The following is a 45,951-nucleotide window of genomic DNA, read 5'->3' as shown; positions in this document are numbered from 1 at the left end:
ACCTGTTATGCCTAYGCCTGTGGCTCCAGTGATACCAGTCGCTCCTGTTTCACCTGTTATGCCTAYGCCTGTGGCTCCAGTGATACCAGTCRCTCCWGTTKCACCTGTTAYKCCTACGCCTGTGGCTCCTGTAACTCCAGTCGCTCCTGCACTCGCCAATAACGTGTAATCTGGTGACGTGCCCGGGGTGCCTGTCGGTGAAGCCACGTTCGCAATATACGTACTGCCATTAAACGTAACCACCTGACCCGCTGGATACGTCGGTGCCACCGCTGGGTCAAATGCTACAATGCCGGTTAAGCCTGCACCGGTCGCTCCCGTTAAACCAGTTGCACCCGTCGTACCAATGCCTGTTGCTCCTGTAACTCCGGCTACACCTGTTACCCCAGTAGCTCCTGCACTCGCCAACAACGTGTAATCTGGCGATGTGCCCGGTGTACCCGTTGGTGAAGCTACGTTTGCAACATACGTACTACCGTTAAACGTGACTACCTGACCGGCTGGATACGTTGGTGACACCGCTGGGTCAAATGCTACAATGCCGGTTAAGCCTGCACCGGTCGCTCCCGTTGCTCCTGTTGTACCAACCCCAGTTGCTCCTGTTAATCCAGCTATACCTGTTACTCCTGTGGCTCCTGCACTTGCCAATAACGTGTAATCTGGCGACGTACCCGGTGTGCCCGTTGGTGCTGCCACATTCGCAACATACGTACTGCCGTTAAACGTAACTACCTGACCTACTGGATACGTTGGTGCCACCGCTGGGTCAAATGCTACAATGCCCGTTAAACCTGCACCCGTAGCTCCAGTTGCGCCCGTCACTCCAGCTCCAGTTGCTCCTGTAACTCCAGCTGTACCTGTTACTCCTGTGACTCCCGCACTCGCCAATAGCGTGTAATCTGGCGATGTGCCTGGGGTACCCGTTGGCGCTGCCACATTTGCAACATACGTACTTCCATTAAACGTAACTACCTGGCCAGCCGGATACGTTGGTGCCACGGCTGGATCAAATGCTACAATACCCGTTAAGCCCGCACCGGTTGCTCCCGTTAAACCAGTTGCCCCCGTCGTACCAACGCCCGTTGCTCCTGTAACTCCAGCTGTACCTGTTACTCCTGTGGCTCCTGCACTCGCCAATAACGTGTAATCTGGCGACGTACCCGGTGTGCCCGTTGGTGAAGCTACGTTTGCAATATACGTACTACCGTTAAACGTGACTACCTGACCGGCTGGATACGTTGGTGCCACCGCTGGGTCAAATGCTACAATGCCGGTTAAGCCTGCACCGGTTGCTCCCGTTAATCCCGTTGCCCCCGTCGTACCAACGCCCGTTGCTCCTGTAACTCCAGCTGTACCTGTTACTCCTGTGGCTCCTGCACTCGCCAATAACGTGTAATCTGGCGACGTACCCGGTGTGCCCGTTGGTGAAGCTACGTTTGCAATATACGTACTACCGTTAAACGTNGTGGCTCCTGCACTCGCCAATAACGTGTAATCTGGCGACGTACCCGGTGTGCCCGTTGGTGAAGCTACGTTTGCAATATACGTACTACCGTTAAACGTAACTACCTGACCGGCTGGATACGTTGGTGCCACCGCTGGATCAAATGCTACAATACCTGTTAAGCCCGCACCGGTTGCTCCCGTTAAACCAGTTGCCCCCGTAATTCCCACTCCTGTGACTCCGGTCACTCCAGTTACCCCAGTGGCTCCTGCACTCGCCAATAACGTGTAATCTGGCGACGTACCCGGGGTGCCCGTTGGTGCTGCCACATTTGCAATATACGTACTACCGTTAAACGTAACTACCTGACCGACCGGATACGTTGGTGCCACGGCTGGATCAAATGCTACAATGCCGGTTAAACCTACACCGGTTGCTCCCGTTAAACCAGTTGCCCCCGTAATTCCCACTCCTGTGGCTCCGGTAACACCAGCTACTCCAGTTACCCCAGTGGCTCCTGCACTTGCCAATAACGTGTAATCTGGAGACGTGCCCGGTGTGCCCGTTGGTGAAGCTACGTTTGCAACATACGTACTTCCATTAAACGTGACTACCTGACCAGCCGGATACGTTGGTGCCACCGCTGGGTCAAATGCTACAATGCCGGTTAAGCCTGCGCCGGTCGCTCCTGTTAAACCAGTTGCACCTGTCGTACCAACCCCTGTTGCTCCCGTAACCCCAGCTATACCTGTTACCCCGGTAGCTCCTGCACTCGCCAATAACGTGTAATCTGGCGATGTTCCCGGGGTACCCGTTGGCGCTGCCACATTCGCAACATACGTACTGCCATTAAACGTAACTACCTGACCGGCTGGATACGTTGGTGCTACTGCCGGGTCAAATGGCAGAATCCCACTTAATCCTACACCGGTTGCTCCCGTACCGCCTGTTGCTCCTGTCGCACCAGAACCTGTGGCACCAGTCGCCCCTGTGCCGCAGAATCCCACTTAATCCTACACCGGTTGCTCCCGTACCGCCTGTTGCTCCTGTCGCACCAGAACCTGTGGCACCAGTCGCCCCTGTGCCACCTGTTATTCCTGCGCTCGCCAATAACGTGTAATCTGGCGATGTTCCCGGGGTGCCCGTTGGCGCTGCCACATTCGCAACATACGTACTGCCATTAAACGTAACTACCTGACCCGCTGGATACGTCGGTGCTACTGCCGGGTCAAATGGCAGAATCCCACTTAATCCTACACCGGTTGCTCCCGTACCGCCTGTTGCTCCTGTCGCACCAGAACCTGTGGCACCAGTCGCCCCTGTGCCACCTGTTATTCCTGCNCAGAATCCCACTTAATCCTACACCGGTTGCTCCCGTACCGCCTGTTGCTCCTGTCGCACCAGAACCTGTGGCACCAGTCGCCCCTGTGCCACCTGTTATTCCTGCACTCGCCAACAACGTATAATCTGGCGATGTGCCCGGGGTACCCGTTGGTGCTGCCACATTCGCAACATAGGTACTTCCATTAAACGTAACTACCTGACCCGCTGGATACGTCGGTGCTACTGCTGGGTCAAATGGTAGAATCCCATTTAGTCCTACACCCGTTGCTCCCGTACCACCTGTTGCTCCTGTCGCACCAGAACCTGTAGCGCCAGTTGACCCTGTGCCACCTGTTACTCCTGCACTTGCTAACAACGTATAATCTGGCGACGTACCCGGGATACCAGTTGGCGAAGCTACGTTCGTAACAAACGTACTTCCATTAAACGTGACAACTTGGCCCGAAGGATACGTCGGTGCCAATGCTGGATCAAATGGTACAATGCCACTTAAACCTACACCTGTGGTTCCTGTCACACCCGTTACACCTGTTGCCCCTGTAGGACCGGCACCTGCTAATAATGTATAATCTGGCGATGTACCCGGTGTTCCCGTGGGTGAAGCTACATTCGTAATATACGTACTACCGTTATATGTCACTACCTGACCAGCTGGATAAGTCGGTGCCTGAGCTGGATCAAAGGCAAGTGCACCACCAAGCCCTATACCTGTTGCTCCAGTTGCACCTGTTATACCTGCACCAGCAAGTAAGGTGTAATCTGAGGATGTGCCTGGTGTCCCCAATGGACCTGCTACACTTGATATATAAGTACTTCCATTAAACGTGACCACTTGACCTGCCGCATACGAAGGAGCAGATGCTGGATCAAAGGGAACCGAACCAGACAGCCCAACACCAGTCGCACCTGTAGCTCCTGTTGTGCCAGCCAAAAGCAACAAGCTATAATCTGGAGAACTGCCTGGAAGTCCAATCGGACCATTTACATTAACAACATAAACACTCCCATTGAAACTAACAACCTGACCTTGGGCGTACGATGGAGCAAGAGCCGGATCAAATAATGTGATGTTGTTCAAACCAGTACCCGGAGCGCCTGCCGGTCCCTGTGTTCCTTGAATCCCTTGTGGCCCCTGTGGGCCAATCGGACCAGCTGGCCCTACTACTCCCGCAGGTCCATTTGTTCCTGGAGGTCCCGCTGGTCCAGGTACGCCTGGAACGCCCGGAACACCTGGTACACCTGGTGCTCCAGGTGGCCCAGCTGGGCCAGTAATTCCTAATGAGCCAAATGTTGTCGTTGCTCTACTAAGTGACACAGATATGGAACGAATTAATCCTACCAGGTTATCTTTTTCTGCCGGAGCAATTTCAAGCAGCAAAGTTACACTTAATAAGTCATCTAACAGATTCTGTAGGTTACCTGCCAAATTTATCAAAGCTACCGGAACAACTTCCGAACCTGCAATACTTAACTCTAACACGGCTTGAAGTTCCGCCTTTACTCCAGCACGAAATCCTGAATCGTTAACAAAGGCAAGCAAGTTCTTCAATCCAGTTTGTAATGTACTTATATTGGATGCCGTAGGTTGACTAATAGCTGCTGGGATACTAATGGCAAGGGTTCGCAAGATCGCTTCAAACTGTTCCCTTTCACTTTCGGTTATTGGAATAAAAGGAGAACCTGCTCTAAACGATCTACCGTCCAAAAATGCCTTAATATTTACTCTTTTGCGCCGATCGGACATGCGTAATTCAATCCTCCTTTAATGACCTTATTCCTCAAGCATATGAGCTAGTGGAGGAAAAATTATCTTGGACACATCTTTTCACTGAAATTATTGACATCGTTGTTCCACGTTGAACAAGATTAAACGGTAGACTTCAACAAAAAAACACCCTCCATTGGAGGGTGTCTTCGCACTTTTTGTATAAAATCAATCTATTTCGGAGAATCAACAGGAAACTGCATCATAAACTCAGTTCCTTCGCCAAGAATGCTATTCGCCTGTATGGTTCCATGATGAGCATCTACAATGTTTTTTACAATAGCAAGTCCCAAACCCGTGCCTACACTTTCCCCGCGAACACGAGCTTTATCAGCCTTGTAGAACCGTTCAAAGATAAACGGTAAATCCGATGTTGGAATGCCTACACCCTCGTCCTTAATCGAGATTTTGGCTGCAGGAATTCGACTATCTGTTACAAACTTTGCTGATATCATAACGTTTTTATTCGTAGGAGTATGTCGAAAAGCATTGTCCAACAGATTGGTGAAGACCTGCTCAAGCCGATCCTCATCTGCGTGATGCAGCTTAATGGAGGATTGTGCACAGTCCAAGTGGAGCGAGATCCCTTGTTCTTTGGAACGTACCGAGAATTTGCGATAAACTCGTTCAAGTACTTCCACCAGATCAACTTCTCTCATCGCCATATCTGTATGACCTGCTTCCATTCTAGCCAGATCCAATAGATCTTTCACCAATCTCCCCATACGAAGAGACTCATCATGAATAACCTGAATTAATTCTTCACTCTCTTCCGGAGATGCTGCCATACCATCCAAAAGAGCTTCACTGTAGCCCTGCATCATGGATAAAGGCGTACGTATTTCATGTGATACATTCGCAACAAAATCTCGCCGCATCTTCTCCAGGCGCACTTCCTCCGTTACATCACGAAGTACAGCAACAGCTCCTCGAATCACACTATCCGCATATAGCGGCGTCATCTGAACAGACCATACTCCCTGTTGAACATGAACGTTGGAACTCTGATCCCCACCTTGCTCCATAACGAGCTTGAACAGAGGAATGAGCGGCTCGGGTACATCCCGAGAAGCACTTCCCCGTTCTGATGTATCATCTGTATCCGCTTGTGACCAATCTAGATCGCACCAAACCTGCATAATTTTCTCGCCTGGAGGATTGGTTAGAATCACTTTGCCTTCACCATCAAACGTAACTACTGCATCCGTCATGCTTCGTAGCACACTAGCTAGATGCTCTTTTTCATGATTAAGATTCCGGATATTATCTTCTAGTTGCGCAGCCATATGATTGAATGTGTTTGCCAATTCGCCAATTTCATCACTCGTCACGAGTGAAAGACGGGTATCATAATTTCCTTTTCGAATGGAGTTAGCTGCTTGAATTAATTGCTGCATCGGCTGAGTGATTTTAGTAAAGAGAAATAACGCAAAGAATGTTGTCAAACTGAAGCCTATAATACAGACATACGTAAATAATCTCTTGATATCCCTCGACTCTGATTCAGCAAAATTGGTATCAATGTAAGGCAGCAAAAAAAGCCCCAGCGCTATGAGTACACAGCCCACAAGGAAAATAATCGTAATCCATAACTTGCCAACGAGCGATCTCCAGAACGCAAAACTATTTCGGTACTTCCAGTTTATAGCCCACACCCCAAACTGTCGTAATCATCGCCGCCGACTCAGGCGAAACCTTGTTTAATTTTTCACGAAGACGCTTAACATGTGTATCTACAGTACGGAGATCACCGAAAAACTCATAATTCCAAACATCCTTGAGAAGCTCTTCTCTAGAAAAAACCTTATCTGGAGAAGTAGCCAAATAATGCAACAGTTCGTATTCTTTTGGTGTAAGACTAATCTCTTCTCCGCCTGCTGTTACGCGGTGAGCATCATGTTCAATAACCAAGTGTGGGAATACGATGTTGTTGCTTGAGTTACTCTCTTTGGACAAGTACGCTGTTGCAGATGAACGACGTAATATAGCCTTCACTCGGTATATCACTTCGCGTGGACTAAATGGCTTGACCACATAATCATCAGCTCCAACCTCAAAACCCTGAACCCGATTAATTTCTTCACCTTTTGCTGTCAGCATCAGAACAGGAGTTGATTTAACTTGACGGAGTCGCGTACACACTTCAACGCCATCCATCCCTGGCAACATGACATCCAGAAGAATCAGTCCGTAATCTCCTGCCGTTGCTTTTCGCAGAGCAGTCTCTCCGTCCTCTGCCTCATCAATTTCATAGCCTTCTTTTTCAAGATACATTTTCAAAAGTCTGCGGATTCGTTCTTCATCATCCACAACGAGAATTCGATTCTCATGCTCTGCCATTCCAACTCCAGCCCCTTTGCAATAACTGCTCGTCACTTCTATTATGTTCGATCTGGCGAACAATATTTGAATGCCCGCTTTTAACGTGAGGGCTCACACCTATGTTTCATGGGTTTCTCTCCAGAACGTTACGAAACAACCGCCTTAATCTGCCCCAGCATAAGAGTGTAGCCCTGCGATGATCAGATTGACACCAACCAATGTAAACATCACAACCAAGAAGCCTAACACCGCAAGCCAAGCAGATTTTCGTCCCTGCCATCCTCGAGATAAACGTAAATGTAAGTATACACTATAATAAAGCCACGTTATTAATGCCCATACTTCCTTCGGATCCCAGCCCCAGAATCGACTCCAAGCAATCTGAGCCCATATCATAGCAAAAATCAACGCACCTAACGTAAAAATCGGAAAGCCAATGGCAATGGCTCGATAACTAATTTCATCTAGATCATCAGCATCAATACCATCTAATGCAGGTTGTAGGACTTGTCCAAGTGGTCTTCTTACAATTAAACGAATAATGCCATACAGGATCAGACCCATGATTACAGACCATACCACCGTGTTCAGTTTGCGTCCAGCATTTACCCCGTTCATCCAAGATGGTGTCTCAAGTAACGGTTCTTTCATACCAAGAAACGGTTTCATGCTCTCTACCTCACTCTGATACGGTGCAAAAATAGGAGGCATGCGATAAATCACTTTCTCTATTGTACTATTTCCCTGTACCTCTGTGTCAATGCTCGCTGTTTCTTTGACGAACACAGCTTCATATCCAGACGCACGAAAAGCAAATACTGTACCGATAAATCCAATGACAACCACAATCGTAATCAGTGTAAATTCAACCCAACCACGCTGACGTCTAGAGGATTTATCCTTGCCACTGAAATCAACGGTGCGCAACAAATACATAAACCCTGCCGCAAAGCCCACTGCAAAGAAGGCTTCACCTAGTGCTGCCAAGGTGACATGAATTTTCAACCAAATAGATTGTAGCGCAGGAATGAGTGGCTGCACTTCCTGTGGAAATACGGCCGCATACGCCATAATAATAATGGTAAGTGGTAACGCGAAAAGTCCAATCAATGTTTTACGATAAATGGCATAGACTACGATGAAAGCTACCATAATCATCATGGATAAAAAGCTCATAAATTCATACATATTGCTTACAGGTATGTGCCCTGCACCAGCCCACCGAGTGAAGAAAAAGATCAAATGAGCTGCAAGTGCTATCGTTGAGGCAATAAAGGCTCTCTTGCCCCATTTTTCAACATGAGCCTGAGGATCACGATTACTCCACTTTTTGCCCATAACCGCCACACCATATAACATAAACGCTGCACTATAGAGAAAAAAAGATACAATAAATGCGTCGCTGCTGAAATCCAATAAACTCATGCTTGGTTCCCCCCGTTATCCAACGACTTCTCATCTACTTCCACATTCATCTGTTTTAGCACAGTTGCAACCTCGCGCCTAAAGCCAAACCAATTTTTGTTGGTATGACCTCCAAGCGTAAGATGACCATCATCAATACGTATCCATATACGGCGGTGATGCCAGTAGAAGCCCATAATCAGGCCCAACATAACAATTCCAGCCCCTACCCAGACAAAAGGCATTGCTTTATCAATTCGGATATTGAGATAACTTACCGATTGAATGATGTCCACTTTATCCATACTATCCACTTCTAACTGAAATGGGATTGGATCACCCGAGAGCTGTTGGTTAATTGAATCTTGTTGAAATCGCTCTTTGTCGATTTGCTTGGCAAAATACAAATATTGAATGCCCCCTTCAGGCAGCTCTGGCCCGGTAATCAAAAATAAAAAGGCTGGTGCATTCGGTGAGGGCGACTTCGAGGTGGGTTTACCTTGTGCATCCAAAGCAAAGTCCATAAATTTATTTTTGACCTCTAACGTATATGGCCCAACTTGGAAGCTTGGCTGTGTATCCACCATATCGATCTTCAGTTCGCCAATCTTCTCACCTGTTTGAGCATTAACCAATTCAGGAGTAACCGATCGAATGGTTGGGGTTAAGTCGTAATCAAATTGATATGCCTTCAGCCCGTTATAGTTTAGTGGATGATTTACTCGCACATCATGTCTTGCAACCTCAGACAACTGAGGTTTTTTGGTCAGATCCGAACAATCAGCAGTACATTCATACAGCACAACTTTGGTTTCGAAGAGCTTAGGAACCATCCGATTCAAATTACGAAATTGTTCCGTTACCTCTTCCTCACTGTAGAACTCCACATTAAACTGTTCATTCTTCAAATACATAGATGTATTCGGAATCTTCTTAATCTCACCTTCGGGAAATGCCACATGCTCGTCCAAGTTCAATCCCGGTAATCCCCGAGCAAGCACAGCTAGTAAAAATATGATGAGTCCAATGTGGATAACATAAGGTCCCCATCGGCTGAATCGCTGCTTCTCAGCAAGCAATGCATCACCTTCGGTATGTACACGATACCCCTTCTTTTTAAGCGGCGTAACCGCTTTCTTAATCCAATCCGCAGAATCACCCTCAATTGAACCTTGGTACACGAGACGTTGTCGGGTAAGAAACTGCATATGCTTTCGGATTTTTTGCTTGTTCAGCGCTTTGTAAAGTGGGAGTACTCGGTCAAGGCTGCATATGACTAACGAAGCACCAATTAACACAAGTAAAAGTATAAACCACCATGATTCGTATGTATGGGATAAGCCCAGTAGATAATAGATATGACCTAATTGCCCATACGTCTCTTTGTAGTACACGGAAGGGTCAATATTAAGAAACGTGCTTTCTTGAGGATAGATTGTCCCAAGTATAGACCCAAGCAGGGTAAGCACAATCATGTACACAGCAATTTTTACGGATGAGAAAAAGTTCCAAACCTTATCAATGATATTCGGATTGCTGCGCTGTGAACGTCGAGCCATTCCATCATAACGCATTTCGAGCACTTCATCTGATTTGGCCTCAGCTTCAAGCAGTGGCTTTCCGCAGGCTTCGCACAGCACCGTGCCTACTGGATTTTGGTGTCCACACTCACATTTTGTGTTTTGGAACACGACTGGACCTCCGTTCAGGGCTGTTTAGCCAGTTGTGAAATTTGAGCGTCAAGTGTGTCTAAATCTAGTTGACCAATGTGAATGGTAGAAATTTTGCCCGTATTAGACACGAAGAATGTAGTCGGCATCGGAGATATCCCATAATCTCGAACTGAATTTTTGTCACGATCAAGCATAATAGGAAATGTAACACCAACCTGCTTCACAAAATGCTCTACGGTCATCTGATCTTCCCCTACATTAATCCCGATAAATTGAACACCCTGGTCTTTCCACTTATCCGCTTGTGCTTGAAGTGCAGGCATCTCCTTCACACAAGGCTCACACCATGTCCCCCAGAAGTTGACGACTAGTGCCTTGCCCTCGTATTCCTCAGACGTATGTACTTGACCGTCCAAGCCCAGCAGTTCAAAAGAAGGTGCTCGATCTCCTTCTTTTGGCTTGCCATTCGAGCCGGATGCGGATGTACTAATTGCATATCCGCCCAACACCAGGATCAAAAACAAAATGACGATCTGCACCGTTCTTCTTGATTTCCCCATGTGCGCTCTCCTTTTAAGGTGACTATATAAATTGAACTAAAGAATAGTACACAAACCTCCCGTGTAAATGTTTAGTTCAATTTATATAGATCATTCGCAATACGTAACTGTCCCAGATATCTGTGAACATCCTATGAACAATTATAGCGAATTCCGTCACAAAATTGCGGCAGTTTTATGAAAATTATGTGTCCTTACATTACCTTTTCTTCATTTTTTTGGCTGGTTCTGATTTTGCGAGTTGAATTAGGTTATTGACTTCTTCTTTGGATAGATTACGAGTCAGTCCCCGTTTCAGGTTTTGTAGCAAAATCCCACCAAAAGCAATACGTTTTAAGCGTGTCACCGGATGGTTAATCGCCTCAAACATCCGTCGAACCTGGCGGTTACGACCTTCATAAATAGTAATTGAGATTACGGCCTCATTGTTCGCGGTATCCACATCCTTGTATTCAACCTCAGCCGGAGCGGTCATACCATCATCAAGCATAATCCCTGTCTTTAATTTTTCCAGAGCCGATCCATGCGGAACTCCTTTGACTGTTGCCAAATACGTTTTGGGTACATGGTGCTTAGGATGTGTCAGCAAATGTGCAAATTCGCCGTCATTCGTAAGAATCAATAAACCTTCCGTATCATAGTCCAGTCTTCCTACTGGATATACACGTTCTTTGACCCCTTTAAGGTAATCGGAAACAATTTTCCGTCCTTCTGGATCGGAAGCACTTGTAATTACACCTTTTGGTTTGTTCATGAGCAAGTACACTTTTTTCTCACTGCGGATTGGTTTCCCGTTTACCGTAATGATATCCTCTTCAGGGTTTGCTTTCGTGCCGAGTTCGGTCACGACCTCCCCATTGACTTCTACTTTGCCGGACTGGATCAGTTCCTCGCTTTTGCGACGGGATGCGATACCAGCTTGAGCAATAATTTTTTGTAATCTTTCCATGTTTGTCATGTCACCTCACACTAATGATACCCATCAAGGAGGGAAATCACAAGGATAATCCAAGGAAAATGTAAACAGAGGCTCTAAATGACCATTTCGAGTACTAATCGTATAACTTTTAACGCAAAAAAACTCACCCTTCTTATCTCCGTTACCAGAACAAGAAGGATGAGCAGCATGCAGCTATAGGTTTTTGTTCGATCTACTTTTTAAAAAGCTTCATAAGTATAATTTAATTAATTTGAGACCTTGCCTGCAACAACCACTTGCTTTCTCGTAGGTTTTGCACTGTCTTTGATAAAGTCTTGCAGGGTTTGTGATGTAATAAAGTACGTTCTTGAACCATAGACAAAGGTCATCATGCCAATGACTTGATTGTTCTGATCCAACACAGGGCCACCAGAGTTACCTTGTGCCATGGATTTTACAATACTGCCTATCCCTTTTCGACCTGGAACATCGGTTGCATTAGGACTGGAAACCCGGCTTTTAGCAATTGTATTGTATGTCGCTGGGAATTCATCATCGAGAATTACTAAATCTCCATCTGGATTTTTGGGAAAACCAATTGTGTAAACTAGTTGATTATCCCTTGCGTTTGCAAACGTTACAGGCTGTGCATTTATTTCTTCGTCCAGCTTCAGTAGCGCCATATCCGTTACCGGATCAGTCTTTATAATTTTGGCTTTGATCGGACGCTTCAGCTCGCCTGGACTGGCAACGCTTAACGTTCCCTCATCACCCTTCGCTAGCTCCGCATACTCCTGAACGACATGATAATTCGTAAGCACTTCGTCCTTGGATATCAAAATGGAAGTTCCGACATCATAATAAACCACGTCCGGTTCATCCTGCTTGACTAAACGAACGTTAACGACTGGAAAAGAATCCGCGGTAACCGCAAACTTCTCTCGTAATTGTTTATCAAAGTATCCGGTAAAATGTATCGTGTTGACCGCTTGCGCATCCACCATTCCAGTAGGGCCAGTTAGCAATCCTATCGCCATCATGCCTGACAACCCAAACTGAAGCACTCGTTTCCATCTCTTATGCATGTGCAACTCTCCTCCCGCTATCCATTCTAGCATATCTTGTATATCGGAAGGAGAATGCAACTTGGTTAACTATAGTTATAGAATGTATTGAAATAGATTTATCCAAAAACGATTAAACAGATGACAAGTGCCGCAATGAAGCCCACAACATCTGAAAACAGACCTACTTTGAGTGCATAACGACCGTTTCGAATGCCTACCGCTCCAAAATATACGGTTAGTACATAGAGCGTTGTATCTGTGCTTCCTTGAATTGTAGAGGCCATACGACCAATCATGGAGTCAGGACCATAGGTCTTAATCAAATCGGTTGTAAAAGCTAGAGAGCCTGTCCCCGTTAGCGGACGAAGAATTCCCAGTGGCAGGACTTCTCCTGGTATACCCATCCAGGATACAAGTGGAGCAAACCAACTAATCACAAAATCCAGGGCTCCCGAAGCACGAAATACACTTATCGCAACCATCATTCCTACGAGATGAGGAATAATGCTAATCGCAGTGGAGAACCCCTCTTTTGCTCCATCAACGAAGGATTCATAGACTGGAACCTTCTTGGTAAACGCATATAACGGAACAAACGCGATAATAACCGGAATGGCCCAGGCAGAGATCCAGTTGACGAAGGTTAGCAAGGTTATTCATCCTTTCATGCCAGGATTGCCGCTCTTCACGATACGTGGCGGCTTGTTCAGCGTTCTATTTCTATACCAACGATCTGCCATAATAGCTGCTAGTGTTGCGATAATTGTTGCGATTAGCGTCGTTCCTACAATCTCTGTTGCGTTGGCGGATTGATAATTCAACCGAATAGCAATTAGCGTCGTAGGAATTAGCGTAATACTTGCCGTATTTAACGCGAGTAATGTACACATGGCTGGGGATGCCGTTTCTTTATCAGGGTTAAGTTCTTGTAACTGTTGCATCGCCTTAATGCCCATTGGTGTAGCAGCATTCCCTAGACCGAGCAGGTTGGCACTCATGTTAGATAGGATATAACCCATGGCTGGATGATTACGAGGCACGTCCGGAAATAAGAAGGCAACGACTGGACCAAGAAGCTTAGCAATTTTGCTAAGCAGTCCAGCATCTTCACCTATTTTCATCATACCCATCCAAAATACAAGCACACTGATCAGTCCCAAACATACCGTAACCCCGGTGGCCGCCCCATCAAAAGCCGCTTGCGTGACCACTTCAATCTTTCCATTCACCGCTGCAAAAACAAACCCAATCACAATCATCAATAACCAGATTAGATTGATCAACCAGGAAAACCTCCTTTACGGGGACAACAAGTGACTTATCACGGCACGCCATGCGGCTGCCCAAGTTGTAATTTCCCCTATTCCAGCAAATGCAGCTTCTTGCATCTCAGGTTGGGGAGGAATATAACTTCCTTTGTGATACACGGGAATAGAGCCTATGAACTTCCCATTCAGTTGCATTTCAATACGACCAGCTAGACCAAATGAAAGATCATTCGCTTTACTTTCGTTTTGCGATTCATTTTGACTGCGATTGGTCGTTAAGATCAGCTTCTTACTTATAGAGTCGATCTCACTTTCAGCCAGCGGATATTGAAAACCTCGTCCTGTAACGACCGTGGTATTCGCCACAGGCTGTTCTTTTTCGGCGATTTCTCTTAAAGGAAAGTTTTTGAATCCGAAATCCAGCATACGTGCATGATCGTTCCAATCGTCTCCATCATTCAGGGTTACAGCCGCTAGCTGTTGCCCATCCCGCGTCGCAGAGCTTACCAGACACCTGAAGGCTTTTTTGGTATAACCGGTCTTAACCCCGTCAGCTCCTTCATACAATCGCAGCATTTTGTTTTTGTTGTGCCAGGAGTATTCCCAGCTTTCATTAGGATTCGGTGCCGATTTGTTCTCTGTTGCCACGATGCGTTTGAACACGGGATTATGTAGCGCATAAGCCGTTAAACGTGCCATATCATTCGCCGTAGAATAATGTCCCTCGGCATCCAAGCCATGAGGATTCATGAAGTGGGAACGGGTTAAACCGATCTCCTCTGCTTTCTTATTCATCAGAAGCACAAAACCTTCCTCTGAGCCACCAACATGTTCGGCAATAGCCGAAGCTGCATCATTACCAGAACGCAACATAAGTCCGTACAGCATGTTTTCAAGCGTCATCTCTTCGCCAAGCTTGAGATAAAGCGACGATCCTTCCTTTGCAAATGAAGAGGCTGTCACCTTCACCTTATCTTGTAATTTCCCATGTTCAATGGCGACAATTGCGGTCATGATCTTGGTCAAGCTGGCGATACGCAATTCTTGATCTCCAGATTTGCTGTACAAGATCCGCCCAGACGTGACATCAATGAGAGCTGCGCTCTGAGCATGAGTTGAGGGGCTTGGAATCGTTCCGGATGCACCGGCAGTTCCAACTGAAGACAACAGTAATAACGGAATCAGGAAACTCGCAATCATTTTCGTTAACATTTTCATTCAACCATTCCTCCGGGTCACTTGGAATCTTGTACTACTTTATGTCTGGACAACCCGAAGTATGTCCTAGTGATACAAAACAACCTAAAAATCCCTCTCGCATGTGCAGCGGGAGGGATTCAATACATCCATTATTTTAGCTGTAAGTCGATGGATCAGGAGTTCGGATCTCCGGTTCATCTTTAGAAGGGTTACGACGGAACATCTCCTGAATTCGATCCATAACGTATGGCGTTGAATCGATTAATTTCTCAAATAGATGTGTTGAATTATCAAGTGGTACGATATGAACGCCTTGTTTTCCTACGACGAGGAAGGCAATCGGACGGATAGACACGCCACCCCCGCTACCTCCACCGAATGGAGAAGCAACCTTGGCTGATTTTGCATGTTCCGCAGTTGACGCAGAACCACTTTCTTTCTTTTCGACATTCACATTAAAGTCACTGCCGCCCGCTGCAAAACCAAAGCCCACTTTACTGATCGGCAAAATAACCGTACCGTCCGGTGTTTCAACTGCATCGCCAACGATTGTATTGACATCTACCATGGCCTTGATATTTTCCATAGCAGTTTCCATTAAGCCTTGTATTGGATGATCTGACATGTAAGTTCCCTCCAGTTTCATTTTAACTAGGTTTGATCTAAAACATATCATCCCCAATTTCAAGGGAGTTATGTACCAGTGCGTACCTAGATACATCCTGAATTCGTTTAAACCATCATTTGGCAAGGCTCACAATTAAATGTGAGAATTATGATGTTGTTCCTTGTGCTTCTGCTTGTGTTTGCGCCGCTGCTCTTGTAGAAGTCGAAACCACATCCGCCAGCCCCCTTCTACTTTGAGAACACGCGTCATCAGACGGAGCCCTGCGGTGAAGACCGCACCAAATCGAATGCGCATATGCAACTCCAGTTCTGTCTGAAATTCCATTTCATCCTCCCACACTGGAATGACTTCCAGACAAGGTGTGCGTTTAAACTGTACCTGATAGGATAAAAATCCAATCATGATGGACTTCATTGTCCATACCCAGCCTGTAACGATGGCCGTATAGGCCGCATCTGCTACTCCAATCCGGGTAGACCAGGATAAATCAGTCATATGTACACGGGTGAGCGTTTGTTTGACCCAAATTTTGAGTGCATCCGTCGCTCTAAGCATTACTTTTACTTCTTTTGCCCATTTTTTAACTTTGCGTTTGTTCACACGCTCGTTGCCCTCTGCTTCCCCCCGCGAATGGTTCGTTCGTTGCTGCGTCTTCACAAGAAATCCTTCTTTCATATTTTTGAAGACGATACTCGGAATTTCATATTTAATTCGAACCAGGCCGTAGAGAAGGCGAATATTGATAAGAGCATAATCATCACTTCTATGTTTACGAAACGTAAAGTGTATATGAATATTCGAGATGAGAACAATGGCAAGTAAAAGAATGGCAAACAGCACGATTCCCCCAAGCCAAATCCACACAGGCCTTACCTCCAAGGCTACAATTCTCTTCCTGAATAGTATGACACTATATATTGGAAAAAATTCATGGCTCATAGAAAAACCGTTGAACTTACACAATTCAGTCATTACCCTTCCGCATCACTATAACGCAAATAGACCGAAACCTTTATGTAAAAAGGAATCGGCCTACATGCGCGAGTAACGCGATGACAACTGGTTAAGCATTTACCTATTTTCGTGATCTCCGTCATCCAAGTCTTCAGCAACGTCTAATCCATGATCATCGATTACCTCATCAAATGAATCTGTCTGATCACTTCCATCCAAGCTTACCTGCTGCACATCTAATTTATCGAACAAGAGCTGTGTCTCTTCCTCTAGGTTTTCCGTATCTTCGAATAACCCTGGCTCAGGAAGATCCTTAATTGTAGCCAGTCCGAAATAATCTAAGAATGACTTGGTTGTTCCATACAGGATCGGGCGCCCGATCGCCTCTGCTCGTCCCACTTCATGAATCAGATCTTTGTTCACTAACGTATGAATCGCACGTTCAGACTTCACGCCGCGAATCTCTTCAATCTCCACCCGAGTGATCGGCTGGCGATAGGCCACAATGGCAAGCGTCTCCAGAGCCGCTTGGGATAACGATGTACGCGCTGGAGAATAGGCAAGTTTCTCAAAATAAGAGGCATGTTCCGGCAATGTTCCGAGTTGCACCACGCCGGCCAGCTTGAGAATCTGAACCCCTCTTCCCTGATTTGCAAAATCAGCAACCATCTCCTCCACCGCATCGGACACCCGTTCCGGAGGTTGATCTACGATTTCGGCAATTTGTTTGATACTCAGACCTTCTTCTCCGGACAAAAACAGCAGGCCTTCAATAATCGACTTCAATTTCGGAAAATCCATGATTCCTTGCTTCCCCTCTCCACTCCATAACAATATCCTCAAACATCCGTTCCTGATAACAGACGATCTGCTTCATCTTCATAAGCTCTAAGATCGCAAGAAAGGTAACGACAATTTCATGCCGGTAGATCTGTTCATCTAACAGCTTAGAAAACAACAACTTACCACCTGGCCCTATACGCTCCAGTGCACCAATGACATCACGAATACGATCTTTAACCGATATTTCATCTCGTTGAATACGAGCAACGGTCGTTCGCTTCTCAGCCTTACGTAGCGCCTTCTGAAAAGCAGCGATGAGATCGGAGGTATGAAGTCCCTGCACCGGATTCGATTGCGTCTCCACAGGCATATAAGGTCTAAGATCTTCAGGCTCTTTGGAAAAGATGAGGCTCCGCTCCCACTCCCGCTCATGCAGATGCCGTGCAATCCCTTTGTATTTGCGATATTCAATCAGACGTGCAATCAGTTCAGCACGTGGATCATAATCTTCATCTTCGATATAATCATAATCCTCAAAATCCTCAATTACCGGTGGTTTGGGCAGTAATAGTTTGCTTTTGATCGATAAAAGTGTTGCAGCCATCACGAGAAATTCACTTGTAATATCGAGCTCCAATTCTTGCATCGAATGCAGATACGCCATATATTGATCGGTAATATCGCTGATGGGAATATCCTGGATTTGAATCTCTGCCTTGTCGATCAAGTGAAGCAGAAGATCCAAAGGCCCTTCAAAAGTCTCCAGTTTGTATGTAACTACCGTCACTAGACGAATCCTCCCGCCAGAAAAATACAAAACCCTGCTAAGCCGCCGAATTCGGTCTCCCGTTTTCGTCTGCGCAGAGCAGGGCACTACATTAAATAAGCACTATTTTAGCTGTTTCGTCAAGTTTGCCATTTCAATTGCGGCCGTAGCTGCATCCCAACCTTTGTTGCCTGCCTTCGTCCCAGCGCGTTCAATCGCTTGCTCAATGTTCTCTGTAGTCACGAGACCAAAGATCGTTGGCACACCTGTTTTGAGGTTAATTGCCGCAACACCTTTTGCCATTTCATTACATACATAGTCATAGTGAGTTGTTGATCCACGAATGACTGTTCCTAGTGTGATAACGGCGTCATACTTGCCACTCTCGGCCATTTTCTGCGCAATAAGCGGGATTTCGAAGGCTCCTGGAACCCACGCTACATCGACTTCATTGTCCTGAACGCCATGGCGTTTGAAAGCATCCAGTGCACCGCTGAGCAATTTACTCGTAATAAATTCGTTGAAACGTCCAACGACTACTCCATATTTTAATCCTTCTGACACTAAATGTCCTTCGAAAAAGTTTGGCATTGTTAGTCAACTCCTATAATTAGTATGAGATATAATCGAATGATCTTGTCGTTAGTTTTTCCACAAATTACATATATGAATCGATGCTCAATTATTTTTCATTTTGCTCGATTTCATCAAATTTCAGCATGTGTCCTAGCTTCGCTTGTTTGGTATGCAGGTACAGTGTATTATCCTCATTCTCTTGGATCTGAATCGATACCCGTTCAACCACCTCAAGACCGTAACCTTCTAACCCTTTGATCTTGCGTGGATTATTGGTTAACAGACGAATCTGGCGAACACCAAGGTCTTTGAGGATCTGGGCTCCAATTCCATAATCACGAAGATCCGCTGCGAATCCAAGCTTCAAGTTGGCATCTACGGTGTCTAGCCCTTCCTCCTGCAACTTATAGGCTTTGAGCTTGTTGATTAAGCCGATGCCCCGGCCTTCCTGTCTCATATAGAGCAGGATTCCATTGCCCTCTTCATCAATTTGTCTGAGTGCCGCATCGAATTGAGGTCCGCAGTCACAACGATGAGAGTGGAATACATCCCCTGTGAGACACTCCGAGTGAACACGCACCAATACAGGCTTGGAACCGTCAATCTCACCCTTAACCAGTGCGACATGTTCCTTATTATCCACCGCATTGGTGTATGCAACTGCCTGGAATTCACCAAAATCCGTAGGCATACGCACAGCCACCTCGCGCTGTACTAACTGTTCCTTCTCATTGCGGTACCGAATCATGTCCTGAATACTAATCAACTTCAGATCATGCTTACGTGCGATTTCCTGTAGATCAGGTAATCTCGCCATCGTACCATCTTCTTTGATGACCTCACAGATCACGCCTGCAGGGTATGAACCACACATGATTGCTAGATCAACTGCGGCTTCCGTATGTCCAGCACGACGCAGTACTCCGCCGTCTTTAGCGATGAGCGGGAACATGTGACCCGGTTTGCGGAAATCCGAGCTTTTGGCATCAGGATCTATTAAGCCTTTCACCGTAATGGAACGTTCAAACGCGGAAATGCCAGTTGTGGTATCTTTGTGATCTACTGACACGGTGAATGCTGTTCCATGAAAGTCCGTGTTCTGTTGAACCATCGGTTTGAGATTGAGCTCGTCTGCACGTTGCTGTGTAATCGGTACGCAGACTAGACCTCTGCCCTCGGTGATCATGAAATTAATGACTTCAGGCGTAGCCTTATCTGCCAAAGCGATGAAATCACCTTCATTCTCCCGGTCTTCATCATCCACAACGATCACGGGTTTTCCTCGCATCAGATCATAGATAGCTTCCTCGATTGGATCGAGAATGGATTGCTCTGTCATACGTCTCCCTCCAATTCTTTTATCTGTCTTCTCCGTTCTCGTATAAAAGGTTTATTCAAACCTATATCTTACGCAAAGCCGTGATTGGCCAGAAAATCTTCACTTATACTCTTGGGCTTTGTCTCTTTCTTGCTGGAGTGACCGCTCCCGTATTGAAGTAAATGATCCACGTATTTACCCAAGATGTCACATTCAATATTGATGGTATCTCCAGTGTTCTTAAAATTCAGCACAGTCTCTCCAATGGTATGAGGAATAATAGAAACCGTGAATGATCCGGAAGCGGTGTTCACAACGGTAAGACTGATGCCGTCTAAGGTGACAGACCCTTTTGGAATCAAATATTTAAAAAGATCATGATCATCCGGTTTAATTTCGAAAACAACCGCATTCTGGTCACGAGTAATACTGCCAATCACTCCCGTGCCATCCACATGCCCCTGCACAATATGTCCACCAAACCGGCCACCAGACAGCATTGCTCGCTCTAAGTTCACTTTGCTTCCTGACTGCAGGTGGTTCAAGTTCGTATGTCGATACGTTTCTGGCATAACGTCAGCGGTAAAACCTCCGCCTTCCAGCGTAGTTGCCGTTAGACATACTCCATTTACGGCCACGCTATCACCAATTTTCAAATCATCCATGACGGCGGAAGCTCCGATGTTCAGAACCAATGCTTCGCCCTTTCGACCGATGCGCCGAATGTGACCGACTTCTTCCACTAGACCGGTAAACATGCTACCGCCTCCTTCTTGTACATCTTCTTAGCACTCACGCTTCATCGATCTCCCTTATTCTGGCCAGACCGGGATACCGCCAATGCTAATATTATCTCCAACTTGCTCGATTTCCAGTTGATTCAATTGAATGGCCTGGCTCATACGCTCAACACCTTCGAAACGGAAACTTCCAGGCGTATCATACCCACCCACGATTTTGGGAGCAATGAACATTAGCATACGATCCACCAGTCTAGCTTCCAGCATTGCCCCGTTCAACGTGCCTCCACCTTCAAGCAAAATAGATCCAATCTCACGCTCACCCAGTTTACTGAGTGCATTAAGGAGATCGACACGTGGCCCTGGTCCACAGCGGATAACCTCTACACCATATGCCTCAAGGCGCTCAGCCGCTTCAGGGCTTGCATCATCCGTTGTAAGCACCCAGGTCGGTGCAATGCCATCCTTGACCATTTTCGAGCCTACTGGTAGGCGCAGCTTGGAATCCACTACGATTCGAACCGGATGAATGCCTTCCACTTGCAATCGAGTCGTCAATTCAGGATTGTCCGCGATGACAGTCTCAACGCCGACCATAATTCCCTGGTGACGATGACGAAGGGCATGCACGATCTCACGAGCAGGTTCATTGGAAATCCATTTACTATCTCCACTACGGGTAGCAATTTTGCCATCTAACGTCGAGGCCGTTTTAAGGGTCACAAACGGTAATCCTGTGGTGATGTATTTAATGAATTTTTCGTTCAGGCGTCTCCCACGTTCGCGCAATATGCCAACTTCAACTTCAATTCCTTGTTGGCGAAGCATGCTGATCCCTCTGCCCGATACTTGAGGATTAGGGTCTTCACAACACACTACTACGCGCTTTACTTTCTCATGAATCAGACGTTCGCTACATGGAGGTGTTTTGCCATAGTGACTACAAGGCTCCAACGTAACATATACCGTACTTCCTTCGGCATCACTACCCGCCATGTTCAATGCATGTACCTCAGCATGACCTGTACCACGTTTAAGATGTGATCCCAGCCCGACTACGCGGCCTTCCTTGACCACAACACAACCTACAACGGGATTAATTCCAGTCTGTCCTTGTGCCCGTTCTGCCATATCCAATGCGAGTCCCATATAAAATTCATCATTGATCATTTCCAAGTCCGTCACCCCACGGTCTAATCTATTTTGTTATTATCTTCTCCTAGTGGAGAAAATGATGTGCATCTTCATCATAAAATGATTTTCAATTCACTACCGAATGTTTAAAGGATTCCGTTAAGAAAATAAAAAATCCCCGTCGAACAGTCCGTTCGATGGGGAGAAGAGACACTACGTCGTCGCAAGACAGCGTTGATACACTGGTCATATAGCGCACAGAATCACTACCTTGATTCGATTCAGGTAAGTGAAAACAAACACATACCCTAATGAAATTCATTCTAGGTAAAGCGCTTCTAAGACATAACCTATGTATGGAGGCAATGGGAAACACCCGCCTTCTCCATGTACAGTCACAAACTCACTGCACACCAACACATCCGCGAATGCAGCCAGAAGCTACACTCTCTCCTTCTCCCATCCAGACTATACTGTCGGTTCTGGAATTGCACCAGATCAGCCATCTGCCGCAGCAGACAGGTCACGGACTTTGCACATAGACATAAATGATTCACGAACATGTGCATCACCGCCGGTAGGGAATCTCACCCTCCCCGAAGGATTGTTGCGTTATTAATTGGATGTTAGCACTTTAACGTCAAAAAATCAATTGTTTTTTGTTCCTTTTTGTCACATACTAACTTTTAATAAGCGAAGATGACACCACAAACCGCTTCCTGAACGAAGAATAACCTTAGCTTAAGGATTCACCAGAATCGGTATGCCCATGTATAGAAGATCCAAATATCCAAAAAAACCCGTAGTGCTTCTGCAACAACAGAAGCACTACGGGTTTCCTATAAAACATAAGCATTTTTAGTAAAACTTACGCTTCAACAACTTCAACAGTTTCCATTTTGTCGCTTCCTTCGAAAGCGTCAACGAACTCCATACCTTTGGTTACTTTACCAAATACAGTATGTTGTCCATCCAAATGTGGTTGTGGTTGATAGCAGATGTAGAACTGGCTTCCACCTGTGTTACGGCCAGCATGCGCCATAGCCAATGTTCCACGCTCATGTTTGTTCGGGTTAATTTCACAGTTGATTGTGTAACCAGGGCCGCCTGTACCGTTTCCAGTTGGGCAACCGCCTTGAGCTACAAAGCCAGGGATTACACGGTGGAAAGTCAAACCATTGTAGAACCCGGAGTTTGCCAGTTTCTCAAAGTTTGCTACTGTGTTTGGAGCTTCTTGATCGAACAGGTCGATCAGAACTTCTCCGCCGTTTGCCATTTTGATTTTCGCTTGTTTCGCCATATGTAAATGACTCCTTTCGTATTGACCATCTTAATGGTGCCAGAAGCACATGACCCTAGGTCAAGCTTAATAGCACTTTTCATAGTGTACACCGAAATGCGTTCAACCGCAAAATAATCAGCAATTTTTCTCGCACAATCCGGCTAAAAAGGGTGATTTCTGTCCGATCTTTTCTCGTCTTCAAGTTGTTCGGATCTGCTGTAACATAAGAAAGAAGGCAAAAGAGCAACGCTCCTTTGCCTTCTTCCTAAATGAGTTACTGATATACAATGCTATTGCACATGCCACCCACGCATCTATTGAAATTAGCGAGTTACTGGCTGTTTAGCGATACGCTCAGGTACCAAGTCATTCTGAATGATGTCCTGATATGTCTCACGACGAACGACTACATCACCTTGACCGTCTTTGACAAATACAACCGCTGGACGACGAATCCGGTTGTAGTTACTCGCCATGGAATAGTTGTATGCCCCCGTGCACGCTACGGCAAGCAAGTCACCGCTTTGTACTTTTGGCAATTCCAGATCCCAGATCAACATGTCTCCACTCTCGCAGCATTTACCCGCAACTGAAACGGTCTCTTGAACGGCTTCGTTAGCACGATTTGCAAGCACCGCTTCATACTTAGACTCATACAGCGCAGGACGAGGGTTATCTGTCATTCCACCATCTACAGCAACGTATTTACGTACGCCTGGGATGTCTTTGCTCGTACCCACTGTGTAAAGTGTGGTTCCCGCTTCACCAACGATACTGCGACCTGGCTCAACCCAGATCTCAGGTACAGCATAGCCAATGGTAGCAAAGTGATTTTTAACCGCATCTGTAATAGCCTTCACGTATTGTGAAACTTCAAGCGGTGTATCTCCATCGATATAGCGGATTCCGAATCCTCCGCCAAGGTTAACCACTTTGAATGCAACATTTAGACGCTCATACACACTTGCCGCAAATTCAGCAACACGCTGAACAGCCATCTGGAACCCTTCAACCTCAAAGATTTGGGAACCAATGTGAGAGTGAACGCCGAGCAGAACCAGGTTCGGTTGTTTGGAAGCCAGCTCGATTGCCTCGAACGCCGTTCCGTTGCCGATATCGAAACCGAATTTCGAATCTGTCTGACCTGTAGAAATATATTCATGTGTATGCGCCTCAACGCCAGGCGTTACGCGCAGTAAGATGTTAACTTTGCGGTTTTTGTCCGCAGCCACAGCTTGCAACAAGTGAAGTTCATTAAAGTTATCTACTACGAAGCAACCGATCTCTGCATCCAATGCCATCTCGATTTCTTCCAGCGTTTTATTGTTACCGTGGAAGTGAATACGTTCAGCAGGGAATCCTGCTTGCAATGCTGTGAACAACTCACCGTCAGATACAACGTCTAGTGAAAGTCCTTCTTCTGCAGCCAAAGCACACATCGCCATTACGCAGAATGCTTTACTTGCGTAAGCCACTTGGAAACCCAGACCCGAAGCGCGGAATGCATCCATATACTCTCTGCAACGATCACGCACTAATTGCTCGTCCACCACATACAGCGGTGTACCAAACTGTTCTTTCAAATCTGTTGCGTCTACTCCACCAATTTCTAGATGTCCTTGTGCATTTATTTTACTTGTACCATGTAAATACATAATCTGCATTCCTCACTTTATATACTGGAATTTTATCTATTCCAATGATTTTACACCAGTATACCAAATTAGGCATCAAGAAGAATGGATTTTTCAGCAGATCATTTGTGTTTTTTACTTTTTCGTGATTCTCCGTCTGGATCATCAGGCATTTTGGTATTATCACGAGTTTTGTTGAACGATGGACGTTTTTTATTTTCAAGCAATGGTAATCGGAATAAAAAATTCCCAAGCGCCTTTGCATTAAACGGTATGAACGGCCACAGATAAGATGAATTGTATGAACGATGGATTGTCAGCGCGATGACCAATAAGGTGGTACCGACCACGAATCCGGGTACTTTGAAAATAGCCACCGCAATCAGAAGGAACAGCCGTACCAGCCTGTTGGCTAGTCCAAGTTCATAACTAGGCGTTGCAAACATCCCTATCGCAGCAATAGCCATGTAGAGCACAACCTCATTAACAAAATATCCTGTTTTGACGGCAATATCCCCGACGAGTATAGCTGCTATTAAACCCATCGCTGAGGCAAGTGGTGTAGGTGTATGCACCGCTGCCATCCGTAAGAGATCGACACCGAGTTCTATCAGCAGAAACTGAAGAATAAGTGGAAGTTTAACATTCTCCTGTGGGCCGATAAAATCAAACCCCATCGGTTTAATGGCAGGATCAATCACCATGAGAAGCCACAACGGAAGCACAAACAGCGAGATTAGAATACCTGCGAACCGTACCCAACGTAGGTAGGTTCCCATGAAAGCCGTTTGCCTATTTTCTTCCGCATGCTCGCAGAGATCAAAAAAGGTTGTTGGCAGGATCATCACACTTGGTGAGGTATCTACAAAAATAACTACTCTGCCTTCAAGCAGATGAGATGCTGTAACATCAGGTCTTTCCGAATATCGGACGAGCGGAAATGGGTTCCACCCTTTGTTGATAATCGCTTCCTCCAACTGCTTATCGGCCGCGGGAATACCATCGATATCGACCCGTTTTATTTTTTCACGGACAGAATCCACTTGAACCTTATCCACGATATCATCAATGTAGACTACACATACATCCGTTTGTGTTCTACGGCCCACTTGCATGAGCTCGAACTTTAATCCAGGGTCACGAATTCTCCGTCGAACTAAGGCCACATTGGTCAAAAGCGTCTCTGTAAATCCATCTCTCGATCCCCTTACCACCCGCTCCAAAGAAGGTTCTTCAGGCGATCGAACCGGGTAACTCCGTGTGTCCATAATAAGGACGGAGCGATCTCCTTCAACAAACATCGCGCTCATACCCATAAGAACCTTTTTAATTACAGCGCTCATGCTATCTACTTTTTCCACCTGAATATGAGGAATGTAGCATTCAAAGTAAGATTTCAGCGCATGTTCCGACACTTGATCCGGAGTGAGATAGGTTAATCTTTTTAACACTTCAAGTAAAATCTCATCTTTGGCAAACCCAGTCAGTAGCAGTATCCCAACATGCTTGCCTCCCAGAACCATTTCCCGCAGATCTACGTCGAAGGACTCTCCGAGCCCTAATATTTGTTTCATTGTATTTTTGTTGTCACTCATACGTGGAGAGATCTCATCATTTTCCTGCCAGTAATGCACGGATTCTTCGACGCTGTCAGACATCTCATTTTGTTTTTTCTCTTGATAAGCCTTCTCTTCTTCTTCCTTTTGAATCTCATACGGTGACTTATTCACTAACTCTTCGGGTACTCCCTCACCATTCTCCTGTTCACCGTGATCTGATCTCACATCCATGTCCATCCTCCTTCAACCATTGCTCTCTAACGCTGGTATACAAAAAAATCGAATAACGAACCCGTCATCTTACCCAGAATCATGGCAAGCAGCAATCCAAAAAGATACGGCTTCATTCCTAGCCTTTTGGCAAGTACAGGCAATACGTTTAACACTTCCGTCAGTGCTGCCGCAAGCAAGCCGATAAACACACCGCAGAACAGCCCAATGATTGGACTAAGTAACAGCACCCCATGTACTTTCCAGTGCCAGAAATCTGCAACCGTGCCTACTAACGAGCCTCCGATAAGTGCACCTTCATACCAATGTGTTTTGTCATAGGATTGAGTCAATTGAGCCAGCCGTGGAATCATATCCAGTACTAAGATAAGCGCAATCACGCCACTTCCTACTGCGATTCCTCCAGCAATGCCGAGTACGATGCTAATCGCTCCATTAAGAACGCTCATCTGCACTCATCTCCCCACGTTCCTGGTCATGCATACGCTCGTTTTCCTGAATAACGACATACTGGTCGACATTTTGCTGGTATAAAAACATTTCCACTTCAAGAGGTGTCGGTTCTTCATTCCACTTCTTCTTGAATAAATGATTGAAGAACACTGCCATACCGAATCCAATCCCGATGGAATACGCCACCTGAAATAAATAGGGATGCTCATCTCGGCGGCCTGTAATCATCTCCACAATTCGAATTTGAACTTCCTGCATACTCACGTCCGCGTGAAAATTCATAATGGTTAATGCTGAGCCAAAAAAAAGCAGCAGCCACACCAGAATAAACAACGATTTGGACGGTTTGCCATTTCCCTCAATGACCTCAACCAGCGTATGTCCCGAGCCGATCAACTCGACACTGACATCGGGAAGCACACCTCGGATCTGGGGAATAATCTGCAGAATATCAATGAGAATCAGATTGCCATCTTCCGGTCCAGGGCGCAGCAGTTCAAGCTCAATCAGCCTTCGCTCCTGTTCTTCTGAAGAGGTCAGCACATGGGCGATATCCCGAAGCCTGACTTCTTTTCCCCGCTGGATGCGGACACGACTGCGCAAACGAATGTAGACCGTTGGAGTGGGTGTCAGGGACATCCGAAACACTCCTTTACTACGTAATTTAGGTAGGACGTATCTTAAAACTCACTTCTTTCGGAGTTCCAGATACGCCCTAGTATTTGAAGAATGTGCAAATTTATTACATGGGGGTTGGAAAAAGATTGGGACTGTGCAGGAGCTGCGGGATGGATTGGTTGCCGGTCGCTGTTCTGAGAAGGCTGGATGAGATACTCGCGGGCGTTCCAGTGACAGAGCAACCTTCCGATCGCTGTTGTCTCCAAATTCTTATCATTGTATTTCTAATCGGTAAGAAATTCGGAGACAAAGGCGAGCGCTTCGCTTCTACAGGTTTTTTCTGCCACTTCCACTGCTTGTGTATCAAAATCAAATCTTCACGCTCCGCTCCATCCCTCCGCTGCATCAGCTCCCCTTTGTCCAAACGCTTGAAAGAAATTTGCTGGGTGGGGGTAGGTGGAAAGGATATGGAATGTGTTTCGCTGAGGGATGAGTAAATGCCGGTCGCTGTTCTGAGAAGGCTGGATAAGATACTTGCGGACGTTCCAGTCGCAGACCAACCTTCTGATCGCTGTTGTCTCCAAATTCTATTCATTGTATTTCTAATCGGTTAGAAATTCGGAGACAAAGGCTAAAAATAAAAAAAGATCACCTTATCGGCGACGGATTTTAGAATGCTACTTATACATTTTCTTGTATGGAGTAGACAAAAAATTGTGTAAAAGTATACGCCGTAAACCTTTGGAAGGAAGATTGTTACGCCCAAAACTAGAACTAGAATTACACTTAACCATTCATGTCTACTCGTCTCTTTAACTCTATCTCCCTTCTGAATTTCAAAGGGGTTGTGTTCATTATTTTGCCGAATTGATTAATGTAATAGCTTGTGCTGTTAAATCCAACCTGATATGCGATCTCAGTTATACTCATTTCGGGAAGCTGAAGTAATTCTAGACTCTTCCGAATTCGATATTCCATCACATAATGAATCGGCGTTGTTCGTAACATTTGTTTAAAGTAACGACAAGTCTCTGAGCGACTTAGTTGTCCTGCCTTTGCAATATCCTTTAGCTTGACCGGTTCAGCATAGTGTACATGAATCCATTCCAGCATACCTTTCATGCGCTGATTACGTCTAATCTCGTTTGGATCGTACTCCAGCAAGCATCCGTTTGAAATAAACTGTTTCCAGATGGTGAGTAGTTGAGCAGAGATATCTAATTCATAATGTACAGGTTGAGTTCGCAGGTTCTGCTTAATAACTTGAATGGCCTGAAGGATCTTCACTCCCCAGCTCTGATCTCCTCGGATTAACAGATAAGGCACATTGGTCGCCGTAACATAAGGGTGTACAAATTTCATATATAGCTCTGCTGGCAGAATAAATTGCGGACTAAGATTCAAACAGATATATTTGCACACATTCCCCTCTTCAATATCCTCCGCCATATGCATGGAACCACTATTGATAAATATTCCATTGCCTTCGGGCACACCAATCTCCTCCTGATTTACTCGAAAGAGTGCCTCCCCCTGCATTACAAAAACAAACTGTAATTCATCATGCCAGTGAAGTGGTATATGACCATGTACATTATGAATAATTGTCGTTTCATAACAAGCGATTGGCAACGAAACGGTGCGATGCTCCGTCAGTTCCTTCAGATTTTGATCGATATGAAATTCCGTTTTGTCTACCATGCTCACCATTTATCCTCAATATATTTATATTTTTCAATCTAATATTGATATCAATATATACTATTCCATCCTAATATAACACTATTCTTATATTTTAGGACCAAGGTGTTATTACATGAGTAAACGATCGGTTGTACATTTTAATTCCAGAAAAAGAGGATTATTGTTGGTTTTGACCGGAGCGATCTGTTGGGGAGTGGGCGGAACCGTATCACAAAAGCTGTTTCAGCATTATGGCATTGAGGTCAACTGGTTTGTTACTGTTCGATTGTTAATTGCAGGCAGTCTGCTTCTAACCGTTCAATATTTCAGACCTATGCGCTCACAAATTCTAGACGTATGGAGAAACAAAGTAACAGCCTTTCAGTTAATCATTTTTGGTTTGTTTGGCATGCTTGCTGTGCAATATACGTACATGGCCTCTATCCAACATGGTAACTCTGCTGTTGCTACATTATTGCAATATCTGTCCCCTGTTATAATCATGCTTTACCTGATCTGGCGCAAACAAGCCGTACTGGGCTCCAAGGATCTATTATCTATTATTCTAGCTTTAGGCGGCTGTTATCTCTTGTTAACTAACGGCTCCGTGTCACAGTTGTCTGTACCTTTCATTGCAATCATTTGGGGGCTCTTATCTGGTATTTCCGCTGCCTTTTATACATTGTATGCTGCAAAATTAATTCGCCAGTTCGATTCCCTGGTAATCGTCGGTTGGGCCATGATAATAGGTGGAACTGCACTTAGTTTCATTCATCCACCTTGGAAATTTGAATTCACGAGCGTGCCCCTCGAAGCGTACGGGTATCTTATATTTACTATTATTTTTGGAACCATGATCGCTTTCTGGTTCTATGTCGAAAGTTTGCAAAGTCTCTCAGCTAAAGAAACCAGCTTACTCGGAAGTGCAGAACCATTAGCTGCGGTTGCCACAACAGTAATTTGGCTTCAGGAACCCTTTGGACTATTTCAATGGTTAGGCACGGCATGTATTATTGGTCTCATTTTATTAATGCAATTGAGTCGCCAAAAGGATCTTACCATCAACGACAAATAACCTTCTTCGCATTATAATGCGCGAAAGAAGGTTGTTAGTTGTCGTATATTGGTGACAAACCACGGTTTACATCACCATGTAGCTCATCCAAACACCAATCACTGTGCGATCTGATCGCGGATGGATTGCAAGATCTTTTTCTCCAGCCGGGATACCTGAACTTGAGATATCCCAAGTCTGCTGGCAACCTCAGACTGTGTCTGATCCCGGTAATAACGAAGGTATACGATTAGCCGTTCTCGTTCACTCAGACCACCGATAGCTTCGTTCAATGCAAGTTTGTCAAACCAACGTTCCTGTGATTCGTCAGCAATCTGATCCATTAGCGTAATTGGATCACCATCGTTCTCGAACACCGTCTCATGGATCGACGTAGGCGGTTTATTGGCTTCTTGAGCAAATACAACTTCCTCTGGGGTTACCCCCAGTTGTTCAGCTACTTCCTTAATCGTTGGCAGACGATCAAGATGTTTGGACAATTCATCTCTTTTTTTGCGAACTTTATTCGCCATCTCCTTAAGTGAGCGACTGACCTTTAATGTGCCGTCGTCACGTAGGAAACGCTGGATTTCTCCGATTATCATCGGTACAGCGTAGGTCGAAAATTTCACATCATAGCTGAGATCGAATTTGTCCACCGACTTGAGCAGTCCGATACAGCCGATTTGGAACAGATCCTCCGGTTCATAACCTCTGTTCATAAAACGCTGTACGACAGACCATACAAGTCTGATGTTGCAGTTTACCAGCGTGTCTCGCGCATCATGGTCACCCGATTGACTGAGCGCAATCAATCGTTTGACCTCGGCATCATCCAAATAGGTCTGTGAAGATGGTTTCACTTCAGCATCCATAAGACCAACCCCTAATTATACAATGCTTTCTTGGATTCAATCCTTTTCTTCATCTTGATGGAGGTGCCTCTGCCGGGCTCACTGCTGACTTCGAATTCATCCATGAAGTTTTCCATAATGGTAAAGCCCATACCCGAGCGCTCAAGTTCGGGTTTGGATGTATATAGCGGCTGCTTGGCAAGCTCCAGGTCTTCAATACCTTCGCCACGATCTTCCACGATGATCGTAATCATGTCCTCACGAATCTCCGCCTGAATGGATACAACCCCTTCGGGGTTATTGTTATACCCATGAATAATACTGTTGGTTACCGCTTCGGAAATAACCGTCTTCAGATCGCTGAGCTCGTCCATCGTAGGATCAAGCTGCGAGATAAAGGCCGCAACCGTTACACGCGCGAACGATTCGTTCTCCGACTTGGCCGCGAATTGCAGATTCATGAAATTTCTCCCTGTTCCTTCATTCATGAGACGACCTCCAGACCCGAGAGAGCAGTTCCCTCATTTTCGTAAATCGGCATAATCTTGAACAAACCCGACATCTCCAGCAATCGGTACACTGGCGGATTAACATCACATACAACCATCTTACCGCCTTTATTCTTAATAAGCTTATATCTTCCCAAAATGACACCCAAGCCTGAGCTGTCCATAAATTGCAGATCCTTCAGGCTGAGCACCAAGTGCTCGCATTGTCTCCGCTGGATCGCTTCATCCATCTGCATCCGTACCATATCCGCAGTGTGATGATCCAGTTCTCCCGATAGTCGCACAATCAGAATCCCACGGTGATGTTCCATTTCCACATGCAAGTTCACGTTTGCTCACTCTCCTCCCTGTCTTGAACAAGGATTTCTACGTTGCCCAAAGCATTTCCTGCACCCCGACAAAACTAGAAGAAAACCCCTAATTAACTACAAAATACGTTCAAGGATGCAGGTAGCACACGTAAATTGACGCTTAATCAAAAAGATTGGAAGTGGTGCGTTTGAATAGCTTCCACCAGCCGGCTTTGTTTACATCCTGTGGAGCCTGAATGTCGAACTCCTTAATAACCTCATCACCCTGATAAACCACGAGCTTACCTACACTTTGACCTGCTATAATCGGTGCTTTTAATTCTTTTGTCATCAACAATTCATGTCGAATATCGTTCGACTTGGCACCTTTGCGCATGAGCACACTATAATTTTGCGTAGCGTTCAGTGGCAATTCGGCAACCTCGCCTTTTTCAACTTTCAGACTACCCAGCAGATCGCCTGCTTTGTATAAAGGTTTCATCGTGTATTGACTAAAGGCATAGTCGAACATGGAGGAAACCTCAGCATTACGTGTTTTCGTGTTTGGTTCTCCCAGCACAACAGCAACTGTACGCAATCCATCCTTCATCGCTGTTGCTGATAAACAGAATTTCGCTTCCGAAGTGTAACCTGTTTTCAAACCATCTGCACCTGTGTAGAAACGAACGAGCTTATTGGTATTCACTAACCAGAAAGGCTTCTCTGAATCTTTCCGAAGGTAGTCCTGATATGCGCCAGTATATTTGGTAATGCCCGAATGTTTCAGTAATTCCCGACTCATGAGCGCAATATCATGTGCCGACGAATAATGATTATCAACAGGGAGCCCATTACAATTGGCAAAATGGGTATCCTTCATGCCCAGCTCTTTTGCACGTTCGTTCATCATCTGTACAAAAGCTTCCTCTGAGCCAGCAATTTTCTCAGCCATAGCTACAGATGCATCATTTCCTGAGGCCATAGCGATCCCTTTGAGCATGTCGTCTACCGTCATCTCTTCACCGGGTTCAAGGAAGATCTGTGATCCACCCATAGAAGCAGCATACTCACTTGTTCTCACTTTGTCAGTCAGCTTCAACTTACCTGAATCAATCGCTTCAATCGTTAAAAGCATGGTCATAATTTTCGTAATACTTGCCGGAGGCAGTTGATCATGACTGTTTTTCTCGTAGATCACAGTTCCTGTGTCTGCATCCATCAATATGGCTGAACGTGCTGAAGGCGCCAAATCCGTTCCACCTGTTGGGGTAGGTTTTTCTTCAGCAAGTGCTGTGGATGCCATCAGAGACAGCAAAATACAAAGGGTCATGAACGATGCCATTATACGTTTCTTCACGATCGGAAACCTCCTCAAATGACTTACTTAATGCATTTCCATGCATGTACTGCTAATCATTGTCGGCTCGTTTACAGTAAATTATTCCATGTAAAGCATGATTTCCCGAAACTTTTTTTGTAAAATGTATCGTCGAACAGAAACGCAAAAAAACATGCCCCTACTCACTGAATGTGATAGAGGCATGTCTCTTCAAAATGCGATAGTATCCTATAGAGCTGTAAGTCTAGGAAGGAACTATCCTTCTGGTCTTCAGTAGCCCAGTTATATGGTTAGATTACTAACCCGGCTCTGTAATCTATTACATTTGTGGAATAATGGCTACAACCAGCGCGAGGAAAGACTCACGCACCCGCTCTGTTGTCTCCATAACCTCATCATGGGAGAGCGGTTGATCCAGAATACCCGCTGCCATGTTGCTGATACAAGAGATACCGAGTACTTCCAGACCTGCATGGCGAGCCACAATAACTTCGGACACAGTGGACATGCCGACAGCATCTGCACCCAGAGTACGGAGCATAACAATCTCAGCTGGTGTCTCATAGTTTGGACCAAGCAGACCTGCATAGACACCCTCACGTACATTGAAGCCTTGGGATGCTGCAGTATCTTTTGCCAACGCACGCAAGCGGCGGCTATAAGCTTCAGACAGATCCGGGAAACGCACACCCAGTGCTGAATCATTAGGACCGATGAGTGGGTTTTTGCCTGTAAGATTCAGATGGTCAGAGATCAACATCAAGTCACCTGGTTCGTACGATGTGTTTACTCCACCTGCTGCGTTCGTTACAAGTACCGATGTAACTCCAAGTTCTTTCATGACACGAACCGGAAAAGCAGTAAGCTCAGAGCCGTAGCCCTCATACATATGGAAACGTCCTTTCATCATGACAACAGGACGACCTTTGATTGTTCCAACCAGCAGCTCACCCTCATGTCCTTCTACCGTAGATACAGGGAAATGGGGAATGTCTTGATAAGCGATACTCACACCATCTTCAATGAGTTCAGCCAAAATGCCAAGACCTGAGCCAAGAATCAAGCCTACTTCAGGCTTAACGGGGCTTTTGCTTTGAATATAAGATGCTGCTTCCAAAATCATTTGTTGAGTTAATGCTGTCATTACGATGTTCCTCCTTGAGTTGAAACGATCCGTTCATGTATGCAGATCAGCTCCAGGCTAGTCCCACTAGACGGAAGCATATGCTTATGTATACGGCGTTTAGTGTATTCAATTTATTCTATCCTAAATAGACAACATGTTCTGCATTTTTTTGCAAAAACATTCACGTCCAACCTATTTAGCCCGTGGATGATGTGTTTCGTAGATTTCCTTCATCGTTTTACGACCATGATTGCCATACTGCTGACCTGGCTGTTCAACATGACCTAACATGTCCTGAACGGCTCTTGTGTCGGCTCCGCTAGCAATAAGGTGAGCAGCAAACGAGTGCCTTAACGTATGTGGCGTAATTTCGCCCGGGATTCCTGCATCCACCGCAGCTTTTTTGAGCAATTTCCAGAATCCTTGGCGTGTCAGACGTCTCCCCGAGACATTGACAAAGAGCGCCTGCTCGTCCGAACTTGCTTTGAGCAATCGGCTGCGTTTCTCATCCAGATACACATCGATCCAATGAGCTGCAGGAGCACCGATCGGAAGAATCCGTTCTTTCCCTGCTCCGCCGCAACGAATAAACCGCATACTTGGCTGAACATCCCGGACATCCAGTGCAATCAATTCAGAGACACGAATGCCTGTGGCATACAGTAACTCCAGCATCGCACGATCCCGAATTCCTTGGGGTGAACGCGTATCCGGTGCATTAAGCAGCAACTCAATTTCATCGATGGTCAATACTTGAGGTGGGGTTTTATCTGCCTTAGGAGCCTCCACATCAAATGTAGGGTCTTGAAGTATATCTCCCCTGCGCATTAGAAAATGAAAGTAGGAACGTAAGGATACAATACTCCGAGCAATCGTAGCATTAGCGCGCCCGGACTGCTTTAACTTACCTACAAATAAAATAACGTGTGTACGCCGCACTTGACCGGCATCACGTATATCATATTCTTTCTCTGCAAATTCGATGAACTTGTCCACATCGCGAAGATACGACTCCAGTGTGCTGCTTGACATCCCTTTGTCTTCTTCCAAGTAAATGGCATAGGCGTGTATCGTCTGTTTCATGTACAACGCTCCTCATCTACAGAACTGCCTCGCGTGCAGCCTGTTACCGTATTTGCATTCCTAGATGCTCCAACTACTCTCCATACCAGTAAAACAAACGTAGCCGTTCGGCAAGTGAAGGTCGCCCTTCCCCATGAACTGTCCAATCCGTTTCCTGAAATACTTTGACCGCATTACCTGAAGGAATCTGATACTGATCTACAGGTGAGATCCAGCCGTTGAACAGATCTAGAACATTATAGAACAAATAAACTAATGCTGAAAAAAAGATTATAAACCGAATAAAACGGAGCCCTCTCCGTAGTGATATGATCATCGTTTGTCCGCCTCCTAGTCTCGATCCTAGCTCCAGTTCTACGAAGCCGGAACCTCATTCCCTGCACCAAATAAATGCGCAGAGAAGCGTCTATAGACAAGGTATGAGGACAAACACAAGAATATGACATTGGGTAAAGCTTACATCGAATCCGGTACCAAAAAAGCTCTCCCGTCAAAACCGCCGGTGAGAGCTTGAAGATATGCTATGTTATTCTTCATCTTTGGGTTTCTGGTCATTTTTTGCTTTGCAACGATAACAAATCCCATGGAAATCCAATCGGTGGTCTACCACCGAAAAGTTAAATTCTCGCTCCAGTCGCTCTTCAAGCGGCCCAAGCCAGTCTTCGCGTATTTCATCCATACTACCACATTGAACACAGATTAAGTGATGATGATGATGCTTGGACGTATCTCCGCGCAAATCATAACGGGCTACGCCGTCGCCGAAGTTGATTTTCTCTACAACATGCAGCTCACTTAGTAGTTCGAGGGTACGGTACACGGTTGCCAGACCGATTTCGGGAGCCTTTTCCTTAACGAGCATGAATACGTCTTCTGCGCTCAGATGATCTTCTTCATTCTCAAGAAGTACTCTTACGGTGGCTTCCCGCTGGGGCGTTAATTTGTATCCTTGGGACTGTAGTTGCTGCTTAATTTTATCGATCCGTGCTTCCATTTTCTCCCTCCCCCTAGGAAATCACTGCACACTGCAACTTAACCCACTTCTTTCATTATAGGGGGAGTGTATAATTAAAGTCAACAATTTACACTTTACTGCCTGAACCTATGCAGGTAGTAACATTGGCGTGACCCAACGCATCATCGCTGGTGTGACCCAAGTTTCAAAAGAAGCTACCCCGAGCAGCAGTGCTGCCATAGCCAAAGTTAACAATACATACGATGCAAAAGGTCTTTGACCACCGGGAGTACGTTGCATCAAAACCCGATTCCGAATGATATATAAGGAAAAAGTTATCGCAGATACACTGCAGATTAATAGCACGGGAATGACGAATAAATTGTGCGGAGCAACGGAAACAAGTGCAAACAGCAGCCCTTTCCATGAATATTGTCCAACAAGATATCCGACAGTAAATCCGATCAGCACACCTTTTAGAAAATCCAGTACGAGTATGCCTGGTAGTCCTATAACGGACAAACCAAGGATCCAGATCAGACCGACCCATTTCAGATGCAGTATAGCAATTTCCCAGTAGGTGCCGGTCTCTACAACCTGTCCCCCATGCTGCACTGTCATGAAAAAGTTTCCTAGGTATCCTTCCAAATCCTGACGTTGCTCTAGGGACAACGCATTAACCATCAACGCCCCGAAGATAACACCTACCAGGAACAGGACCGCCACAAATACATATAACGAGGTTTGACCTTTGAATATAAAGGTGGAAGATCGCACAGACACAAGTCTCCTTTCCGGTTGTCACGCTGCTGAATTTCGAATGAAACCCACACAGTCATTCTATGAACCGGAAAGAGAACGTATGACATCTTGTCCAGAATAGGTGTGATCCACAATTGAAGACTTATTCATTTTTATTGTGAAAGTTTCTAGCTCCATTAGTGATCTACACGGTCATTCCCAGCAACTTTACCATAAGTTCCACCGCCACCAGAGGACAGAGCTAGCTGACCATTCCTTGCTGCAACGATCATAGCCGCCATCACAGGGCCAACAACAGTGGCAAGTTCGCCTTCGCTCGTACGATGCAGCACATTCATCTCTGTACCAAATCGTTCAAGTAATTGACGCAGCTTCGCTTTTCCAAGACCCGGAATAAACTCTAATGGCACCTGATAATGATAGGCAGGTCTACTGTCAGGTACCTCGGGATTATCTCGATCAGCTATTGCAAGAATTCGGTCAAGTACGCCCTGAACAAGCTTGGTACTGCCACAATGTGGACAACGTTCCGCCGATAATGCCCGCTCATCCAATATACGACCACATGCCGAACAATACGTTCGATGATACTTGCCAAGCCTAGGGTTCAATCCATAGTTAGCGGTTATGCCTCTACCACCCTCGTTTTGCAGTGCCATCCGAAATTCATCAAAAGAAGGCGTCGCTAGTGTTAATTCATTGTATTCTCTACCAATCTTACCTAGTGAATGAGCATCTGAATTCGTTAGAAAAGGTACGTTATCCAGTTCCCGAATATAACTGGCCATCGTAGAGTCTGAGCTTAATCCAAGTTCAACGGCATCAATAAGACTCGTATCAAGCACATCAGCCATCCGTGATGCTGTACTTCCATAGATACCTTTATGCGGGGTAAATGCATGCGCAGGCACAATAAGTCCTCCGCGAGCCTTAATTTCCGACTGTATCTCAAGTGTTGGCACGTATACACGCTGTGAACTTAAATTTACATTTTTCATATAAAGCTGCATAAAAGCAGTAAACGACTTCATCGACGCTAAATCTCGAAAATAAGCAAGCAAATGAAACTCCCGCATGCCTGGCTCCCGCAGTTCAATCTCTGTGCCGAGCAAAATAGTGGTGTCCTGATAAGCGATCCCTCCACCTTCCAGCTCAGACATTGTGCCATCCTCCACTAACTGCTCAATATCCATCTGCACAACAGGTGAATGAGAATCAATAACGCCAAGCAACTGGATACCTTTGCGATCCGATGCTTCACGAGCAATGTTTTCAAACGTCAGATCCCGACTTCCACTAATCTTTACAGCTTCACCACGGGACGTTCGCCCAATATGAATGTGCAAGTCTGCATAACATGGCTCCCACAGATTACGTACGTCTTGCTGCTGATCATTCATCGTTATAGCCGTCCCGTTGTTCTGTACAGATCCCATGCGTACACCGCTAACATCGTTTTGGCATCACTAATCCGATTTTGATCCATTAAAGCGTAAGCCTCTTCCAGCGTAATTTCACTAACCTCTAAAAATTCATCCTCATCCAGAGCCATATCTCCGGCTTCCAATTCTTCAGCAATATACAAATGTATGATCTCGTCTGCGAATCCTGGCGATGTGTAGAAAGAGCGCACAAGACGAAGTGACTTAGCCACATACCCTGTCTCCTCGCGTAACTCACGCGCAGCTGCAACTTCTGGCTCTTCTCCTGGATCAAGCTTGCCTGCTGGAATCTCCACTTCGGTTCGTCCCATAGCTTGCCGGTATTGATCTACGACCAACATCCGGTCACCATTCAATGCAAGCACAGCTACAGCTCCTGGGTGGCGAACGATCTCTCGGGTTGCTGTCTGTCCATTGGGCAGCTTCACTGTATCAACCTGAAGTGTAATCACTTTCCCTTCAAAAATGGGCTGTGTTGCTACTGTTTCTTCGTCTAATTTAGGATTGGCTGGATGTGTTTGGTGTTTAGAATGCGTAGGATTCATGGTTGTCAACTCCGCTTCTTTGATTTTAATTTTGTCCTCTGTAATTCACATAAGAATATGGATGTATAAATCTTCGATTTTGGGCATATGGTGAGCGTATAGAGCAAGCTAGCCTATTATGATCAATCAGGAGGATACCAATGAACAGTTATCTGACGCCGCAATCCGTGCATTTGGTGGGACAAGCAAAACAAGTACAACTTATCCTTAGACAGTGGTTGCGTGAGTGGGGTCCAGATGCCAAACTAACAGACCTTCTCGCTGGCCGCAAATAAGTTCTAATCCGTATGCATGAAATATAACATGATTTTGCAAAAAGTCCGAATCCGGTACATAACCCGTTTTCGGACTTTTCACTACAACTACAACTTCAACTTATTTTCTAGGCTCTCCTACTTCGTACTCGTCGATGCCGTTTCCTTAATAATAGCAACAACAATTTCGGACAACTTTGCGATATCCTGCGCACGAATGCGTTCTTTCGTCGTATGAATATCTTCATATCCCACGGCGAGATTCGCTGTAGGAATATTGAATCCGTTGAAGATGTTGGCATCACTACCGCCACCAGAAGGGAATGTACTCGTCTCAAGACCTACGCTGCGAATAGCACGCTGTGCAAGCTGAACGACCTCATGCTCATCATGGAATCCAAATGCGGGATATAGAATCTCGCTGCGGAATTCAGCCGTTGCTCCGTATTTACGACATGTTGTCTCCAGCGCTTCACGCATCTGCGAAACTTGCAATTCTACTTTTTCTTGAACAATACTACGTGCTTCTGCTTCAATCTGAACAAAATCACATACCACATTCAAGGCAGAACCGCCTTGGAATTTCCCGATATTCGCGGTTGTCTCATCATCAATACGTCCAAGCTTCATTGCAGCAATTGCTTTGGCAGCTACCTGAATTGCACTAATACCGTCTTCCGGATTCACACCAGCGTGTGCAGACTTACCATAAATATTCATTTGAATCTCGGCTCTTGCGGGTGCAGCAACACAGATCGTACCGACTGCTCCATTGGAATCGAGTGCATATCCGAACTCAGCTTGGATATCATCAGGATTCATAGCACGTGCTCCAACCAGTCCTGACTCTTCGCCAACTGTGATAACAAACTGAATCTTACCATGCGGCACGTTGTTCTCCTGAATCGCGCGAATGGCTTCAAACAATGCCGCAATGCCGGCCTTATCGTCTGCACCAAGAATCGTTGTTCCATCACTGCGAATCCAGCCGTCTTCACCCAGTTCAGGCTTAATGCCTTGTCCAGGTGTGACAGTATCCATATGGCAAGTGAAAAACATCGGGGTTACCCCTTCAGTGCCTTCTGCTTCCCATGTAACAACGAGATTACCGGCACCATGCCCCGTTTTCTCCATTGTATTGTCCTCATATACGCTGAGACCAAGAGCCGCGAACTGTTCTTTTAACACCTTAGAGATGTTATGTTCGTTCTTAGTCTCACTATCGATCTGTACAAGTTCCATAAAATGATCTACGACACGCTTTTGATTAATCATAGGACTTTCCTCCCTTACGTGGATACGGTACAATAACATTACTGTGGTTTTTTATTTCTTGGTTGAAAGGAGTTCGCTCATCATGCAAAGAAAAAAATGGTTTCGCATCATTGTCTACATCATGCTAATCGCCATGGTTGGCTCCACCCTATTCATTGCTCTCGAACCATTACTATTTGGTTAAAACATGAAGTCTTGAACTGTCTCCATTACAGACGGTGAAGGGCTTCTTTTTCTGAGATCCAATTCATCTCATAGGAGAACAGCCTGCTGAAATAGGGGACGATATCTTGTGCAACCCGTTGAATCTCGTAGGTTTGTCCTGTCATATCCTCTAGTGAGGTCACCCCATATTGCTCAATGCCGCAAGGGACAATACCTTGGAATCCTTCATGCTGAATCCCTGACGTAACATTAAAAGCAAACCCGTGGCTTGTTACAAAACCTCTCCTCGTCTTACAACGATTGAACTTTACACCGATCGCGGCAATCTTCATATCCCCGATCCAGACTCCTGTGTACCCTTCTTTGCGTCCTGCATCAACGCCTTGATCTGCCAAATAATCAATGATGACCTGTTCTAGTCTGCGCAGATAGGCATGTAAATCGAGATCTTCATCTCGTCCGAGCACAAGCAAAGGATAACCCACAAGTTGACCAGGGCCATGATAAGTAATATCACCGCCGCGGTCAATTTGAAACACGGAGATTCCTTGCTCTCGTAATTGCTCCTCACTTAAAAGTAGATGCTCAGGATGATTTTGAGAACCAATTGTATACGTAGGTGGATGCTGAAGCAAAAGTAGTTGTTCCACCCCTACGCCTTCATCAAGTTGCTGCACAATCGCTTTTTGCCGGTTCCAAGCCTCTTCATAATCAAGCATTGGTATGTATGCCACATCCATAGGCTTGTTCATGATCTCCCACACCCTTTTCCTTCAATGTGCAATTTATTCATGAGCGCCCAACCATATACAGCGGGAAAAGTGCACGGCCTACGGCCATACACTTCTCCATAACCCTTCTTTTCACATCTAACATCGATGTTTCTATTCGGAATATTTAGTTACAGCATATCAACAAAAACTTAATAAACTTTGGTCTCCATGTTATAACCTTCGAGATTCTCTTTGACCCGTTGCAAGAATCGCCCACTGATTACACCATCCAGAATACGATGATCTAGGGACAGACAGAGATTCGCCATGGAGCGAACTGCAATCATATCGTTAATAACGACTGGTTTTTTGACAATAGATTCAAATGTCAGAATAGCCGCTTGTGGATAATTGATGATCGGTTGAGATAGGATTGAACCAAACGAGCCGGTATTGTTCACTGTGAACGTTCCACCTTGCATATGATCAAGCTTCAACGTTCCTTCTCGGGTTTTCCGTGCCAAGTCATCAATCTCACGAGCCAGACCCGCGATATTACGCTGGTCTGCATGTTTAATTACAGGCGTTAAGACCGAATCTTCTGTACCCACAGCCATAGATAGGTTAATGTCGCGTTTCACAATAATTTTATCGACGGCCCAAACAGAATTCATAATTGGGTAGTCCTTAATTGCATTTACGACACCTTTCATCATGAATGATAAGTACGTCAGATTGATGCCTTCTTTGCGCTTGAACTCATCCTTGAGTTTGTTACGCAGCATAACCAGATTAGTAACGTCTACCTCAATCATGGTCCAAGCATGAGGGATTTCCGATACACTTTGCCGCATATTACGAGCGATTGCATTTCGTACAGGGGTAACATCAATAAAGTATTCCGATCTTCCCTGTCCGCCGCCTTCCACTTCAATTTGCGGAATTTTCGGATTTTCGGTCAGATGAATGCCCGAATGTCTGACTGGAATGCCAGCATCAGCAGCCTGAACAGCTGCACCTGAAGCAGCACTAGAGACTTGTGTATCATTCCGATTCAGTCCACTAAACGGTGACGGCGAAGCAGCTGATACTCCAGCGGAAGCATTCTGCCCAGATGCTCCTTGTCCGCCTTGTGCAATGACTGCCAGTACGTCTTTACGTGTAATACGTCCACCCGCACCTGTACCTTGGATGCTCTGTAAATTCAAACCGTGCTCCGCAGCCAGTGTTTGTACTGCTGGGGAATAGCGGTTACGCATCGGCTGATTCGGATCATGTGTAATTGCACCGCCAGCATTTGTACGCGCCGATTGAACCGAAGCTTGCTGTTGACGAGCTGGCTCTTGATGTAGATCCTGCGAAGCCTGCGTCTCTTGTGTAGCCACGTCTTGTTCAGATGCTTCAACTTGCATCCGGCAAATGACTTCACCTACAGCAATAGTCGTGCCTTCCTCTACGAGAAGATCACCCATAATTCCATCAACAGTCGATGGAATCTCAGCATTAACTTTATCCGTAATGACTTCACAGATCGGTTCGTACTGCTCCACTTGATCGCCCGGTTTTTTCAACCATTTTGCTATGGTAGCCGAGACCAGCGATTCCGCCAGTTGTGGCATAATGACCTCGATCCATTTCATACTCATTGGTTTTATCACTCCAAACTTTACATTTAACCTCATATGGAAATTGTAGCATAACATGAACTTGGAAAGCAGTTATACTTCAGAACAATTTCATACAACGTTCTTGAAAAACAAATCTATACGTTCATGTTCAGAGAGATCGTTATTCAGTACCTTCAAACAACCTCTCTAGACCGTTAATACTCGGCGAGTGTGCGCATAGCTTCCTTCGCTTTATCCTTGCTCAGCATATAAAACTTCTCCAAGGTTGGGCTAATTGGCATAGCTGGCACATCTGGACCGCATAAGCGCTGAATCGGCGCGTCCAGTTCAAACAAGCACTCTTCACTAATTATGGCAGCAACTTCGGCACCAACGCCGCCCGTTTTGTTATCTTCGTGCACAATCAGTACTTTGCCCGTCAACCTTGCGGATGCAATAATGGCTTCACGATCAAGCGGTTGTAATGTGCGCAAGTCAAGAACGTGTGCTGTAATTCCTTCTTCACGTTCCAATTCTTCCGCAGCCTGCATAACGAAGTGCAACGGTTGACTGTATCCGATCACCGTAATATCTGCACCTTCACGAAGCACGTTGGCTTTGCCAATTGGAACGATGTAATCATCTTCTGGTACATCTTCCTTGATCAGTTTGTAACATTTTTTGTTCTCAAAAAAGAGCACAGGATCCGGATCGCGAACAGCCGCCTTAAGCAGTCCTTTGGCATCATATGCCGAATATGGAGCTACAATTTTCAATCCTGGCGTACCAAAAAAGATCGATTCTGGACATTGGGAGTGATACAGTCCGCCAAAAATACCGCCGCCAATTGGTGCACGGATAACAATAGGACAACTCCAGTCATTGTTAGAGCGATAGCGGATTTTGGCCGCTTCACTGATGATCTGGTTCGTTGCCGGTAACATGAAATCCGAATATTGCATCTCAGCAATCGGCTTCATGCCATACATTGCCGCACCAATGGCTACACCAGCAATTGCCGACTCAGACAACGGTGTATCCATTACTCGCATGTCGCCAAACTGTTCTTGTAGTCCTTTGGTCGTTGTGAACACGCCGCCTTTTACTCCAACGTCTTCCCCGAGCACAAATACATTCTCGTCTCGCTCCATCTCTTCCTTCATCGCAAGACGGATTGCATCAATATATTCCATAACCGCCATGTTTACCGTCCCCCTTCTTCGCTGTCCGCATATACGTGCGTCAGAGTATCCTCAGGTTTTGGATATGGCGCGTTGTCTGCATACTCAGTCGCTTCTTTCATTTCCAGCGCGAGCTGGGAAGCCAGATCCGCATCCCGGGCTTCATCCCAGATGCCGCAATCGATCAAATAATTTTTCATGCGTGGGATGCCGTCCTTTTTCCAGTTCTCATCAACTTCTTCCTTCGTTCGGTAAGCCAAATCGTTATCAGAAGTAGAGTGCGGTGACAAACGGTACATCATCGCTTCAATAAGGGTAGGTCCTTCGCCAGCGATTGCACGACGACGTGCTTCCTTAACAGCAGCATATACTTCTAATGCATCGTTCCCATCCACACGAATACCTGGGAACCCATAACCCAACGCACGATCCGAAACTTTACCACTAAGCTGCTTGTGAATCGGTACTGAAATGGCATATTGGTTGTTCTCACACATGATAATTACAGGTAACTTATGCACACCTGCAAAGTTAGCACCCTCATGGAAGTCTCCCTGGTTACTCGATCCTTCACCAAAGGTAACAAAAGAAACAAATTCCTGCTTCTTCATTTTGGCTGCAAGTGCGAAGCCTACGGCATGAGGAACCTGCGTTGTCACTGGGCTGGAGCCTGTAACAATCCGTAGCTTCTTGTGACCAAAGTGTCCTGGCATCTGCCGGCCGCCACTGTTCGGATCCTCTGCTTTGGCAAAGGCAGACAACATTAACTCACGCGGAGTCATGCCTACTGCCAGTACGAATCCGTAATCGCGGTAATAAGGTAAATAATAATCGTTATTCCGATCCAAACCAAAAGCAGCACCCACTTGCGCAGCTTCCTGACCTACACCAGATACGTGAAAGTTAATTTTGCCGGCCCGCTGAAGCAACAAGCAACGCTCGTCGAACTTTCGTGCAAGCAGCATATATTTGTACATGTCTAATACTTCTCCATCGCTAAGTCCAAGCTGTTGATGCCGGTGAACCGCGTCTGCAGTACCTTGTGAACTCATATGAGGTACCTCCTTTTAATCAGAGCCTATGCCAGTCTTACCACCCGATCTTATAACCTGGTACTAAGACTTGGCTTAAGCTTATTATAATCCCTTTTGCCCAAAAAAGGAAAGGACCTTTCTCATAACTCATCTAAGTTACATGCCAATGGCTTTTCCATCTACCGCCAGCATCGCTTCACCCATAATCTCCGACAACGTCGGGTGAGGGTGGATCGTCTGTCCAACTTCCCATGGTGTAGCATCAAGCATTTGTGCCAAAGAAGCCTCGGCAATAAGTTCCGTCACATGGGTTCCAATCATATGTACACCCAATATATCATTCGTCTTGACGTCAGCAATCACCTTCACGAAACCATCCCGGCTACCTTGGACGAGTGATTTACCAATTGCTTGAAATGGAAACTTACCTGTCTTCAC

The 45,951-nt window shown here is 45.7% G+C and carries 46 protein-coding genes, 1 pseudogene and 1 riboswitch (1 of these 48 cut by a window edge); of the genes and pseudogenes, 4 read left to right on the top strand and 43 right to left on the bottom strand.

Annotated elements, in window-relative coordinates; all coding sequences use genetic code 11:
* Positions 1-1,465: 1,465 nt before the first annotated feature.
* From ASD24_RS31510 to ASD24_RS13950, 25 genes and pseudogenes are all read right to left on the bottom strand, one after another.
* Positions 1,466-2,785, bottom strand: a pseudogene (locus ASD24_RS31510) (exosporium glycoprotein BclB-related protein); the annotation flags it as partial.
* Position 2,786: 1 nt separating this feature from the next.
* Positions 2,787-4,532, bottom strand: a 1,746-nt coding sequence (locus tag ASD24_RS30295; protein ID WP_235540561.1) for a collagen-like repeat preface domain-containing protein, incomplete at its 3' end; no start/stop codon positions are given.
* Between the two features lie 194 nt (positions 4,533-4,726).
* Complete coding sequence (locus ASD24_RS14060; RefSeq protein WP_310141984.1) at positions 4,727-6,208, bottom strand: ATP-binding protein; 1,482 nt, start codon at positions 6,206-6,208, stop codon at positions 4,727-4,729.
* Positions 6,177-6,893, bottom strand: a complete 717-nt coding sequence (locus ASD24_RS14055) for a response regulator transcription factor (protein ID WP_017687664.1) — start codon at positions 6,891-6,893, stop codon at positions 6,177-6,179. The genes ASD24_RS14060 and ASD24_RS14055 overlap by 32 nt, the downstream gene beginning before the upstream one ends.
* A 144-nt stretch (positions 6,894-7,037) precedes the next feature.
* Entirely contained in the window at positions 7,038-8,300 is a 1,263-nt protein-coding gene (gene ccsA / locus ASD24_RS14050; protein ID WP_056696653.1) for a cytochrome c biogenesis protein CcsA, read from the bottom strand.
* A complete protein-coding gene (gene resB, locus ASD24_RS14045) occupies positions 8,297-9,970 on the bottom strand; it encodes a cytochrome c biogenesis protein ResB (protein WP_056696651.1) in 1,674 nt (557 codons plus the stop codon). Before resB ends, ccsA begins: the two co-directional genes overlap by 4 nt.
* Before the next feature lie 14 nt (positions 9,971-9,984).
* A complete protein-coding gene (locus ASD24_RS14040; protein ID WP_056696649.1) occupies positions 9,985-10,512 on the bottom strand; it encodes a redoxin domain-containing protein in 528 nt (175 codons plus the stop codon).
* 199 nt (positions 10,513-10,711) lie between these two features.
* The gene (locus tag ASD24_RS14035; protein ID WP_056696646.1) at positions 10,712-11,461 is read right to left on the bottom strand and encodes a pseudouridine synthase; all 750 of its coding nucleotides are present in this window, start codon (positions 11,459-11,461) and stop codon (positions 10,712-10,714) included.
* Positions 11,462-11,697: 236 nt separating this feature from the next.
* A complete protein-coding gene (locus ASD24_RS14030; RefSeq protein ID WP_056696644.1) occupies positions 11,698-12,516 on the bottom strand; it encodes a S1 family peptidase in 819 nt (272 codons plus the stop codon).
* Between the two features lie 98 nt (positions 12,517-12,614).
* Positions 12,615-13,148 (bottom strand): spore maturation protein, encoded by a 534-nt coding sequence (locus ASD24_RS14025; protein ID WP_056696642.1) that lies wholly within the window; start codon positions 13,146-13,148, stop codon positions 12,615-12,617.
* Between the two features lie 6 nt (positions 13,149-13,154).
* Entirely contained in the window at positions 13,155-13,781 is a 627-nt protein-coding gene (locus ASD24_RS14020) for a nucleoside recognition domain-containing protein (protein WP_056696640.1), read from the bottom strand.
* Positions 13,782-13,796: 15 nt separating this feature from the next.
* On the bottom strand, positions 13,797-14,984 hold the full coding sequence (locus tag ASD24_RS14015; protein WP_056696637.1) for a D-alanyl-D-alanine carboxypeptidase family protein: 1,188 nt from the start codon (positions 14,982-14,984) through the stop codon (positions 13,797-13,799).
* A gap of 136 nt (positions 14,985-15,120) precedes the next feature.
* On the bottom strand, positions 15,121-15,591 hold the full coding sequence (gene ytfJ, locus ASD24_RS14010; protein ID WP_056696635.1) for a GerW family sporulation protein: 471 nt from the start codon (positions 15,589-15,591) through the stop codon (positions 15,121-15,123).
* Positions 15,592-15,726: 135 nt separating this feature from the next.
* A complete protein-coding gene (locus tag ASD24_RS14005; protein ID WP_056696633.1) occupies positions 15,727-16,458 on the bottom strand; it encodes a DUF2953 domain-containing protein in 732 nt (243 codons plus the stop codon).
* Between the two features lie 207 nt (positions 16,459-16,665).
* Positions 16,666-17,349, bottom strand: coding sequence for an SMC-Scp complex subunit ScpB (gene scpB, locus ASD24_RS14000; protein ID WP_056696631.1), 684 nt, complete (start codon positions 17,347-17,349; stop codon positions 16,666-16,668).
* Complete coding sequence (locus ASD24_RS13995) at positions 17,318-18,118, bottom strand: segregation and condensation protein A (RefSeq protein WP_056696629.1); 801 nt, start codon at positions 18,116-18,118, stop codon at positions 17,318-17,320. Before ASD24_RS13995 ends, scpB begins: the two co-directional genes overlap by 32 nt.
* Before the next feature lie 102 nt (positions 18,119-18,220).
* Positions 18,221-18,688 (bottom strand): 6,7-dimethyl-8-ribityllumazine synthase, encoded by a 468-nt coding sequence (ribH, locus tag ASD24_RS13990; RefSeq protein WP_056696627.1) that lies wholly within the window; start codon positions 18,686-18,688, stop codon positions 18,221-18,223.
* A 91-nt stretch (positions 18,689-18,779) separates the two neighbouring features.
* The gene (locus ASD24_RS13985; protein WP_056696625.1) at positions 18,780-20,012 is read right to left on the bottom strand and encodes a bifunctional 3,4-dihydroxy-2-butanone-4-phosphate synthase/GTP cyclohydrolase II; all 1,233 of its coding nucleotides are present in this window, start codon (positions 20,010-20,012) and stop codon (positions 18,780-18,782) included.
* A gap of 68 nt (positions 20,013-20,080) precedes the next feature.
* A complete protein-coding gene (ribE, locus tag ASD24_RS13980) occupies positions 20,081-20,749 on the bottom strand; it encodes a riboflavin synthase (protein WP_056696623.1) in 669 nt (222 codons plus the stop codon).
* A gap of 54 nt (positions 20,750-20,803) precedes the next feature.
* The gene (ribD, locus tag ASD24_RS13975; RefSeq protein WP_056696968.1) at positions 20,804-21,907 is read right to left on the bottom strand and encodes a bifunctional diaminohydroxyphosphoribosylaminopyrimidine deaminase/5-amino-6-(5-phosphoribosylamino)uracil reductase RibD; all 1,104 of its coding nucleotides are present in this window, start codon (positions 21,905-21,907) and stop codon (positions 20,804-20,806) included.
* 405 nt (positions 21,908-22,312) lie between these two features.
* Positions 22,313-22,473, bottom strand: a riboswitch (FMN riboswitch).
* A gap of 260 nt (positions 22,474-22,733) precedes the next feature.
* Complete coding sequence (locus ASD24_RS13970) at positions 22,734-23,165, bottom strand: peptidylprolyl isomerase (protein ID WP_056696621.1); 432 nt, start codon at positions 23,163-23,165, stop codon at positions 22,734-22,736.
* A 305-nt stretch (positions 23,166-23,470) separates the two neighbouring features.
* Positions 23,471-24,802: a diaminopimelate decarboxylase gene (gene lysA, locus ASD24_RS13965; protein WP_056696619.1), complete on the bottom strand. Its 1,332-nt coding sequence runs from the start codon at positions 24,800-24,802 to the stop codon at positions 23,471-23,473.
* 101 nt (positions 24,803-24,903) lie between these two features.
* Entirely contained in the window at positions 24,904-26,571 is a 1,668-nt protein-coding gene (locus ASD24_RS13960) for a spore germination protein (protein WP_056696618.1), read from the bottom strand.
* Between the two features lie 26 nt (positions 26,572-26,597).
* On the bottom strand, positions 26,598-27,020 hold the full coding sequence (locus ASD24_RS13955) for a stage V sporulation protein AB (RefSeq protein WP_056696616.1): 423 nt from the start codon (positions 27,018-27,020) through the stop codon (positions 26,598-26,600).
* Positions 27,007-27,663, bottom strand: a complete 657-nt coding sequence (locus ASD24_RS13950; protein WP_056696614.1) for a stage V sporulation protein AA — start codon at positions 27,661-27,663, stop codon at positions 27,007-27,009. The genes ASD24_RS13955 and ASD24_RS13950 overlap by 14 nt, the downstream gene beginning before the upstream one ends.
* Positions 27,664-27,812: 149 nt before the next feature.
* Here ASD24_RS13950 and ASD24_RS13945 point away from each other — a divergent pair, with 149 nt between their 5' ends.
* Positions 27,813-28,139 carry a hypothetical protein gene (locus tag ASD24_RS13945; protein ID WP_056696612.1) on the top strand — a complete coding sequence of 109 codons (327 nt, stop codon included), beginning with the start codon at positions 27,813-27,815 and terminating at the stop codon, positions 28,137-28,139.
* Positions 28,140-28,428: 289 nt separating this feature from the next.
* Here ASD24_RS13945 and ASD24_RS13940 read toward each other — a convergent pair whose 3' ends face one another.
* Positions 28,429-29,343 carry an AraC family transcriptional regulator gene (locus ASD24_RS13940; RefSeq protein WP_056696610.1) on the bottom strand — a complete coding sequence of 305 codons (915 nt, stop codon included), beginning with the start codon at positions 29,341-29,343 and terminating at the stop codon, positions 28,429-28,431.
* A 115-nt stretch (positions 29,344-29,458) separates the two neighbouring features.
* Here ASD24_RS13940 and ASD24_RS13935 point away from each other — a divergent pair, with 115 nt between their 5' ends.
* Positions 29,459-30,400 (top strand): EamA family transporter, encoded by a 942-nt coding sequence (locus ASD24_RS13935; protein WP_056696608.1) that lies wholly within the window; start codon positions 29,459-29,461, stop codon positions 30,398-30,400.
* A gap of 98 nt (positions 30,401-30,498) precedes the next feature.
* Here ASD24_RS13935 and sigF read toward each other — a convergent pair whose 3' ends face one another.
* From sigF to ASD24_RS13880, 11 genes are all read right to left on the bottom strand, one after another.
* Positions 30,499-31,254 carry an RNA polymerase sporulation sigma factor SigF gene (gene sigF, locus ASD24_RS13930; RefSeq protein WP_056696605.1) on the bottom strand — a complete coding sequence of 252 codons (756 nt, stop codon included), beginning with the start codon at positions 31,252-31,254 and terminating at the stop codon, positions 30,499-30,501.
* Positions 31,255-31,265: 11 nt separating this feature from the next.
* Positions 31,266-31,721 carry an anti-sigma F factor gene (spoIIAB, locus tag ASD24_RS13925; RefSeq protein ID WP_056696603.1) on the bottom strand — a complete coding sequence of 152 codons (456 nt, stop codon included), beginning with the start codon at positions 31,719-31,721 and terminating at the stop codon, positions 31,266-31,268.
* On the bottom strand, positions 31,718-32,071 hold the full coding sequence (spoIIAA, locus tag ASD24_RS13920; protein WP_036663380.1) for an anti-sigma F factor antagonist: 354 nt from the start codon (positions 32,069-32,071) through the stop codon (positions 31,718-31,720). The genes spoIIAB and spoIIAA overlap by 4 nt, the downstream gene beginning before the upstream one ends.
* 142 nt (positions 32,072-32,213) lie before the next feature.
* Positions 32,214-33,389 (bottom strand): D-alanyl-D-alanine carboxypeptidase family protein, encoded by a 1,176-nt coding sequence (locus tag ASD24_RS13915; protein WP_056696601.1) that lies wholly within the window; start codon positions 33,387-33,389, stop codon positions 32,214-32,216.
* Between the two features lie 301 nt (positions 33,390-33,690).
* Entirely contained in the window at positions 33,691-34,515 is an 825-nt protein-coding gene (locus tag ASD24_RS13910) for a purine-nucleoside phosphorylase (RefSeq protein ID WP_056696599.1), read from the bottom strand.
* A 174-nt stretch (positions 34,516-34,689) separates the two neighbouring features.
* Positions 34,690-35,580, bottom strand: a complete 891-nt coding sequence (locus ASD24_RS13905; protein WP_056696597.1) for a tyrosine recombinase — start codon at positions 35,578-35,580, stop codon at positions 34,690-34,692.
* A 73-nt stretch (positions 35,581-35,653) separates the two neighbouring features.
* A complete protein-coding gene (locus tag ASD24_RS13900; protein ID WP_056696595.1) occupies positions 35,654-35,896 on the bottom strand; it encodes a DUF4227 family protein in 243 nt (80 codons plus the stop codon).
* Positions 35,897-36,106: 210 nt separating this feature from the next.
* The gene (gene fur, locus ASD24_RS13895; protein ID WP_024630961.1) at positions 36,107-36,574 is read right to left on the bottom strand and encodes a ferric iron uptake transcriptional regulator; all 468 of its coding nucleotides are present in this window, start codon (positions 36,572-36,574) and stop codon (positions 36,107-36,109) included.
* 108 nt (positions 36,575-36,682) lie between these two features.
* Positions 36,683-37,312, bottom strand: coding sequence for a stage II sporulation protein M (gene spoIIM, locus ASD24_RS13890; protein ID WP_056696594.1), 630 nt, complete (start codon positions 37,310-37,312; stop codon positions 36,683-36,685).
* A gap of 161 nt (positions 37,313-37,473) precedes the next feature.
* Positions 37,474-38,697 carry an endonuclease Q family protein gene (locus tag ASD24_RS13885; RefSeq protein WP_056696592.1) on the bottom strand — a complete coding sequence of 408 codons (1,224 nt, stop codon included), beginning with the start codon at positions 38,695-38,697 and terminating at the stop codon, positions 37,474-37,476.
* Between the two features lie 2 nt (positions 38,698-38,699).
* Positions 38,700-39,284, bottom strand: coding sequence for an NUDIX hydrolase (locus ASD24_RS13880; protein ID WP_056696590.1), 585 nt, complete (start codon positions 39,282-39,284; stop codon positions 38,700-38,702).
* A gap of 140 nt (positions 39,285-39,424) precedes the next feature.
* Between ASD24_RS13880 and ASD24_RS30290 the strand changes: the two genes are divergently transcribed.
* The gene (locus ASD24_RS30290; protein ID WP_156395445.1) at positions 39,425-39,559 is read left to right on the top strand and encodes a Z-ring formation inhibitor MciZ; all 135 of its coding nucleotides are present in this window, start codon (positions 39,425-39,427) and stop codon (positions 39,557-39,559) included.
* Between the two features lie 117 nt (positions 39,560-39,676).
* Here the strand turns inward: ASD24_RS30290 and ASD24_RS13875 are convergent, their stop codons facing one another.
* Positions 39,677-40,813, bottom strand: coding sequence for a M20/M25/M40 family metallo-hydrolase (locus tag ASD24_RS13875; RefSeq protein ID WP_056696589.1), 1,137 nt, complete (start codon positions 40,811-40,813; stop codon positions 39,677-39,679).
* A gap of 82 nt (positions 40,814-40,895) precedes the next feature.
* Between ASD24_RS13875 and prli42 the strand changes: the two genes are divergently transcribed.
* The gene (gene prli42, locus ASD24_RS30285; RefSeq protein ID WP_128102605.1) at positions 40,896-40,997 is read left to right on the top strand and encodes a stressosome-associated protein Prli42; all 102 of its coding nucleotides are present in this window, start codon (positions 40,896-40,898) and stop codon (positions 40,995-40,997) included.
* A 25-nt stretch (positions 40,998-41,022) separates the two neighbouring features.
* Here prli42 and lipB read toward each other — a convergent pair whose 3' ends face one another.
* The 5 genes from lipB to lpdA form a co-directional block, all read right to left on the bottom strand.
* Positions 41,023-41,730, bottom strand: a complete 708-nt coding sequence (lipB, locus tag ASD24_RS13870; protein WP_056696587.1) for a lipoyl(octanoyl) transferase LipB — start codon at positions 41,728-41,730, stop codon at positions 41,023-41,025.
* Positions 41,731-41,900: 170 nt separating this feature from the next.
* Positions 41,901-43,337: a dihydrolipoamide acetyltransferase family protein gene (locus ASD24_RS13865; protein ID WP_056696585.1), complete on the bottom strand. Its 1,437-nt coding sequence runs from the start codon at positions 43,335-43,337 to the stop codon at positions 41,901-41,903.
* 176 nt (positions 43,338-43,513) lie between these two features.
* A complete protein-coding gene (locus ASD24_RS13860) occupies positions 43,514-44,500 on the bottom strand; it encodes an alpha-ketoacid dehydrogenase subunit beta (protein ID WP_056696583.1) in 987 nt (328 codons plus the stop codon).
* Positions 44,501-44,502: 2 nt separating this feature from the next.
* The gene (locus ASD24_RS13855; RefSeq protein WP_056696582.1) at positions 44,503-45,531 is read right to left on the bottom strand and encodes a thiamine pyrophosphate-dependent dehydrogenase E1 component subunit alpha; all 1,029 of its coding nucleotides are present in this window, start codon (positions 45,529-45,531) and stop codon (positions 44,503-44,505) included.
* A gap of 138 nt (positions 45,532-45,669) precedes the next feature.
* A protein-coding gene (lpdA, locus tag ASD24_RS13850; RefSeq protein ID WP_056696580.1) for a dihydrolipoyl dehydrogenase crosses the window boundary here: on the bottom strand, positions 45,670-45,951 show its final stretch. 1,143 nt of this gene lie beyond the right edge of the window; the window shows 282 of its 1,425 coding nt (coding positions 1,144-1,425); its start codon lies off the right edge, out of view; the stop codon is at positions 45,670-45,672.

Origin of the sequence: Paenibacillus sp. Root52 (genome assembly GCF_001426865.1) — a bacterium.
Lineage (GTDB): Bacteria > Bacillota > Bacilli > Paenibacillales > Paenibacillaceae > Paenibacillus.
Note: the sequence above shows the minus strand (reverse complement) of the source record. Positions and strands in the feature narration are given on the sequence as shown.

Coding starts and splice junctions, on each gene's coding strand:
- ASD24_RS13940 (WP_056696610.1), bottom strand. CDS start 29,343: ATGGTAGACAAAACGGAATTTCATATCGATCAAAATCTGAAGGAACTG.
- ribH (WP_056696627.1), bottom strand. CDS start 18,688: ATGCCAAACTTTTTCGAAGGACATTTAGTGTCAGAAGGATTAAAATAT.
- ASD24_RS13855 (WP_056696582.1), bottom strand. CDS start 45,531: ATGAGTTCACAAGGTACTGCAGACGCGGTTCACCGGCATCAACAGCTT.
- ASD24_RS13875 (WP_056696589.1), bottom strand. CDS start 40,813: ATGATTAATCAAAAGCGTGTCGTAGATCATTTTATGGAACTTGTACAG.
- scpB (WP_056696631.1), bottom strand. CDS start 17,349: ATGGATTTTCCGAAATTGAAGTCGATTATTGAAGGCCTGCTGTTTTTG.
- ASD24_RS14035 (WP_056696646.1), bottom strand. CDS start 11,461: ATGGAAAGATTACAAAAAATTATTGCTCAAGCTGGTATCGCATCCCGT.
- ASD24_RS13885 (WP_056696592.1), bottom strand. CDS start 38,697: ATGAATGATCAGCAGCAAGACGTACGTAATCTGTGGGAGCCATGTTAT.
- ASD24_RS13860 (WP_056696583.1), bottom strand. CDS start 44,500: ATGGCGGTTATGGAATATATTGATGCAATCCGTCTTGCGATGAAGGAA.
- ASD24_RS13910 (WP_056696599.1), bottom strand. CDS start 34,515: ATGACAGCATTAACTCAACAAATGATTTTGGAAGCAGCATCTTATATT.
- ASD24_RS13880 (WP_056696590.1), bottom strand. CDS start 39,284: ATGAATCCTACGCATTCTAAACACCAAACACATCCAGCCAATCCTAAA.
- prli42 (WP_128102605.1), top strand. CDS start 40,896: ATGCAAAGAAAAAAATGGTTTCGCATCATTGTCTACATCATGCTAATC.
- ASD24_RS30290 (WP_156395445.1), top strand. CDS start 39,425: ATGAACAGTTATCTGACGCCGCAATCCGTGCATTTGGTGGGACAAGCA.
- ASD24_RS14030 (WP_056696644.1), bottom strand. CDS start 12,516: ATGCATAAGAGATGGAAACGAGTGCTTCAGTTTGGGTTGTCAGGCATG.
- ASD24_RS13945 (WP_056696612.1), top strand. CDS start 27,813: ATGGATTGGTTGCCGGTCGCTGTTCTGAGAAGGCTGGATGAGATACTC.
- ASD24_RS13900 (WP_056696595.1), bottom strand. CDS start 35,896: ATGATCATATCACTACGGAGAGGGCTCCGTTTTATTCGGTTTATAATC.
- ASD24_RS13905 (WP_056696597.1), bottom strand. CDS start 35,580: ATGAAACAGACGATACACGCCTATGCCATTTACTTGGAAGAAGACAAA.
- ytfJ (WP_056696635.1), bottom strand. CDS start 15,591: ATGTCAGATCATCCAATACAAGGCTTAATGGAAACTGCTATGGAAAAT.
- ASD24_RS14040 (WP_056696649.1), bottom strand. CDS start 10,512: ATGGGGAAATCAAGAAGAACGGTGCAGATCGTCATTTTGTTTTTGATC.
- ASD24_RS14055 (WP_017687664.1), bottom strand. CDS start 6,893: ATGGCAGAGCATGAGAATCGAATTCTCGTTGTGGATGATGAAGAACGA.
- ASD24_RS13985 (WP_056696625.1), bottom strand. CDS start 20,012: ATGACAGAGCAATCCATTCTCGATCCAATCGAGGAAGCTATCTATGAT.
- spoIIAB (WP_056696603.1), bottom strand. CDS start 31,721: ATGAATGAAGGAACAGGGAGAAATTTCATGAATCTGCAATTCGCGGCC.
- ASD24_RS13955 (WP_056696616.1), bottom strand. CDS start 27,020: ATGAGCGTTCTTAATGGAGCGATTAGCATCGTACTCGGCATTGCTGGA.
- ASD24_RS13865 (WP_056696585.1), bottom strand. CDS start 43,337: ATGAGTATGAAATGGATCGAGGTCATTATGCCACAACTGGCGGAATCG.
- sigF (WP_056696605.1), bottom strand. CDS start 31,254: ATGGATGCTGAAGTGAAACCATCTTCACAGACCTATTTGGATGATGCC.
- ccsA (WP_056696653.1), bottom strand. CDS start 8,300: ATGAGTTTATTGGATTTCAGCAGCGACGCATTTATTGTATCTTTTTTT.
- lysA (WP_056696619.1), bottom strand. CDS start 24,802: ATGTATTTACATGGTACAAGTAAAATAAATGCACAAGGACATCTAGAA.
- lipB (WP_056696587.1), bottom strand. CDS start 41,730: ATGAACAAGCCTATGGATGTGGCATACATACCAATGCTTGATTATGAA.
- ASD24_RS13950 (WP_056696614.1), bottom strand. CDS start 27,663: ATGTCCCTGACACCCACTCCAACGGTCTACATTCGTTTGCGCAGTCGT.
- ribE (WP_056696623.1), bottom strand. CDS start 20,749: ATGTTTACCGGTCTAGTGGAAGAAGTCGGTCACATTCGGCGCATCGGT.
- fur (WP_024630961.1), bottom strand. CDS start 36,574: ATGGAAGCACGGATCGATAAAATTAAGCAGCAACTACAGTCCCAAGGA.
- ASD24_RS13960 (WP_056696618.1), bottom strand. CDS start 26,571: ATGGATGTGAGATCAGATCACGGTGAACAGGAGAATGGTGAGGGAGTA.
- ASD24_RS13935 (WP_056696608.1), top strand. CDS start 29,459: ATGAGTAAACGATCGGTTGTACATTTTAATTCCAGAAAAAGAGGATTA.
- ASD24_RS14015 (WP_056696637.1), bottom strand. CDS start 14,984: ATGAAAATGTTAACGAAAATGATTGCGAGTTTCCTGATTCCGTTATTA.
- ASD24_RS13970 (WP_056696621.1), bottom strand. CDS start 23,165: ATGGCGAAACAAGCGAAAATCAAAATGGCAAACGGCGGAGAAGTTCTG.